Below are 57,671 nucleotides of genomic sequence, written 5' to 3'. Positions count from 1 at the left end.
TTTTATTTTGCAGTTCTCTATATGGCAACTTTCCGGAAAGATCCAAAAACAGGATCCCTTCCATCCGCCAAGTTTCTATGGTCTCTTCAAAATCCTCGAAAGTTTCGTTCTGGAATGATTCCTCTTTTCTGGTAGGTCTCTCTACAGTCTCGGTCCTAGGTGGGAAAGAATCAAAAGCTGGGGGGCTCATTTCCGGAATTTCCTGTTCGGATACGCGATTCTGGAATCCGGGACGAATCCTGCGCTCCTCGGCAAATCTTTCCTCCAAATGAGAATACTCCTCCGAACGCGGAATCCGTTTGTGGGAGATGTACTCTGTCACCGGAACCCTCTCTCTGGGTCTTTGGGAGTAAGATTCATTCTGACGAAAAACTGTGCTTGGGCTGCTCTTCTTCCCAGGATTTTGCTGGAAGGAAACGTAAATGAAGCATAAAATTCCGACCAAAATAAGTGCGATTGCGATATAGAGCATCATTATATGTATCTATCAACCTGCCAGCTTTCTGAAGCGTTTTTCATCGGTTTTTCTCCTTTACAGATTCCCTTGGCCGTCCACGCTTCCCTTCGAACGGACAATTATGGCAAATACTGAAGGAACTTCACTCAAAGATATATTTTTTAAGCTAGGATCTGCAATTTTCCTCGGAATCCTGGTACTCATGCTGATCTTTACTCTACTTCGCTCCGATTTAGAACAGGCCGGAATGGATATGATCACCGGAAAATCTGCGATTAGCGCAGGTTCGATCGCGGGAGAATCCGTAGGAATGGATTCATTCAACGCAGCAAAAAGATACTGCTTCCAAGCATACCAGGGAGCCATTCCAGATAACCAACTGGGTGACTGCGCATTTATGGTTTTAAAGGGACTTTATGTTTCTAACCAAATCGCTAAAACGGTAGGCTATACTGTTTCTGAGGAAACGATACGCCAATCACTTTGGGAAGAAGCCCAAAGAAGAGTCAAACTTTCTTATCGGGGAGCAGGATATTCCGACGAGGAAATGGAAAAACCAGACCAAATCTATCGTCAATTTCTACAGGAAGCTCCAATACGATTCAGAGTGGAAGCAGCAGTGCAAGGTAGCCTACAACCTATTCTATTAAAATCGGAACTGAAAAAAACGGATTCTGAACTCGCAGAACAGTCCTCTGCGTCGGAATCTACGATTGATCTCAACGCAATCGTTTATACCGAGGACGACTTAATTAGAATTTCCAAAAATGAGATCGAGCCTACAGAAGCTCAGCTCAAAGAACTTTACGAAAAGGAAAAGCAAGATCCGAGTGTTGCGTTGAAACAGCCGGATGGACACATTCCTAGTTTTGAGGAAAGAAAATCGATTCTAAGAGGAAAATTTCTAATAGAAGCCCGCAAAAACGCATTAGAATCTTTGAAAGGAAAAATTAAGCTTCTACAAAACGAACCTGATGGACTTTCCAAACTGAGTGCGATGCTCGGAAGTTCCAGCATTTCTGTTCGTTCCAAAAAACTGCAGGATTTAAAGGAACTCAACTCGTCTAAAGGAAAATTCAATCTTTCTTCGGACAAACGCTTCTTCCAAGATCTCGCCTCTCAGCCCTTTGGCCAAAAAAGGAGCAGCGGTCCTTATAGAGACGGAGACAAATACGCGATCGCAGAATTTCTTGCATTTCACCCAGGACAGGCAAAGCCGAATCTTTCTAAACAATTGATTCGAGATTCTGCAGTCCAGGTGAACGGATTTCTTTCAGAAATTCCTTTAGCGCTTTCAGAAGAAATTACTGTAGAAAGGAAAGTTAGGACCGCGCCGGAGGAATAATGCAGATCCGAGCCGAATTAGTGAACCCATTCTTGGAAGCCGCCACCATCGTCTTCCGAGACGTTTTGCAAACCGAGCTAATTCGGGGCAAAATCGGAATCAAGGAAACTCCGGAAACCACTCTAGAACTCGCGATTATTATCGGGGTTCTAGGGACTTTTAACGGAGAAGTTGTCTACGGTTTAAACTACGACGCGGCTTATAAGATCGCTAAAAAACTGGTTCCGAATCTTTCCCCTGAAGAAATCAAAAACGAATACAAGGATATTCTAGGCGAACTCGCAAATATGACCACCGGGAATGCGATGAATATCTTTGCCACGGCTGGACAATCGATAGAGATCACTGCGCCAAACATAGTGGACTCTAAAAATGAAACGATCAAGATTCCGAAAAAGCAAGCGCTCGGAATTAACCTGTTTTCTCCTTACGGAAAGTTAGAAGTAAACGTGTCCCTAGTTTAAGCGCACAAATAGATTCAAATATTCTGTTTTGCTAATTTTTCTAATTCTTCGCGGAGCGGAGAATAGAATCCCTTAGATTCCTCGGACGAAGATTCCAAAAATTTTCTCAGAAATCTCTTAGACCATTCCGTTTCACCTGACTTATAACTCGCTTTGAAAAGCAGATAGGCTCCGAGATCTCTTTCTTCCCATTGCTTTTTTCTCAAATTGGGATCTGTTTCCGGATCGGCAGAAACTTTCCGACCGAACCGATTCCAATAATCCAAAAGATAAGACCTTGAATCTCGATACCTTCCAAGACGGTTCAATAGATCTCCCATTTGGAGTAAAGCTTGGATCCGGTACTGAGAAGGAGCTTCGGTGGCAACTTTCAATAATTCTACTTCAGCTTCTTGGTTTTTTTCCTGGGAACGATAGGATCTAGCGGTTTCTAGTCTAGTCTTCCATACGATTTCATCTTCGACAACCTCTTCGGTGGTCTCCGACTTTGCTCCGGATAATTTAGCTAGCTCTAGTTTCGCCTTAGCCGCGACCTCGCTCTCTGAAGCAGCTGCTTTTGTAAACTCTTCTTGTGCAGCTTCCTTTTGACCATTCCGTAATCTTAATATACCTCTTTCGTAGGCTGCCGTCCCTGGATCCTGGTCCATTTTTTTTCGAGGTTTTTTGGCGTTCTTTGTATTTAAATTGGGAAGTTTAGTCGATCGAACTTCGGATTTCTGCACCTGATCCATTTGCTCGGAAGTTCCTTTTTCCGCAGAAGCTTTGATTCCGTTTCTGTCCGACGCATCCTTCGCTTCCAGAGAATCTGATTCTACTTCGTTATTTCCAGGTTGTACGACTTGACTGGATTCTTTAGTCCCTGCTAGGCTAGGCTCTTTTTTTTCATCTAACGTAGAATTGGCGGCACTTCCAAGATCCGATTCCTTTACATCCTCGGGAAATGGGAGTGGAATCTCGGCTTCCAAATGATTCCTTTCAAAGGAGAAAAATACGAGTCCTGCTAGTACTAAGATTCTAGATACGAACTGAATTTTCTGGAGTCGATTTCTGTTTCGCACGTTTTACTCTCTTAAACCAGAATTCGATTTGGATTTGGGAGGTTTTTCCAGCCTAGATTCTTCTTTCGGTTTTTTCAAATCGGAGGAGGACGAGGGCGAGGATCCGGAATTGGAAGGCACTTGCAAATTACCGGGCTCAGATGATTTTTCAGACGGACTAACTTTCTCCGATTCGTTGGGAAAAAATACTTTGGAGTCTCCTTCTTTTCTTCGAGTGCTTTCCAGAGTTGTTCCTTCTTCCAAATTTCCACTCGGAACAGAAGGTTTTTGCTCCATCTTTGGTTTGTCTTGGGAATATCTTTCGATATCTAAAGAGCTGGATGAATCTGTCGAAAGACTCGGATCGCTCCACTGTACATTTTTTCTCTTTCGATTGTATTCTCTTTCCATATCTTCCAAAAAGAGAATCTTCCGATCCAAAGTTTTGGCCTGACCTTCTTTGTCAGCCATCTCCAGACCTTTCTGAACACTAAAGTAACTTGCCACGCCGGCGATCATCAGCGCAAGACCTACACCGACGAGTGCAAGCAACTTGACCGTCTTGGGAGGCAATTTCAGAATAATTGTATCTATCGCCTCTCTGATTTTTGTTAAGATAGCAAATGGGTTCACGTCCATAAGAGTCTACTACATCATCGGTCGGATTTCCCCATTTTCAAGGACATAAATCCCCCATTTTCGGAAGAACTTATGCTCTTTTTTGGCATTTGCGCCTTTAGTCTTTTGCTCAGATTTCGATTGTAAATAATAGGATGCCATCTATTCTCCAAAATCGGAAGCAAAGGATGAACGATTCGATCCGTAATTTTACCGATTCGCTACTTAAGGATTTGGAAGAAAATGAAAACGGTTTTTTCAAATTAGAAAACATAGACGGGTCGGCTACTCTCACCGTCTTTCCCGCGGGCAAGAAAGGCAAAGAGATCGAACTGAAAGAAATACTTAAACGCTTCGATCTATTTCATATCAAAGATACCAATCCAGAAGACGTAAAAAGAATCGTACAGGAAAAAGACGGACAGCCCCATCTAGTCGGTAAATGGCCGGGATTACCTGAAAGCTCAATTCTTGAACTGAAAATATCGGACGATACGATGGTTGTTCACGCAATTCTGCATCCTCCCAAATTCGGTGGCAAAATCCTGTCCAAGGAGGAGCTCCAACTGGAACTGAGCAAGAATGGAATCGCGCACGGAGTTCTTACCGAAGCTCTTGAGAAACTTTCTTCCGCACAAGAATACGGCAAAAAAACATTGGTGGCAGAAGGAACTCCTACGGTTGCAGGCAAAGATGGAATCATTCGTATCCTGTTTCCGCATCCGAGCGTTCCAAAATTAGAAGAGGACGAATTCGGTAGGATCGATTTCAAGAATATTCAGTTAATACAAAGTGTTAAGAAAAATGAAAAATTAGCTGAGAAGGTCGCTCCCTCCCCCGGAACCAACGGTAAAACCGTCAAAGGTGAAATTCTCTCTTTTGAAGAAGGAGTTCCTGCAGACTGGAAGCTAGGGCCAAACGTAAAAATAGGCGAAGATGGTAGATCCGTTTATTCTTTGATAGACGGTAGACCGATCTTGGATCGCTCTGGAGCCATCCGTGTAGACGAAGTCTGTCACTTGGACCATGTAGACTTTTCTACCGGAAACGTCAATTTTCCCGGAACGATCATTGTAGAAGAATCGATCGCAGATGGTTTCAGTCTAGAAACTGAAGGAAGCATCATCGTAAAAAAATCCGTAGGTAAGGTCTTTCTAAAAGCTGGAGGAGACGTAGTGCTTTCGGGAGGTTTTATGGGAAGAAACGGAGGCTGGATAGAATCAGGAAATGATATCTACGCAAAGTTCGTTGAACAGGGAAAAATGACCGCGAAGAATTCCATCTTCATCGAAGAAGCAGCAATGCATTCCGAATTGATCGCCGGCGAATCAGTTATCGTCCGGGGAGGCAGAGGAGAAATTATCGGAGGACAGTGTGTTTCTGGTAAAAATATCATATGCACCAAATTAGGAGCGGTCGTAGAAACCAAAACAGTTTTAAGCTGCGGTATGCCTCCCAAACTACTTTTGGAATTGGAAGAACTCAAATCAGAAATTCGAAAAAACCAGGAAGTGCTAAGGAAGGTAGAAACAAGCCTTGCGAAGTTGAGCGACGATGCTCAGAAAAGAGGACTGACTTCAGAAGAAAAAGATAGCATTCCAAAGTTGCAGTCCATCAAACAAAAATATACTTCTCTGATCCAAAACCTGCTCGCCCAAGAACAAACTCTTCTGCTTTCTTTTGAACCTGACAGGAATGCAACTGTGGAAGTAGAGAGAGAAATATTTCCCGGAGTAGATGTGAATCTAGGACGAAACAAGAATTTTAGAGTGAAGTTAAAAGAAATTCTTGGTCCTTCCTATTTATTCGTAGGTCCGGATGGCGCTGTGACTCATTCCAAGGTAAAACCAAAAAGACTCGGAATCCTGCAATCGGAAGGCCACGACACCGAAGAGAAAATGTAGAGAATCGATCTGATCTATTCCGGCACTGCTTCCGTAGTTTGAAAAAGTTGTCGGCAAGAAGGACTTCCCTCCGAATCCTCCAATTGTTCACATGGAGTTTTTAGCAATTCATCCATGCACTTTTTTACCATTGCGATTTGCTCGTCTGTTACCTTCTCGTACTCGTCCGGTAAGATCGATTGGTCTTTCTGCTCTTCCATGCATTGCTCTAAAGATCGCATCTCGGCACGGGCAGTATCCTGCTCCCTAGTAGACAGGGATTCCAAATACGCCGCCGAACATTCCAAATTCTTTTTACATAGTTCTCGAATATAGGATGCGCTCAGATTTTTGACCTCTTCTTTAGAAAGAGATGGACCTTTCCGACAGTGCACCCCGCTCCCGATCAAAAGCACCATGAGCCAAAAAGCGTGTGGATACAATTTCATAAACTAAAACGGATTCTTTTTAGAGGATCCGACTCAGATCGCAAGAGAATTATAGCGCGTAAGAAATAAAAATCAGAAGTTCGATCCGCTAAACTTCCTAATTTCAAGCTCTGAATCGGCAAAAGCTCCGAAAAGAAAGTTCTACGACTTACTTCTTTTTCGTAAGGATAAGTTTATTTCCTCTTCCGGACTGATCGATGTAAAAGTGGTCAGTCAGCCTTCTGATCAAAAATAGACCTATCCCTTCTTCTCTGTAGTCTCCCGGATCATAGCTCTGGATTGTAGAAAGATTTTTTTGCACTCCAAAATCTCTGATCCGAATTTCCATTCGGTCGTCTAAGGCGGTAATTTCTAGGAAGATCGGATAATTGGTTTTTCCCAAATATGCGTGCTTTATGACGTTTAACAAACACTCGCCTACTGCGAGCTTTAGATCGGCAGAATCGTGCAAAGAAAAATTACACTGTCTAGCTAAATTGTACACGAAGTTCCTAGCTACAGATACGTATCTAGGATTGGAAGGAATTTGCATCCTAAATTGATTCGCGTAGTTTTGTTCCTTCTGGCTGGCCAAGAGCTAGATCCTACAAAAGGAAAGAGTGGCGAAAATTCTTACCCACGTGGATGGAATTTCTTGTGCACTTCCTTCAAGGTCTTATTAGCCATATGAGTATAAATCTGAGTGGTAGATATATCGATATGGCCCAACAATTCCTGAACCGACTTGAGATCTGCATGATTTTCCAGCAGGTGGGTCGCGAAGGAATGTCTTAGAGTATGAGGAGTGACCTTTTTCTTAATTCCGGTTCTTTTAATATAATGGTTCAGTAATCTCCAAACCGATTTGCGATTGATAAACGAACCTTTTTTGGAAACGAATAGATACTCGCAGTTGCGGTTCTTCAATATATAAGGACGGCTCTGCTTCAGATAGCGGTTCAAAATATCCAACGACTTTTCACCGAACGGAACGAGTCTTTGTCTTCCGCCCTTACCTTCCACGGTCAAAGTCATTCCCTGCATATCTACGTCTGTCAGTCTAAGATTGCAAGCTTCGGAGATCCTCAAACCTGAGGAGTATAATAATTCGAAGATGCATTTGTCTCTAAGTTCGTAGAGATGATCTTCTTTGATAGCGCTGAATAGTTCTTCGATCTCTTCTTGAGTCAAATAATCCGGAATGGATCTCATCACTTCCGGGGTTTCGATTTTTTCCGTAGGATTTGTGTCTAGCTTCTTTTCATCTTTTAGAAACTTATAAAACTGCCGAATCGCCACGACTTCTCTGGCGATCGTCTTGGCGGAAATTTTTCGGTTCCGCTCTTCGTTCAAAAAGCGGACTATATCGTTGGCTTGCACTTCTAAGAAATCAAGATGTTCTTTTTCCAAGAAATTCTTGAACTTGTTCAGATCGTACCCGTATGAATAGATCGAATTGTCGCTAAGGCCTTTCTCAACTGAGAGGTATTCTTGGAAATTCTGAAGTAGATTCTTGTGAGAAGATGTCACTTTCTTAGTCCCGCTTGTGAGTATTACAGTACTAAATCCTTCGGACAAATTCTCCCGCTAGACTGAAACTTTTTTAGGATTGCGGATTATCAAGCTCCGAAAATTGTACAGATTGGACGGAAGGAATCAAGCAGGTACTTCCGATTTTCTAGCAATGCGACGGAAAAAAACCTAAGGAAATGAGACAGAAGTTCCGACCCATTTTTTGCCTTTTTATGTCGTATTTTCTTTCTTCCTGCGATTCCTCACAAGAGTGGGCAAATCTAGCGAGGGAAAAATATTCCCAAGGCAATACTGCAGAAGCTTTGTACTTTTATGACAAGGCATTGCGAGCGAATCCGGAAAACCAATCCGCAAATCGAAATTTAGGAATTCTATTGGCCGAAAGTGGCCAGGCCCCGGGCTCTTCCTCTTTTTATTTGGAGAGGGCTTTAAAAAAAGATCCCAAGGATCCGGATATTTTACTCTACCTTTTAGAAATCTATATTTCTCAAGACTCGAAAACGAACACAACTCGCATCTTAAAACTATTTTCAGATAGCTGGGACACAGAAAGATACACTCTCGCCAAATTTCTAAAAGACTGCCTTGCCGATCGAAAGAAAAATTCCGCCGAAAAAAAGAGATTTGAGGAAAACAGAATCCCGTACGCGAACGCTTCCTCGAGAAGAATGTTCGAAAAGTGTTCCGGATTGGACACTTCGAAATGAATTTTTTTTGGAGAAACTGGAAAACCGCATCTAATAGTTTAAATTTTTCTAAATTACTAATTCGAATGGTTCTCGGCACTATTCTATTTTTTTTAATAGCAGAAAGTATTCTTAGATTGAGCTACTTTGAATCGATACGGTTTCGATTGTCGGATAAAGAGATTCATTGTGTGGACCCTTCTTCCTGGATTATTCTTTGTCCGAACCGCTCCCTTACCATGACCCACCCTCAAAAGAAAGTCACTTATAAGATTACGACCAACGAAAAGGGTGAAAGAATTTCTGCGAATCCAATTACTTCTCGGGGAGATGCATATCAGTCTGAAATTTGGGTCACCGGTGACTCAGTCGCCATGGGATATCTTGTCTCGGACGAAGAAACTCTTCCTTGGCAGCTCAATCTTATCTTCCGAAAAGAAAAAAAAGACGTCTTTGCAATGAATCTTGGAGTAGATGCAAGAGGAGCCGAAGGGCTTTTGCATCAGCTTCAGGCAAAGTGGAAAGCACCTGATAAACCTAGAGAAATTTATTGGATCTATCATATCTCGGACTTGCCAGATGCAATTCGAGAGGAAAAACTTATTTCCTCCGTTCGTTACAGGATTTTAGTTAAATCCAGTTTCTATTTGTCTAGGTACAGTTCCGTTTTCAACGGGTTCAGAATCCTTTCTGAAAAATGGAAACTTAGCAACGAGGAAAACAGGATACTTCCTAGCCAAAATAGTAACCAAGAAGGAGATGATCGAGGCGATAGGTTGCCAGATACTCATCCTCATTTTTTGGCTCTCCGAAAACTCTTCGAATTTGTAAAAAAAGAAAAGATACCTTTTACAATTGTTCTTTTACCAGAGCCAAACGCATCTTACGAGCCTGTTTTCGAAGCTCCTCTCTTAGTCAAGGTGCGATCTATTGCAAAAGAGAATTCGATCCGCACCTTAGACCTACAGCCTGCATTTCGCAAACTTTGGTCTAAGGGCCATCCTGCAATTTTTATCCCTTTGGACGGACATCCGAATCCATTTATGTATAGTACGATCGCGTATTTAATCTACGAGGATATGCGAATTCGTTTAGATTCTCAAAACTGAAAGTAGAGAAAGGGCTGGCTGACGGTCACGCTATAAAGAATAAAGCAGATCGATATCAGAATTCCGGAAACTCCGTACACCCAGAGTGGATGACCTTCCAACTTTTCTAAAAGTGGAATTTTTCGATCATTTGCATAGTCGCCAAAAATTAGAATGCAGATTGCCGCAATGACCGGAATGGAAACAGAAATCTGAGCACCTTCCGCTCCTGTAAACATTCGAAGGAATAAAGTATTCACTACTTCTAGCCCGGAGCCTACACCGGAGACCGGCTTTGCTCGGAAGAAATACATAGATATCGCAAAAATTAAATACGGATACAAAACCTTCGGAAAATCAGGAACTTTTTCCCAGATAGATTTAATTCTTTCGAAAGAGAATACAAATCGTTCCATCACCATCACAGTAGCGTGAATTGCGCCCCATACGATAAAGTTCCAATCCGCCCCGTGCCAAATCCCACTTACGAAAGTGGTAATAAATACGTTAAAATACGCCCTGGGGATACTGACCCTGTTACCACCTAACGAAACGTAGATGTAGTCTCTAAGCCAGGAAGAAAACGAAATATGCCAGCGTCTCCAGAACTCGGTAACAGTCCTGGACAAGAAGGGCTCTTTGAAGTTGATCGGAATGTGAAAACCCATGATTCTTCCGGTTCCGATCGCGATATCAGAATATCCCGAAAAATCGCAGTATACCTGAAGAGGAAATAGAATCCCGGCAACCAGAATAGAAAACCATCCGTACGTCAGCGGAGCACCGAAGATTTGGTCCACCAAAATGGAGACCGGATCCGCTACAAAAGTTTTTTTGAATAAACCCCAAGCTAACTGGCGCATCCCAGGAAGTAGATTTTCCTTATGAAAAGAGTAGGTTTCTAAAAACTGATGCAGCATATCTTGGGCCCGTATGATTGGGCCAGCAACCAGCTGAGGGAAAAAACTCAAAAACAATCCGAACTGAAATAGACTCTTTGCTTGGGAGACATTCCCGCGATATACATCTACTGCATAAGAGATCGCCTGAAGAGTAAAGAAGGAGATCCCCATCGGTAGCAGAACTCCCGCGGGATAGGCAAACCAAGGATCGCATTCTTTCAATCCCCAGAAAGTGTTCCAGACTATGAATGAAAAATCCAGGTATTTGAAAAAATAAAGTAAGAGCAAATTTCCCCAGATTGCAATATTCAGAAAAAGTAATTTGATCGATTTGTTAGGGGATCTTTCCATGAACACTACCGAATAGTGAGTGATCACGATCGAATACACGAGCAGAGCCGCAAAGGGCACCCGGAACACAGCATAAAAGTACAGGCTAGTCACGAGTAACCAAGCTCTTTGGAATCTCGCCGGTATAATAAAATAAACGAGAACTACGAATGGAGCGAAAATAAGATACTGTACCGAATTAAAGAGCAAACCCACTCTCCTTTAAGTGTTTTGCGATCGCATCGGCAGCCCAACGATTTCCTATTTTAGTAAAATGACCATCTTCAGGTATGTAGTGATCCAGAATTTTCTTCGGCTTTCCTTCCGGGTCGATTCCGCACATAGAGAGTGTGTCTTTTTTCAATTGCATCACTCTCACTCCCCTCTTTTCAAAAAAGGTACTCGCTCGAATCGCATAATTTTCTAACTCGTGAAACCCACCGTTCTGGTAGCAAAAAATTTCTTCGATCTGCATCGGCACAATCACCGGAATTAGTCTGAACCCTTTTTCTTTTGAGAACAATATCATGGATTCATAACTTTTCTGAGTCAGCTCCGGTAAGGAAGCTAGGGAACTAGGATCCGAAGCCGATTTCGCACATACGATTCCAGCTGGAACTGGTTCTGGGCAAGTTTGCGTAATTGTAGGAATTCCAACTTTCCCCGTATCCGAAAGTTCTTTCAGAGAGCAATCTTTACGTTTGGGAGGTCTGTAAAATGACTGAAGCAAATATTTTCCGAAAGTTTCTTCCGGTGTGGAGACAGAGGAGAGTCCGGCAGAACGAATTTCTTTTTCGATGCCGATCTTTGTAACCGACGCAGAAATTCGAAGTTGTTCCCACGCGAGTTTCAGAGCTTGCAATGCGTAAGACCAACTAGTTAGCTCAAACTGAATTCGAAAGTTTCTTTTATAACTAGGATCCCTTTCTCGAATCAAATCGATTTCATCATCTGGAAGTATTCCTTGGTCGGCCAGTGCTTTAGGCATGGTGAAATCATTTGGCGAAATGATAAACAACACTTCCTTTACGGAATCTAGTCGATTCACCATTTCCTTCATTCTGCGAAAAGAGCCTAGAGATCCGTACGCATCTACACCTAAGTTGAGCGCCTGCCTAGCGCCGCCCTTCAGCTCGATTCCATCTAGCAGACTACAAAATGTATCCTCATCGGAAACTCCGAATCCCATTACCAAACTATCTCCTAGACAAAGTAGCTTGGGTTTGTTTGGGATCGGCTCCGAGCTTCCTCTGAGCCCAAGGGAATTCGTGGAAAAATGACCTTCCCATTTTCCAGCAAAGTGGCGCACAAAAATCGACTGGTTCGGTTCTAGAGCGACATAGTAATCGGGATGATAGGTATGAAGAACTTTTAAATCTCTATAATATTGTAAGGAAGGAGACCGAAGAAATCTAAGCCCAAGCTCTGTTCCTAAAAAAGTAATACACCCAAATAGGATCGCCCAGCCGGCCTTTTTGGCAAGATTCATGGATAAAGGAAAGCTTTCTGCGCCTGTCTTCAGTGGCAAGACAAATCGATTGAAATTCCAAATCGCGAAAATTGAAATCTACTTTTCCTTTCTTTGGGTTTCTTTCAAAGATCTTCTTTACAAATAGATCGTCTAAAAAAGGATTAGGTTTAGAATCGTTCTAAAGTCATTCGAGGGTATTTCATGTCTCACAAGTTAGTTATCATAGGTTCCGGACCCGCAGGTCATACCGCGGCAATTTATGCTGCCCGGGCAAATTTAAAACCGGTTATGTACGAAGGTTTTATGGCAGGTGGAATCGCGGCAGGAGGTCAGCTGACCACAACTACCGATGTAGAGAATTTTCCCGGTTTTCCAGAGGGAATCGACGGTACCAAGCTTACGGAATTATTCCGAGCCCAATCCATCAAGTACGGAACTACCATCCATACGCAAACGATTACGAAAGTTGATTTTTCGAAAAGGCCTTTCCGTCTCTGGTCCGATGACGAAATCATTGAAGCAGATGCGGTCATTATTGCAACCGGCGCCACTGCAAAGAGGATGAATGTGATCGGGGAAGACCAGTATTGGCAAAAGGGAATTTCTGCCTGTGCGGTTTGCGATGGTGCTCTTCCAATTTATAGAAACAAAGATCTCGCAGTGATCGGAGGCGGAGACTCCGCAGTAGAGGAAGCTTCCCATTTAACGAAATTTGCCACAAAAGTATATCTCATTCATAGAAGGGATCAACTCAGAGCGTCTAAGATCATGGCAAACAGAGCAGAGACTCATCCAAAAATTGAAATCCTTTGGAATACTGTTGTAGAAGAGGCAAAAGGAAATGGAAACCAACTCAGCTCTTTAATGATTAAGAACATAAACAACGACTCCCAAAAAGAACTCGCGGTCGGTGGGTTGTTCTATGCGATCGGACACAAACCGAATACAGATATTTTTGTAGGACAACTAGAGTTAGACGAAACAGGTTATATTAAGACAGTTCCAGGAACGACTCGAACAAATATAGAAGGAGTATACGCGGCAGGCGATGTGCAGGATAGAATTTATCGCCAAGCAGTTACCGCCGCGGGCTCCGGCTGCATGGCCGCCCTCGAAGCGGAGAGGTGGTTAGAATCAAGAGAGGGATGAAAAAAATCTAACTGATCTTAGTTAGAGTCGTTGAACCATCTTGCCCTTCCTATTCGCAGTATCATAAATGAATACTGTGGGTAAGAAGGGTTTCTTCTTTGAACCCTCAGGTTCTTCTTCCCTTCTTACGATCATCACCAAACGGTCCTGAGGTGAATCGGGCATGATTTTTTCCAAATAGAATTTCTTAGGTAAAATCTGTTCTAGATTTTCTGTGCTTGGATCATATACAAATACTTTCTTAGAATCTTTTTGATTCAAGAATCCATCCTTATTCGTATCCTCTGGCATTCCTATGATAATGAACTGTTTTCCGGTCCTTAATCCAGGAAAAACATCCGGATGCGATTCTGAAGCGGATTCATCCAAAATTTCTTGAGAGGAAGACTCTCCGTAAAAGTAATCCCAAATGTAGACGCTTTTGGAGAATACTGTCCGTATTCTGCCGGTGCTCAAATTTACAATGATCAAATTCTGTGCGTGGTTCAAAACCTTTCTGGCACCGAAATTTTCGCGATCTCGGTTTAGATTTAGCGGATAGTACAGATATTTTCCCCAAGCGACTGAGGAATGTTCCAACAAATCATCATCCGGTTCCACATAAGTGGTTTCTACTTTTTTGGATGCAGATTTAGAAACTTCGATCCCTTGATCATACACCAACCAGCTTTTTAAAAGTGCATATACAATTACCAGACCCATTAGGACCAGGGCGGCAATCACACCGAATCGAAACTTTTCCATACGAAAGGAATCCTTAGGGTTGGAGAATTCCCTTGGACGGTCAAGGAAAAAGAAGCTGGTTCTCGAATGAGAAAAGGGAAACTATAGGCAGCCTAGGCTGGCCCTGCGCATTTTTTAGGAAATTATTTTCTTTCTAAAACGTGGGATCTTTCTGGCACAAGTAAAGTGGAAGAAATTTCGCCTGTCTCTTCTCTAAGCACAGTGTCTTGATTGAACGGTTCCGGGATGACCTTTCCGTCCACCACGAAATTATAATAATAAGTTCCCGGTTTCAATTTTTTGACCAACCGGAACACTCCCCTTTTTTCCTTTACCAAAAAGTCCAGTTCCGGGTCCCAATGATTAAAATCTCCGACCAAGCTTATGCTTTCCGCATTTGCATCCACCATTCTAAACTCCACGGTTCTAAATTCCTTTTCCTCGTAGGGAGAATCTTCTAAAACTCTCGTGGACAATTGCTTGCTCGGCTTTCCTTCATGGAATTGGATTTTAGAAATGAGAGAGCCTTCTCCATCCTCGTAAGTATTTCGATTTTTCGGATCATGAGTAAACAAACCGTCTACTTTGAATTTGTACTCATAGGCTTCTTTGGGTTCGTACAAGCCTTGAGCCGGAAGATCCAATACCCCGTAAAAAACACCTTTGTCGTTCTTCCTCAGGTCTACGCATTGCCAGTAGGTAAAGTCGGCGCAGACCGCAACTTCGTCGTTTGTAAGCCCCTCGTAAGTAAATAAAATTCCTCGGTTGATCAGCCTTCCTGTTCTTAGGGAAGTTCCGGTATCCAAATAACGGATAAATTGCGGAGAAATCGCCTTGGGCAGATTCTCCAGCTCCCAAAAATAATAGATATTTTCTTCGGGAAGATCTTCTTGCCCTTCCTCGTAATCGGTAGAGCTAAATCCTCCGATCCAGTCACCAGCTTCTTCTGCGGCTAGGGTAAATGAGAGAAGAATCGCTAAAACTATGGTTAGCTTGGTTCGTTTCCAGTTGAGCATCTGGGTTCATTGTCGATTCTTTCTTCGGAATTCCAAAGCGGATTTCCGGCTGATTTGAAAGCATCTGACATAAGGAAAAATTCTTGGAAGTTTTTGCCAGAAGCCGATAGTATTCCATAGGACTTTATGGCTGAGCCCTCACCTCCAGAATACTCTTCCAAAGAACTGGAACAAATCCAGTCGATTCTGAACCCGCTTTCGACAAACCCCGAAAGCTCGGACACTTTGAATCCAATGCTTCCTGTCTTCCGGGAAAAATTGGGTTACACAATGCCTATTTCTATTGGTGACGAAGAAGAAGCGCCCGAAGGAGCCGAAGAAGAGGACTTTGAAGAGGAAGCTCCATTAGAAAAACCTAAACCTAAGGTGATACCTGAAGACGACGATATCGATTTAGACGAATTATTAGCAGAACCAAGGCCGGCTGAAACGGAAGAGGCTCCTTTTGCAGAAAAAGAAGCTACACCTCCGATGGGAGATTTTGATTTTGGAACTCCAGAGCCTGAGCCAGCCGAAGCAACCGAAGAAGATGCTTTTGCCGGAATGGGAGAAGAAACTGCAGAGCCGGCTCCGACCGGAGGTGGATTCGAAGACTTTGACTTTGGAACTTCCGAACCAAGTGAACCGAGCACGGAAGACCCTTTCGCGGGAATGGGAGAAGAAACTGCAGAGCCGGCTCCGACCGGAGGTGGATTCGAAGACTTTGACTTTGGAACTCCGGAACCAAGTGAACCGAGCACGGAAGATCCTTTCGCAGGAATGGGAGAAGAAACTGCAGAGCCGGCTCCGACCGGAGGTGGATTCGAAGATTTTGATCTAGGAACTCCAAGCGCAACGGAAGCAGATCCGTTTGCGAGTTTTGGATCACCAGAAGAAGCACCTCCTTCCGAAGATCTGGGAGATATGTTCGGCTCCGAACCGAGTCCTAGTGGGGAACCGGATTTCGGAGACCTGGATTTTGAAACTGGCCCGCCAAGCGCTCCTAGCAAATCATTTGAAGAGGAAGAAACATTTGCTGCTTCTCCTCCGGCAGGCGGGGACCCATTTGCGGATTTTGCTCCGGTATCCGGGGGACAGGATCCTTTTGCGGAATTATCAAGTGCAACTCCAGTCACGGAAACGGATCCATTTGCTGATTTTTCCTCTGAACCTGCTGGGGTCTCAGACATGGATTTGGGAGAAGGAGTTCCTGAATCCAGCGACTTTACCAGTTTCTCTCCAGATCTGGAAAGCGAATCAGACATGGGAGGAGAGGATCTAGGAGGAGGGTCTTTTGAAGCCGACCTCAGATCCTTAGGTGGAGAAGAGAAAGACGAAATAGACAAGGCCCTCACAGACGAAGAACTCGCAATCATACAGAGAGAGATCTTAAAGTATCCTCCCCTACTTCGCAGAGCTGTTATAGAATCGATCGTACAGGATCGTTTAACCAAAAAAGGTCAAAGAGATTTATTAGAATTAATTAAAGTAGAAAGTGCTCCCGAAGATGTAGCAGCCTTTTTATCCTCCGCGCTCGGGACTACGATCGCAATTTCGGATCAGACAGGACGGTATTCTAAGGACGGAGTACCGATTCTATCTACGGATCCGATCTACACAAAAGAAGGACTTTTAGAAAGAAGGAGAAGATTACAAAGGACCTTCATCGGTGCAGCGGCGATCTTTCTATTTACGGTCGGAGGGTTTCTATTTTACGAAAAATGGTACAAGCCTCACCAAGCCGCTCGGTATTACGACGAAGGTTTAGAGTATATACGGGAACTAGGCGCTAAAAAATTTGAAGGCGTTTTGACCGAAAAAGATAGAAACTTACTTTTAGCTACTATAGAAGAAAAGTTTGCGAGAGGAGAGGAAATTCTTCCTCACAATTTAAAATATCTAAATTTGTACGGTGTAGAATACAGTCGTGCCGCAGAATACGAAAAGTCATTCGAGAAACTATTCGGAAGAATTGAGCCAGATTTGGGATTCGGGTCTTCCTTGGATTCTTGGACAAAAAGGGAATCTGTTCCTTTAGTGAGACTTCCGCAGGGAGAATCTTGGAGCGATAAGAAATTAATTCTTCTTTCAGATCGAAACCAAGGCGTTGAAGGAATCAAGGTACTCGTAGACCAAGAAAAGAATCCACGAAAAGTCGTTTCTGCAGGAGCCTATTTGGTCATGCGATTGCGCGAAAGGATCCATGACAACCGCACTTATCGAAGCTTAGGCTGGTTCCATTCTCAGATTGTTCCTGAATTTGCAGAGCCTAGTGAAGGAAAACAAGCCAGGTACAAAAACGATTCTCTTGCGATCGATTATTATAGAAAAGTATTCACCGACGGCGAAAGTCCTTATGACGAAAAGGCTACCGCCGGGATCGCAAAAATCTATTACAACAGAAGAGAGTTTGGAAAGGCTGCTTCGTTTTACAATCGAATCGTGGAGATAAATCCAGGAAGTATTTTGGGCCAATCTGGACTCATTTCTACTTATATCGAGATGTGGAAGGAAAGTGGTGACCCTCAATTCGTGCTCAACCATCACAGATTGCTCAATAGCAATTTGGATATGGAATCGGATCTTCCTTTTTATACCTTGTCCAAGCTCGCCTCATTTTATTCGGACATAGATCCAGAGGATGTCAGGATACGCTTTAATATCAACCCTACAGACCAAGTATCCGGGATAGAAATCGAGGAAAATGCACTTCGCTTATTAGATACGATTTATCGAAAGAGTGAGACGGATTCTATGACCGGCCGAGAAGTAGAAGGCAGAGAATACGCAGAAGGCTATTATCAAAGGGGCCATTATTATCTAGGATTAAAAGAAAACTCCCAAGCTCGCAGATTTTTTGAAAAAGCAGCTACACTAGACAAGAAGCACTGGTTGGCAGTTCTCGAGTTAGCGGAGCACTCCATTCGTGTCGGAAATTTCGAAGAAGCTAGAGATCTGTTAAAAGAAGCAGAATCCAGATATCAAAAGTCACTTCGTTGGTTCGGATCCAAAGACGAAGACGAAACACTTTTCGAAGGAAATCCTGCTAGGATTTATTTCGACCAAGGCAAAATCAGATATCTGCTCTCCGCGGGGTTGACCGACAAAGAATCGATCAAAGAATTTCCAGGAAGGAAAATATATCCGTTCCGCGCCAGAGGAGGTGTAGAAGATGGAAAGAGTCTTTCTGCACTCAAGGAAGAGGAAACGAATCGAAATCGTCGAAACGAGCTGAGAAATTCCCTGGCGGAATTCAAGAAAGTGGATGCAGAGGAATCGAATTACAAGTTGATCCGAGACTGGAGAAGACCTTTGCCAAACTCTTTGTTAAGAGAAATGAAGTTCTACAGAGGTTGGGTTGAATACATGGATTCCAACTTCGAGACGGCATTGGGAGACTGGACAGGATTCGAAGATAGAGACGAATACTATAACGAAACTCTATTGATGGGCAAAGGGAACGCATTCTTTTATACAAAGCAGGTCAAGACTGCTCTAGGATATTTCTTGAGAGTAAAAGACGATCTAGAAGAGAAACTCCCGGATATGGGCCAACCAAAACCGGATGATCCGTATCACCAAGAAGTCTACCAAACTTTGACCGCTGCTTATAACAATATTGGGGCAGCTTACGAAGTACTCGCAAAGAAAGCGAGTCCGCAGCAAGCAGAGAACTATACCGCTGAGGCTCTCAAGCACTATTGGAAAGCGATAGAGACCGCGAGAAAAATCGGAGACACGAGCGAAATTCCACTCTCGAACAAGGACCTGTTATTCAAGAGAGAATCTCTCAAGCAAGATCCGTTATTGGAAGATTGGGTTTCTCCGACTTTGGATTCCATCAAGGATATGATCAGAAAATAATCGGATACGTTGGAACTATTTCTTCTTTTTCCTGAAAAGAGATTTAATCCAAACAAAGGTAAAGAATCCGAACATTCTAAACATGCGGACAAGCCTCCAAGGTCTGACCACGATTCTCCAAAACCAAGTAAGGCCCTTTAGTTTAAAATAGTTCGGAGCCTTTCTTACTTTTCCAGAAAGAATGTCCATGGCTCCCGCCACGCCAATCACGACTGCGTGGCCAAAAAATGCGGTATTGTTCTCGATCCAGACCTCTTGTTCTGGAAAATCCATTGCAAGAAATATAATATTCGGACTGGTCTTACGTATCGATTCTTTTACGAGCAACTCTCTCTGAGTATTCATGTAGCCCGCATGACGACCTACAATCCTTACACCCGGAAAATGTCTGGACAGATTGAAATATACCTTTTCGATAACGTCTTCTTTTCCACCCAATAAAAATATAGAGTAATTTCTAAGTTCGCAAAGTCGAACTAAGTCCATCATCAGCGCGATGGTAGGAATCCTTTCTTTCAGCTCTCCGCCCAATCTTCTGGCCGCCCATTGAAGACCGGCACCTTCCGCAAAAATCAGACTTGCTTTCTGCGCGATCCGATTCAATTTCTTCCCTTTGCGGATCGCCATGGTTTTGATCGGATCCAAAAGTAAAACATGATGGAAGTGCTCTTTGTCTTCCATCAGTCGATAAATTTTTGCAACGGCCTCGTCCAGGCTCGCGTTATCAAAAGGCACACCAAGGATTTCCGTTTTGTCCAGGGTATCTATATTTATAGATTGGTAATCGAGAAGATAGTCCCGATCATCCTTGGCGGAAAAGTGTTGGATTTCCCCGGGTTGTTTCATAAGGTGCATCCTGCTGGACATAATAATCGAGTCAATTGAAAGTTTGGTCCGAATTCCAAGAGTATTCGTCCTTTTCAAGATTCCGTCCGATCAGTCTTTGGATTCTAAGATTCGAACCGATTCGTGAAATTTCCCCAGATCGCAGGCGCCTGAAATCATAGCGATTAAGTAATCTCCAAGAGATAAAACCTGTCGTAGGTTCGAATTGTCTATCCCGCCAATCAGTACGACCGGCAATCGATTCCATTCTTTTATTTTGGACAAAACCGAAACGCCCAAGGGTGGATGCGGATTTTCCTTGGAGGCAGTTGCAAAGATTGGTCCAAATCCGGTATAGTCCCAATCTGATTCGCTTAGATTCTGCAAATCCTTCCAGGAATGAGAAGAGGTACCTAAGAATAGACCGCTATTTTTTAGGATTTCCTTTTCTTTCGAAGAGAGAGATTGATAATCTTCTAGACCGACATGAGCACCGAACGCATCCCATTCGATCGCTTCTTTCCAATAGTCGTTTAACAAAATTGGGAATTCAGGGAACTTGGACCGCAAAGATTCGAAAAGCTGACGCACTACTTCCGTGCTGCGATTCTTCACCCTAATTTGGTAAAAAGGAATCAGATTTCTATATTTGGACCATTCGGAGACAAGCTCGATCGGATCCAGTCGAGATTTTTCGCAAGTAGCCAAATCCAGAATCGGATAAATTCCGGGACACTTCCAAAAATTGAACCTTGGTCTTTGCATCTGTAATTGTTGATCAGAAATAGACGGTCAACCACCGCCCACCATTTTTAAAATTTCGATTCTATCCCCTTCTTCCAGAACCACTTCTTGCCAGGAATTTCTTTTTAGAATTTCTCCGTTCCTTTGCAATGCAACCATCTCAGGTTTTAGATGCAAACTTTCTAATAAAGAATTTACGCTTGGAGAGGACAAGTTTCCTAATAATATTTCCCTGCCGTTAACCTTCACACTCTATACCCCGGTCTAGCTCTATTGAAATCCAATGGACAATGTTCGTAAAATGTTTTTTAGTTTACCGATCTTTATCTCGGAAAAAGTCTAACACTATGATGTCGTTTGTTTCGCGGCTATTCGTCTTTCTCTTCTTAATACTTTTTGCCTCCTGCAACGGAGGAAATAAAAATCTAGAGGAAAAAGCAATTCTGGGTTACCTCGCAAATTGCGTCGGCGGTAGCCTTGCGACTTGCAGTCACAATTGTCAGAATCTTTGGGGAAGCACTGTCACACCGGACAACGTAGTCCAATTGAATACCTGCATCGGCAACTGCAACACTTATTGCAGTATAGATAACTTACTCTTCCAATTGTCCCAAGCGAAATAAGGAAGCCGCATAGAGACCCGCTGTTTCTATGCGGAGTATCGAGCTTCCTGCATTTACGTTCGGAATATTCTTAACATTACAAAGTTCTAATTCTTCTTTCCTAAATCCGCCTTCAGGACCTACGATCACTGTTCTGCCCTGTAGCAGCTCCGGATTTGCGGAAATTTTTCCCTCAGGATTTAAGAGTAAAAGTTCTTTCGACGGTTTACTAAAAGATTCCACAAACTTGATAAACTGGATCGGTCCAATAATTTCCGGCAAAAAATCCCGATGGGATTGCGAGCAAGCCTCTGCAGCGACACGAAGCAACCGATCCGGATTGACTTCCTTTCTATCGGAGTGTCCAAATACCAAAAAAATAAAATGAGTGATCCCTAACTCTGTTCCTTTTTGTATCAGCCATTCCAGTCTGTTTCCCTTCGGAACCGCAGAGGCCAGCTGAAATGTCTGCTTAGAAGGTTCAATTCTTGCGGTTTGAACTAGATCTCCCTCTTTTTTTCCGGCGGGAATTTGATACGTAGAAACGGATCCCCTGCCATCCTTGAGTTGCACTACTTTATCTTCTGCAAAAACTCGAAGGGCCTTTAGATGGGAAATCTCTTCAGGGTCCAAACGCAGTTTCTGCTCCGGGACACTGCCCACTCGAAAAAAGACCGTAGGATTTTCAGACATAGTGAATTAAAGTCTGTTTAGATTGTCCAACTCAAAGAGAGAAGGATCTGGTTTTACGTCCTTGTCTACTTCTGTATATTCTAAAACCGAAATAGAACCTGTTTGTAGGTCGAGCATCTCTAGGCGATTCGCCATTTCCTCTTGGACGGACTTATGCTTGGACTTTACTTTTACCGGCCCGTACTTGATGTTTAAGGTTTTGTAAAGAACCCCGTCCTTATCGTGGAAATCCAAACGGATCGGCTTAAGACTTTCGGCGTCCAAAAGAAGAATCAACTTTGAGTAAAAATACGGAACGATGGGGCGCATCGCCACCCTTTTCATTTTTTTCCCTGAGATTTCCAAATCACTCTGAACGATCGGATTATAATTCGCCTGGTAGGAACTGTTCGCTATGTCTACATAGCTGAATCCAGTGTTCAAATGGGATTCGTACTTTTCCTCATCCGTTTTTCTGAAAATTTTCCTAGAGAGTGCATTGAACGCGTAAATTAATTCTCCGTCTTCCTTAAACAGAAGCTTGTATTCTAGGCCTCTTCCTTTGCTCTCAAAGAGAGACAAAGAATCCTCTCCCTTTCGGAACACGCTTACTTCCCAATTCCAGGAATCACCCGATCTTTTAATTAAAATTAGATTGGCCTTGACTAGGCCGTCCACGCGCAAAAGAGCTTGGTCCAATCTTGCCACCAGCTCTTGGGCGACTCTCGCTTTCTCAGGGGCTTGCGCATAACTTGCATGATCCGTACTTAAAATCAGTACGGCGAGCAGAAGTACACTAGCGATCACTCCCGATTTTGGACGGAATCGAATCAAACCCTAAGACCTCGTTCTTTTGGGAGAAATTTCCGAAATTCGGAAACTGCTCCCGTATTTATTTATTCCCCTCTCAAACTAGGGGCGCTGTAAGAATACAAGCTATGCACCGAACCCTGAGCCTGTGCGGATTCACTCCGTCTTTCGAATCGAAGTACTCCTTCCTTTAGCGCAGTATGTAGCTCGTGAATTGTTTTGTATCCCATGTCCTGAAAAGATAATCTAAGTCCCTGAGTTAAATAGGGAATAAAATTCAGGATAGATCCCCTGTCTACGACGGAACCGCTTACTCCCTGAGCGACTTTTACCTTTTGCCCCTCATTAAAGTATCTTTTGTCCCCTCCGGCCATCATCGCCTCTATGCTGGCCATTCCCCTATACTTTTTAAGACGAATTCCATTTTCATAAAAATACTCGCCCGGGGCTTCGGAGGTTCCCGCAAACATAAAGCCCATCATACAGGCGGAAGCCCCGATTGCCAAGGCATTCGCGATATCGCCTATATTGGAAATTCCTCCATCTGCAATCACGGGAACATCGTATTTTGCCGCGTGTTGGGACGTTTGGTAAACCGCAGTCGCCTGGGCTCTACCTACTGCCATAGTATCCTGAGTAATACAAATAGAGCCTGGGCCCATTCCGATTCTAAGACCGTCTGCTCCAGCCTTGATCAAATTCTCCGCCTGTGCGCGGGTCACTACGTTCCCGCCGATTGCTTCCAAGTTCGGGAAGTTCTTCTTAATAAACTGGAGCATCTCGATTTGATAGAGAGAATTTCCCTGAGCAGAATCGATGATGATTACATCCGCGCCGGCCTCGTACAAGGCCGCCACTCTATCTCTAGACTCTGGCAAAGTGGAAACCGCAGCACCACATCTAAGCCGCTTGTTTTCATCCTTAGAGGAATCTGGAAAATCTTTGTTCTTTTTCAGGTCGGATCTACTCACAAGAGATACTAGCTTTCCGGAGCCATCCACGATCGGAAGCTTTCCGATCTTTTCTCTTTTAATGATATCGTTCGCTTCCTTCAAAGTGATTCCGGCCTTTCCGGTAATTACTTCGGTCGTCATCACTTTCTCGATCGGAATCTCACGATCTCTTTCGAAATCTATGTCCCTGTTTGTCACAATTCCGATAAGTTTGGAATTTCGTGTACCATCCTGTGTAATCGGAATCCCGGTAAAGCCCTGGGTTTCTTTAATTCGATCCAGATCTCGGATTGTGTGTTTAGGACCCAAAACCACTGGATCGGTAATGAAACCGTTCTCAAAGCGCTTTACTTTCGTAACTTCTGAAACCTGTTGCTCAATCGTATTATTATAATGAATAATTCCGATTCCACCCATCAGCGCCTGGGCAATCGCCATCGCTGATTCAGTGACTGTGTCCATAGGGGAACTTACAAAGGGTCTTTTGAGTCGAATTTTCTTCGTAAGCCTTGTTTCTAAATCTACTTCGGATGGGTGAAAGTCGATAAAACCGGGCAGGACCAAAAAGTCCCGGTAAGTAAGCCCGATTTGCATTTTGAAGAGTTCTTCGCCGGATAGGCCGTCTAAAAATTGAGAGTCGCGGTAAGATTGATTTGACATTAGTGTACCTTACCTATTACATCAAAACGAAGCCAAAGAATGGAATCAAGAGAATTTCCACCCCCGCCTGCCGGGAAATTAATGGAAAAGGTCGAAAGAAAAAAAAGAGACCGAGAGATCATTTCCGAACCTCAAAAAAAATTACATATCATCGGCAAATTCCTAGTCAAAACGGAACTTTTGATCCGAGACACTGAATTTAATGATTCAGTCGAACTACTTTCCGTCAGCAATGACGCTAAAAAAATCCTAGTCCAAGCCCATAAACCGGACTTGTGGACGCTTCACACAACAGTTGTTTTGTACAAGCTTCTCGCTCGGTACGTAGAATTGGAATGCAAGGTCCTAGAAGAAAAGGGAAACATGCAGTACATTTTGAGCGTAGAATCCGTATCTATCGCGAGCAAGGACCGCAAATTCCCCAGAATCAAACCTCCGGACGGAAGCGTTTGGATCACCAATCTTCGGACGAGCCGTACTACTATTGATGCGAACTCCTTCAATATCCCTACCTCAGTAAAAGTAAACTTTGCCGACTACGAAACCAAGCTAAAGCCAAAATTCGATCTTCTCAAGGTAGATATTTTCCGTAGCATCGGTGATAAATTCGACCTCGTGAAAAAGACCGGAAAAATATTATATATTCCTAATACACAAAAACCTACGAGTTACAATCCTCCAGACAAAGATGGCTATATCGATTACTTTCATGAAATTGGTGGAGACGAGGAAGATGTACGTCGCAAGATCGTAGAATACGCGAACCAAAAAATCAAATCAGAGCTGATCGTTCCGATCATCTATGTCAACCACGACGAGCAAGCGATTCCGATCGGGTATGTGCACGCGCAAACCCGCACTAGAGAAATCGATATGACCGAAGTAATGGAAATCAAGACTCTTACGTTTGAAATGGTGGATCGAATTCGAGAATCGAACACTATGTTAGTAAAAGAAAGATTTCCGGTTCTGGATCTTTCCACCGGCGGGTTAAGAATCAAAATTAATCATCCGGAATTGATGACAGAATTACCGAAGCGAATCGGATTTACTTTCGATATTTTCTTTAAACTGCAAGCACCTTTGACTGCGTACGGGGTGATACGATCCGTAGCAAAGGACGCGGACAATAATCTGTATATCGGATTGTCTTTAGAAGGAAACTCTTCTAGACCTGGAGAGAAAAAGCGTTACATGGACAATGTGACTCGTTTACTTGGAGATGCCGGAATTAAGACTTCGTAAATCATCTTTCCTCACTCCGGATAATCCCACATCTTTACATCTACGAACAGTACGTGTTGAGAAGATAACTTCTTTGAGTAAGTAATTAGAAGAGTGCGACTCTCCAAATCGAAATATGGAGTACTTCCGATCCAATTTCCGGACGGATCCTTTTCGTTTTTATAGAATTGGTCCAGGAAGTACGGTCTCCAACACCAGTTTCTTCCTATGAATGAAGGATCTTCGTCAAACTCGCCATTCGCCAAACTCGTGTAATTTGGACAGAGCTGGCGACCTTCTGTGTTTGTAGTATAGATTCGAACCACGGATTCTCGTAGCAGTTGAGGATTTCGAACTGTGACCTTTGTTCTATCCCCTTCTCCCCAAACCTCGATTCCGGAAGATTCTAATCGATCCTCCAATTCCTTTTCTTTGCGAATCCGACGAAGTACCTGGTATTTTTTATAATTAAAGAAAAGCTCATGGAGCTGAGAAAATCGGACGTTCAATTTGGATTTGTCGCTAAGATAAAAGGAAGGTTCCGCAAAATAGAATCCCTGCAAGTATCTTGCTCCGTAGCTTAAGGCATTGTAAAGCTCGGTTTCGGTTTCAATTCCTTCGAATAGTAAATGGCATCCTAGGCTTTCTGCCATTCTAGAAAGAGTGAAAAGGATTTCTTGGTGATTTCTAGAGGAAACAGAACTTCGAATCAATCTAAGATCCACTTTTATGATTCCGGGATGAAAGGCACCGATTCTGTCCAAATTGGAGGAGCCCGCGCCCAGATCGTCAATTGCGATAATAAATCCCTCTTGCTTGTACAAATTGATGAGTGGCTTCAATTGGTCGATCTCACCGGAAAAATGTTCCTCTACGATTTCGATCACCACCCTATTCTGATTGAGCCCGAGTTCTTTTGCGGATCTCAATGTAAAAGGTTCTTCGTGTGCGAAATACTCGAGGTAATCCATCATGAAAGACGGAGAAATATTTAGGAAAATCTTTGTGTCTGCGCCTACGACGGTGCTATTCGCCATCATCTCCAGAGCTTTGCGCCGGATTTCCCTATCTACGATTCGTTTGAATTCTCGGAAAGATTTTCTCTCATCCTGAGTGGAGTGAGATGGAAGTTCCGACACAAAGAAGGATCCCAAACTATGAATTCTGCCTTCAAAGTCTTTGAACCTGCCTAATGCTTCGTAGCCATAAATGGAATCAGTTTCTACTGAAAGGATGGGTTGGAAAAAAGGAAGTAACTCTCCCTTTGCAAACCATTCCTTCCACTGCGCTTCGGTCCAAAAATTCCGGACCGGACTCATATCCATATCCACTAGGATGAATTGGGTGTTTTCCGGATCAAGGAAATTAGAAGAATCTACAGAGGTTTCGTTCCGAATGAGCTGGTTTTACTACGTACTAAGGATTAGAAAAATTGAAATCTCTTAAAAACCTGGCCCGAGACCACATCCGGTACCCTTCGGTACGATTTTCCAATTCGGATCCAATTTACCTGCGTAAGAATCTACCAGTTTTCGGTTCTCTCCCAGGTTTTCCCGCCAGATCGCAAGTAGGCGATCCTTTGCTAACAGATCTTCCGATTCTGTAATTTTCTTCAATTTTTCATAATATTCTTTCAGATCTGGGTCTTGGATCTTATTTTCTCCGGATTTTACAGATTCAAAATATCCTTCCGGAATATTTCTACCAAAGTGTCCGATCCTCCAAGGTTTGCTCGTGGGTAATTTGCTCAGGAGCGGATCTGTTAACGCATAAATGTCGATGATCCTTTTGTCTGAACCGGAAAAGAAGCCGAAGTATCCTACATTCAAAGTAATGCAGGTGTTTGACTTGGAAGTCGCAAGAGATATATCTTTCTTGTATTTTCTTCCGATCTCCGCCCATCCATGGTCCGGAAATTCTTTTACGGAAAGCGATCGAAAGAAATTCGAATTTTGGATATAACTGCCTTTTTCATCCACGATATGCCCGTCATACCTGTGCCTACGATAATCAGGTGTGGTATACAAATTGGATCTAGGATTGAAAAGACCGAATATTAAAAAAAGCAAACCTACAATATAGGGAAATTGTTTGTACTGATACCTGGACAAAATCAGCACAGAAACAAAAAATGGTGCCGCCAAAAAACGGCCGGACATAAAGTCACCACCTATCTTCGCGGTATAGATTACGTAAGAAATCGCTCCTATAAACGGTAAGGTAAATTGAGGATCGAATTTCCTTTTTTCCCAGAAATGCAGTCCCAAAGGCAAAACAATCCCGATCGCAGTTACCGGATCCCAAAGAAGAGTATTTTTTAGATATTGCAGTCCCTGGAAAAGCAAGTCCAGGGAAGAAATATCCGTATTCAACTTCGCATATGCAGTGTTAGGCACCGGATATCCGTAATAGAGGAGAGAAAAAGCGGTCCAAAGAAAAATCGGCAATCCTCCCAAGAATCCTGTCCACAGCAATCTAGGTAGAAACTGCCTGTTTGCATTCTTGTAAAGGATGTACAGAAAATAAGGTACAGCGAACAAGACCGTATCCTGCCGATTCAGGTAGGCCATTGATATCACGAAAAAAAAGCGCATGAGTTGGATTGGGCTCGCATCTGAAACCGTCCGATTCCCTTCCCTTACGAGCAAGGCTAGGAGCAAATAGCTGAGAGGATTCTCCAAACCAGAAGTGGAATAATCGATGAACGCTCTGGAACCTACTAAAAATAACAGTAGGAATGCTGAACTTACTTTTTGGTCGAATTCTTCGATGCGTAAATTCGCTTGCTCTTTTATTAAAAACCAAATCGCTCCAAAGACGCAAATCCAGGAAGCGATAAGAGTGGAGTAATAGAGCGGGATGTGAAAAAAACCGAATCCGGAAATCAGGAACATCCAAAGAGGATGAGTATAGGCCTGCACTCTTTCGTGCAAGTTCCAGCGTAGACCATTTCCGTTCAAAAAATTGTCTACGGTTCTTAGAGTAATGTACGAATCTTCTCCCACCCAAGAATTTGCAAGGACTACATAAAGCAGAAGTAAGCACCCGAACGGCAGTGCAACGGGACGTAAGAACGAGCTTGCTTTTAATATTGGCCGGAGAATCTCTTCAAATTTCACGCTTCCAACTTTCTAAAACTTCTACAATTGTCATCCATAATCCAGAATGGAATCGTCGTAGATTCTCCTTGACCATTGCGACGTACAGGAGACCCTTCCTGAATGTTTCGTGCTTTGGCTGATTCTTTTTCGGAAAAAATCAATCAAAGAATCCGATGGGTAGGATTGGGCACGATCTTTCTCTTTCTATTTTTAGGATTCCAATACCAAGGTGGAATTAGTTTAGGAGATGGAGCGATCAAATACCAGCAGGTAGACGATCTAATCTCCCAGAATTTCGAAACATTCTCTTGCGTCTATCCGGGGCTGAGTTTCGATCCGAATTTTCAATACATGCCTTACACGATCGAACAGGGCGGAGCAATGGCTCATGCTTACCAAGGCAAGTGTTTCTATATTTTCCCTTTTTACTACTCACTTCTCCAGGCTCCTTTGGTTCTGCTCTTCGGAAAATTTGGCAGCTTCCTTACTTCTCTTCTATTCGGAATAGCCTGCCTGTTTGTGCTCGATTCTCTTTGCGACTCGGTTCGCTTGACAGACAAATTCAGGATCGTATATTTAATTTTACTAATATTCGGAACTCCTTTTTCTCTATTTGCAACGGACCTGTTCGAAATAGTAATTTCGATTTCTTTCATACTGCTCGGACTCTACTTTCATTTGAAAGACAAGTCTTACCTTTCACAATCTCTCTCTGGGTTTTCCTTCGGTGGGGCCTCTTTCTTTCGACAAGAACTTATTCTATTTTACTTTGCACTGTTGCTTTTCTCTCTCATTTTTGAAAAAAAAATTCGGAGAAGCACATTCGCATCCTTCTCGACGTTTTCCTGCATGGTCGGACTCCAATTCTTTCTCAACTGGAAAATAGTGGGAAGCATATTCGGCTCCAGATGGTACCTTCAATCTGCAAGCTCGGAAACTTACGATTTGGCTTCTCACTTTCTTTACCTTTTTGAATTTCTTTTTTATCGAAATGGGTCTTTCGGGTTAGTCCTTTCGCTTCCGATACTTTGCCTGCTTCCATTTTGGATTCGCAAAAACCGAAACTCTGCCCATCTCGAAGTACTCATTGCGAGCGGGATCTTTATCGTTGTACTTTCCTTTTTTACTTCTACGAATTTTTACCAGGGAATTTTATTCGGTCCGAGATTCTTGCAGACGATTAGTCCGATTCTGTTGCTGTATTCGATCGCAAGCTTGCAAATACTTTGGGAAACCAAAGGAATCTTTTACAAAAGGATGGCCGTTGTTCTCTGCATCGTATCCTTAACAGGCACGCTAACTTATGACTTCTTATACCTCAAGTTCAAGAAATCCGTAAAAAAAGAGATTCAGGTTATAGAAAAATTTTCAGAACAGAACCTAATCATAGTCAGCCAGGAAGTTCTGATTACCGGAAGTTCTTTTTTTCCCAGGAAAAATATATTCTATATTTCTAATCTAGAAAATTGGGACACACTTTTATCCGGTATTCATCGATTAGGATGGAATAGGTTCACTTTAGTTCTACCTAAGGATCGACCAAGAACCGGTAAATCTATTCCTTCCCGGTCCTTTGTATTTCGGAATAAAGGACTTACTAGTACGGATGCTTATCTATTGGAGAATCTAGAATTTTCCGCAAAAAAGCCCTGAGCGCAGACCTAAAGCTAAGGCAATTGTTCGGAAGGTCGGTAGAGAGAAAAAGGATCCATGGATTTCGCCTCTTTTAGCAGCCCTTCCGCCCTTTCATCTCCCGATCGAGAATATAACTCGGCCAATCCAAATCTGCAAGCTACATGAGTCCGATCGCGCTTGACACATTCTTCCAAATCTTGTCTCGCTTGGCTTTCTTCTAATTGATTCTTATTGGACTTTGAACGCATTCTCTTTAACTCACCGGAAAAAAAGGAAAACTCTGCTGTTCTAGGAAGAAATCTAAATTTGGATGATTGGTTTTGAAAGTCCAGAAATTTCCGATCGTCCAAATATCCCGCGTTTTTAAATATTAGATTTCCGTAATTATCCGATTGTATATCGATTTTGTAAATTTGCTCTGCCTTGTCATTCGAGCGACCATTTAGGGAAAATATCAGAGAAAAAACTAAACTCGCCGAAAATAACAGCATCGCGGTGACTTGCTTTCCTCGATTCTTTGGAGCAATTTCTAACTTTTGATCTTCGCTAAGGGGAACATCACTCTTTTCCAATAGACCCAAAAATAACAGTGCGGTATAAAAGATGCATGCATAGTCTATTGTATAGTCAATAGTATCCTTGATCAAAAAGATCACTAAAGAGGTAATAATTCCGAGACTCCCCACCAATGTCCTTGCATTGGAAGGATACTTTATAAATCGGTAAAAAGATCTGGCCCAAAATAGACTCAGTGACACCAGCCCGAGCATTCCAAAATTATAAAACACCTGAATGGGAGTACTATGCGCATTAGGCGGGCTCTTTGCGTAACTCATGTAACCTGCAATTTGCTGAATCGTTTCTTTAGAAAGATTCTCCAAAGGAAGAGTCACGCTCGCAAAATCATTCCCAGGACCGAAGCCAGTCCAGAAAGAAAAGGAAAAAACTCGTTCTACTAAGAATTTCCAGATATGAAATCTTGCTATGAGTGTCTGAGTCGAAGTAAACTGCTCCCCTCCTACGATCAGCAAAAGGAAAACGACCCCTAATATCGTAAGTCCGATATACAACGCAAACGGTGCCCAAAGCAAAATTCTTTTTTCTGCATTTTTCCCTAAAAGCAAAAGTAACACCGGATTATTCTTCCAAGGAGTTACAAATATTGCTCCGGCGATAAAAATACTCAGAAGAGAAGCCCTGGAATGAGTTATGTATAAAACGAAAAGAGAAGAAATTCCCAGAATGAAGTAAAACAGTTTCCTATTAATTTTTCTGGAATCCAAAAACAATAGAACTAGAAAAGGAAAATGCATCGCGGAGATAAGTGCAATTGTGTTCACTTGAAAACTGCCGATACTCGTTGGAAAAGCAAATTTATCTTCTTGAAACCTCATCTGAGAGAACGCCAGAGCGAGTACACTAGATAAGAAAAAAGTATAAAATACTAATAGAATACTTGTAAACTGCTCCTGCTTTCTTCTTAGTCTGTCGCCGAATAAGTACGCCAAAATTCCTGTAGCAAAATAAAGGGACGTCGTAGCACTTTTATCCGTCTGAAAAGAAAAGCAAAAAGAAAGTACAAGGCTGATCGCAGGCAAGAAAACCCAAGAAGAAAAGAACTCACGAACCCAGTCCAACTCTTCACTTAATACAAGTAGTAGAAATAGAAATAGCGGAAGTGATCGAAGAGTATCAACTATATAGAGCCAAGAAATTAGTAAGTGAAGGCTCGAAAGAATTGCGATCGCTGCGAGATAAGTTCTAGATCTTCCCTTGCGTGCTTCCCAAAGAAAATAGGAAAAGAAGAAAAGGTACGCAAGTTTTAGGTATGCCTTTTGATTCGGCACGCCCGATTCGGGCAAGTGGATCATGCCATACGCATTTGCGTATAACATCATCGAAAGGCAGGCTATCAAGAAAGTTAGCTGGGAAAATCCACCGATCTTCTTTCTATACACAACACAAAAGATAGAAAAGAAAGTAAGAGTAAAACCCGAAGCATCAAACACCAAATAGGGCTGATACGGATCAATAATTAATAAAATCCAAATATAGACTGAAAAGCAAATCTCTAGGATCGATCTCGAGATTTTCATAATACCCTTCTTTTCCTAGAATTAAGAACCGAAAACTCTCCTATAAAGGTCGGATTCAAGTATACTCTTGGGATCATACTTTCTCTTTAATGCTTTAAATTTCTCTAAACTTTTTTTAGGAAATGCTCTTTCTAAAATTTCTGGCCTGAGGGTACTGTCTTTTGCGAAGTAGAATTTACCTCCGCTCTTAAGCACGATCTCGTCCATTTCCTTGGCCAGGGACCAGAGCTTTTGTCTGTTCCTTTTAGTTACAGGAAAGTCCATCGCCATCGAATAGCCGTCCAAAGCATGAGTCAGTAAAAAAGGATCAGGCTTATGTTTTTTAAATACTGCGAGCCAAGTCACGATTCCTCTTTTCTGACAGACGCTGAAAATCTCCTCGAAAGCCTTTACCGCGTTTTCTTTCGGGATAAAACTTTGGTACTGGATCATAGCGCCAGGCTTATACATATATTTCCAGTTCGGTACGTAATCTAGCAAGAAAGCGTATTCTGCATGTCCTTGCAGGTACGGCTTATTATTCCCGAGGAATCCGGAAATCCATTTCGCAAAGTTGACTAGCCTCATCCCAAAATTATTGCTAAACGGAACCATGAACAGCCACATCCAAGATTTAGGAACAATTCCTAGGAAGGTGGAAGGTAAATTCTGTTTTTCTAATTTACAATTCTCCGGAAAATCCTTATCTTCCCCTTTTTGGAGATGGAGAGCCTTGTGGATCTGTCCCCTTCCGATCTGTTTTCCGGAGGCAAATGCATCCACCCAGCCTACAAGATAATCCGAATGTTTGTACTCTTTTTCAAAATAATCGTACATCTCTTGCAGGTTATTAGTATTTACCGGCCAAACCTTCATCTTTCCTGAATAGATTTTCTTCAGCTTAATGGTTACAGTCAAAAATGCGCCTAACATTCCGAATCCGGAAATCGCCGAATAAAACAAGTCCTGGTTTTTCTTGGGACTACAAATATGCACTTTGCAATCGGGAGTCATAAAGGAGAATTCAAGTATGTGATCGCCGATTGGTCCCACAGCAAAATTATTCTTTCCGTGAATATTCATCGAAAGAGCGCCACCCAGGGTCGGGAACATAGTGCCACTTACGACGGGAGGCCAGAACCCTTTTTCGATTCCGAATTCCCAGAGTTGTTTGATCGTGACACCTGATTCTGCCGTCAAAACCCCGCTCTTTGGATCGAAAAATAAAATCTTATTGTATTTTGTAATGTCTGCGACCAAGCCCCTTTGGTTGGTTGCCGCGTCCCCATAGCTACATCCGCCGCCTCTAAAAGTGATTTTTGTCTTCGAGGCATTCGCATATCGGAAGAGTCCCGCAAAGTCGGATTCGGATTCCGGGAAAAAAACATGGCTCATCGAATAGTGATTCATTCCCCAGGCTTCGACTTTTTTCAAAGCGGTAAATCTGCTTTCTATTTCTTGAAAGTTTTGGTTCGAGCCTTTCTTATCTTTCACTTTGGAAGAGACTGAAGTTTTTTTCTTTGCGGTCTTTTTTTCTGATTTTCTAACTTTCACGGCCATTTATGATCCTCACCGAATACAATGCATCGCACTCAGTCTGATAATATTTTTATCAAATTAATATATTCTAAACTTCTAACATTTTGTCGCAGCATAACTATATCAGATCCATGATTTTTTGTCGTTCAATTGCTTCTCACAAAACGATAACTGGAGATCCTTTGATTGTGTATCTCCTTGTCCAATTTGTATTCTTTTCCCAATCCTGATAAAAATTCTTTTCCGTCCATAGCAGGCAATAATCCGGACCCGACTAGATTCTGCGCAAACTTCGGATCTCTAGACTGAAATTCTCTCAGGGACTTAACCTCTGATGTAGAATTGATCGTATAGGTGACACTTTCCAAACGATGATTTTTGACCACTTGAATGATCTCTAATAGCTCTAATTTACTTAGACCTACCATTATAGGATACTGAAAGTATTTCTTTCCCAGTACGGATGCAAGCATCTTGTTTTGAAATACCATCAAGTTCGAAGGAATTGAAAGCACGAATTCCTGATCCAACTTCATCGAAGAGCTGAAGCCGAGCACTTTTCGAACTACTTTTCGGGTATTCCACACCGAGTAAATGGACAACAGAATCAGCAGACCTATCACGGCGATTCTGGCTTTATCGGATTGAATTTTCTTGAGTACCAGGATCAAAAGTAAGGAATAAGGAACAATGCAGAGATGCAGATAACGACTTCCAAAATCTATATTGCTATCATTCGGAGAAAGAAAGGTAATCGGAACGATAGCGACTATACCCGCGATTCCGAAAGAGATCTTCCCAGAAATTCCAGAACGAAGGACCTCGTTTCTTTTTTCCGGTCTCGAAAAAAAACCAGATACAAGATAGAAAACCAAACCAAGCAGAAACGCCGGAGTGTATCCGAAGAATCCAAGTCTGAGGTTACCTCCGAATAGAATCACTAAATACGTAGTGAGCTTATCCAAAGGGTTCGATGAAATTCCTTCTGCATTGTAAGTATACCTAGGTCCAAGTGCGGAATTATATAAAAATGCATTCTGCACGAAGAACAAACATACAGAAACCAGATAACCGTACAAAAACAAATTTCGATTCGAAACAAGCAGGTTCCGGATTCCATTTCGCAAGATATCGGAACCAAGCCAAAAGAAAATAAACAAGGAAACAAAAATAAGAGATTCGATCCGAAACCAGATCGCAAAGCCGCAAATCGCTCCGGCCAAGAACAAGACTCTTCCACCTAGGTCTTTCTTTTGCTCTTCTTGAAAAACCAATAACCCAATTCCAAATAGCACCAAAAGATTGGCTAAGCCTACATCCGCAAAAAGAAATCCGTTGGTCACAAATGAAGTACAGAGAGAAATTGCGATCAACCAGCCGCCAGACACTCCGAAAAACAGATTCAGGAGCAAAATGGAAATCGAGACAAAACAAGCAGCTACGGTGTATACTAATTGCAATCCGCCGATCTCCAACAAAACGGCATAAACCGCTCCTAATCCGATTGGAAAAGGAGAAACGATACGATCACCTACATGCAAATAATCTAATGAACTAAATTTGAGTGTAGGATCCAATTTGATCGCGGGATACACTAGTCGATCGGAAACGAAATGATTGATCCGGATCGATTCCCCTAAAATATATTTGGAAAGATGATCGGAAGACATTACAAACTGTGGCTCGATCAGGAAATAGAGAATCCACGGAATTCCGATCGCTAAGAGCAAAAATGGGACCGAAAACTTCTTCCAGACCTCCGACCTTTGGTCCTCGGCCGGAGTCTGCAATTTCTGAACCCATTCTCTCATGCTTGGTTTGCAAAAACCGAAACGATTAAATAGAAAGCCTACGGAAAATAAAAGAAGGAATCATTCTAATAATGCAAGAAACCAAGGCCCATCTAGCTGGAATGTAAAAATTCTCCTTTCCAGCATCCGCTTTTTTCAAAATAGACTTTGCGGCCTCGTTCGCGGTAACCGGCCACAAAAGTCCTGGTAAACCTTCGGTCATCGGTGTTTCTACCATTCCAGGTTTTGCGGTCACAACTTGGATTCCTTTTACCGCAAGGCGATTTCGGAGCGCCTCTAGGTAAGTAGTCATTCCTGCTTTGGTAGTGTTATAGACCGGATTTCCTCTCCGACCTCTGTCCCCTGCGACTGAGGAAATCCCTACAATCTTTCCGGACTTTTGTTTTTGAAAATAAGAAGCTGCCTCGTTGCACCACGCGACACACCCGAGAAGATTCACTTCCAACATTTCGATATCTTTCTCAGTCGGAAATTCTTCGGCTCCGATCCTATGCATTACTCCGGAAGCATAGTATATCTCGTCAAGGCCTCCCAAGGACTTCACGATTTTTGCAAATAGGGAATGTGCTCCCGAGTATTCTTTTACATCGTGTTTAAATGGGTGGGCAAGTTTTGTTTTAGAATTGTTAAATGAATCTGCGATTTTCTTTAACTCTTTCTCACGCCTGGAAATAAGTGCTACTTGATGGCCTTGCTTCAAGAGTTCGGTTGCGATTTCTTTTCCGATTCCGCTCGATGCGCCTACGACGATGATCTTTTTTGCCATACAACCCTTGTAGATGGGGTTGATTCTATGACAAGTCTGATTTATTCAAACTATATTGCTGAAGAGGACCGAAATCAGTAGATTTTCATCCAAGTGCAAAGACATCAGTCCAAGCGAAGGCCGCTTGGACCTTTCTCCAGAAAATATCTTTGTAAAAAAACTTCGGAATCAATCCACTCCCCTGTTTTCCGGTCCAAAATTTCCGCCGGTTTCCATCTTCCTTTGTAATCCATCTTAGGATGATTTGGCAGATACAGACCTAGATGAAATTCATTGTAACCCATTTCTTGGCCCCAAACGATCGATCGCAAAATCAAAAAATTTCCTAGGCTTCTGTCTGTTTCGTCCGGGTCGAAAAAAGAATACACAGCGGACAAGGTTTCTTTTCCTACATCGAGTAAAATCAAACCGACCAAAGATTGTCCCAAATATAGCCTTAACTCCTTTGAGTTTTCGGAGCCTTCGTACATTTGACCGCGCATCGCCTGCTCTAACTCCATTTCGGAGTAACCGTAACTTCCCCTATGCCTGGAGAGCTGGTATCGGAAGTACAGATTTAGATTTTCTTTATCTATTGTAGGATCTCCGACCGATAGAGTCAGATCTGAATTCTTGGAAAGGAGCCTGCGATTCGATCGAGTCGTTTTATAAACGGAGAGTGGAATTCGAATGCTCAAACAATGGGAACAGGTGGGACAAGCAGGACAATAGTACAATTCTCCCGATCTTCTGAATCCGGATCGGAACAAAAAGTCTAGTGCTTCCTGCTGCATCGTTTTAGAAGCATAAAATCCCTTTGAAACTGAAACCCGATTCTCATAATAAGAGCAAAAGCTAGGATTCGTTTGAGGCAAAGAGTTCAGAAACCTAGAATACGTTTGGTAAAATGTCATATTATGATCCAGCTTCTAAGAAGCAAAAATTCCGCAAGTTTCAGAAACATTCGATCGATCTCTTTTTCCGTTGCCAAAGAAAGGGCAAAGGAGGATAGGTCTTGAATAGTCTTTCTATGGAAAATCCGGCTCGATTTACAGCTTATAAACTTTCCTTCCTACTCATAGGACTGAGTTATTTATTTCTATACCTCTCCGTTCCCTGGATCCAAATCTTTTCCTTGTGCGTCAGCCTAGTTTGCCTTCTCGCCGGGATTTTTTTTCCGGATCAATTCGATACGATTTATAGAAAATCCCAAAGTTTTCTATTCGGAATTTTCTCTCTGCTGTATTCGATTCTAAGCCTTAGCTTTTACCTCTTAATTTGGAAGCCGATCTCGCGACTTTTTCCGCTGGGGAAAGATTGAAGAAGTTCCAAATCTACTGCGACGGAGCCTCTAAAGGAAATCCAGGACCGTCTTCGATCGGAGTTTCTATTTTAGAAAACGGGGAAGAAATCCACTCGATTTCTAAAATAATACCTCACGGAACAAACAATACAGCAGAATGGCAGGCACTGGAGACCGGTCTCAGTTGGTGCGTAGAAAACGGGGCTCAGGATGTACAAGCATTCTTGGATTCAGAACTAGTAGTCAAACAACTCAAAGGCGAATACAAGGTCAAATCCAGTCATTTACAAGAAGCAAAAGTTCGCGTACATTCTCTTACTTCCCAACTCAAAAATTTCAAGATCACACATGTCCCCAGAGAAAAGAACAAGAGAGCAGACCAACTAGCAAATCTTGCATTCCGCCCCCAAAAATCAGGTGAGAAAAACCAAGAGGGCAATTCTTGAAAAAGAGTTTTCCAAACCCTGAATTGGTAGGACACTTTGGAAACATGAAACCAAACGCGGGCAAAGCACTTGCACTACTACTCATCGTACATTTGTCCTTAGCGCTCGGATGCAAAAAGAGCCTAAGGGATCAGATGGAGGATTATAGAAAAGAAGGAAGGTATCTGGAGTTATCTGTTTTATGCACGGAACATTCGGAAGAGGAATTCAAGCAAATCTGTGACGAAGCATGGGAGCAAAGCAAAAACACCTTAGACACGATACTTTCTCAAAAGGCATCTCTTCCATTTCTTCGAATCACCGTAGACCCTGATACTAAAAAGAAAGTAGAAGAACTACTTTCTAAAAATCCTCATATGAAGGAAAGATACCTCAAACTCTGGAAGCAATTCGTCCAAGAATGAAGTCCGCCCTTCCTAACCCGCAAGAATTAATCTCCAGAATCCCGGAACCTTTTCAATCGGATCTTTATACGCTAACCCAAACGATCCAGAATGCAGGAGGTTCCGCCTACATTGTAGGGGGTTCCGTCAGAGATCTGGTTCTCGGAAAAATTCCAAAAGAGTTCGACCTCGCAGTTTCGCTGATTCCGGAACATGTGCAGAAAATTTTTAAAAGAGTGGTTCCGACAGGAATCAAGCACGGAACTGTGACAGTACTTTTAGAAGATAGAACTTATGAATTGACTACGTTTCGAAAAGACGAGGATTACAAGGACGGCAGAAGACCAGAGTCAGTTTCGTTCGGAGTTACTCTAAGTGAAGACTTAAGAAGAAGGGATTTTACGATGAACGCTCTCGCACTCGATCTCTTGGGCGAGACTTTGGTGGACGAGCATGGAGGTTTGGAAGATATCCGAGCCAAAATCATCCGAACTATCGGAAATCCGGTGCATCGATTTCAGGAAGATGGATTGCGTCCTGTCCGTGCAATTCGGTTTGTTTCTTCGTTAGGATTCCACATCCATCCGGATACCGCAAATGCGATCCAGACTTGCAGACCTGTAACCGCTAAGGTTTCCACCGAAAGGATTCATGACGAATTCTTAAAAATGCTTACCTGCTTGGAACCCTCAGCGTCCTTAACTTATTTAAAAAATTATAAAATTCTGGAATTGTTTCACAGCACTCCGATGTACCCTGATCCTGATCATGTTTGGGACCTAAGAATCTCATTTTTGAGCCTTCTTCCTACAGAACCAGATCGGATCCGGTTGGCGTACTTTCTGAGAATGGCCTTTGGTAGCTTTAGCGCTTACGCTGAATGGAAGAAATTTTTTAAAGAATTACGTTTTTCGAATAAAAGAACCAAGGAAGCTCAATTTTTGTGTTCCAAATTCGGTGAGATTCTGGAACATTCCGAAACACTCCAAAAAGAGAACGGAACTGAGCTCAGGCATACGATCCGAAAAATCCTGCTTTCTCCGGTTTGTCAGTTTATCGGGAAAGAACAGACTTGGGAATTCTGCGAAGAGCTTGGAAAGCTTTGGGAAGTCTGGGTTGGCTCCCCACCTGCCTGGTTAGAAGTTGCCAGAGCAGAATGGAGAGCGACGCCTCCACTGTTGTTGACCGACCTTCAAATCAACGGGAATGACATACTTTCGGAATTCCCGCAAACACCTCCTCAAAGGCTGGGTCCCCTGCTTCAGGCTTGTTTGCAGTTCGTATTGGAATTTCCCGAGCAAAACGAAAGGGAAAGCCTGATTCACAAAATCAGAGACTCTCAAATCTGATTCCTTTATTACGAATAAAAACTCGCTAAAAAAACGACCATGGTGTGCTTAATTTTTACACACTCTGCACCCATTCCGGAATAATCCGGAGCTGAGATTAGTTTCTGTACAAATGGATCTTTGCAATTTCTGGGGCTTGCATCGATTTTTGTCTCTTTCTCCCTTTTTTACGCCCTGGCACACATGTTGCATGAAGTGCTGGCATAGGAGATTTAGGAGAATGATGAGAATAAAAACAACAATCGCTCTCGCCGCTTCTCTCACCCTGCTAGGTTCCTCTTCAGTTTTTGCCCAAGCACCGAAGAAGCCTCAGGAAGCAGCAGCGACAGCAACTCCCGCCCCTGCACCAGAACCGGAAGAAAAACCGTGGTATGAACAAGTAGAGTTTTCGGGATTCGTAGATGTGTACTATATGTACAATTTCAATCCATTACAAGGAAACGACATCGATTCCACACGAGCTTTCGAAACGAATAACAAGAACTTTGCGGTAAACGCAGCGTCCTTGGCAATTCAGAAGGTAGCGGAAAAGGAAAGCCCTTGGGGATTCCGTGTAGATTTCCAAAACGGTATGAACAACGCATACCAGGAAGCACCCTACGCTCAGTTTAACCAGATATACAACTATAACTTGTTAAAACAAGCTTACGTAACCTTCTTCTTTCCAGTCTTGAAGGGAATGACCCTGGATATAGGTAAAATGGCCACCCACATCGGATACGAGGTTCTCGAATCCATGAACAACCCGAGCTACTCGATAGGGGCCATCTTCCAAAACACAATCCCCTTCATTCACACCGGTGCCCGCTTAACCACTCAGTTTACTGATAAATGGTCTGGAACCTTTTATCTGTACAACAGTGGAGGTGGTACCGGTTACTTGAACCCATTGGCTTCCGTTGCCAATCCAGCTTTCAACAATACTGGTAAAAACTATTTCTTTGAGTCTTCGAACGAACACAAATCGATCGGAACTCAAGTAAAAGGACAGTTGATCGAAGACAAGCTTGCAGTCGTTTGGAACACACTGTATTCCAGCGACGGATTTGCCACCGGATATACCGGCAGGGTCGATCCTATGAAGCAACTCGTAGCTAGTTCCATCGATCCGACTATTACAGTAGGTGCGGAAAGAGGAAAATACAACAAGGACTACTGGTTCATGAACCATGCAATCCTGTCCTTCACTCCGACTGACAAAATCCAAATCGACTTGGATTACACCTGGAGTGAAAAAGCCGGAGGAATGTCTAATAACAACCTGCTCCAACAGCAGTACAACCCAACCAATACGATCTCCGTAGAAACCGTATTGGGCGGAACTGTTAGCACTGAGCATACGAAAAGTACCTACAAAGCGTACGGGATCTTCAGCAAGTTCAAAATCAACGATACTTGGGGAGTTAACGTTCGTGTGGAAGCAATCGACGACAAAAGCAACAACGGTGCACTTACTACATTCAACCCTTTCAGAGGACCGAATGCATACGTAAGCAGCTACAAAAGCGGAGTGGATGATGCAATTGCTCAGGCAATTATCGCTTCCAACCCAGCTCTTGGTGGTCTGACTGTAGCACAAGTCAAGGGTGCCATGGACAAAAACTATAAGGACTACGGTGGAGCTTCCAACTACGGTCAGTATAAAACCTTTACCATCACTCCTGTTTGGAATTTCACAGAGCATCTACTCGTGAAATTGGATATCAGAAGAGACTGGGCGGCCGGTTATCAATTTGTCAATTTAAGCGGCGAAAAGAGCAAAGACCAGATGGGATTTACTCTCGGAGTTGTAGCTAAGTTCTAATACTTAAGCTACTTGCTTTTCAAAAAAAGGCACCCTTAAACCGGGTGCCTTTTTTATTTCCACCCATTCCATTCCTATTTGGAAATCCTGGCGGCTTATCCTCTTGACTGAATACTATATTATCGCCTGCGATCCGGTGGAGTGTGGACGATCCTAACTACCATCCCTCTTTGGAAACGAATTTTCAATTCCTTGTCCGGTCTAGAACCTTCGGCATATTTGGAGACCGGTCTTCTATAGATCCACTCTTCCATACCATTGCTCATCGTAACTGTTTTCTGCTCATCGGGTTCTCCGAGTTGCTCTTTTACAAAAACCTTATTTTGGTATAAAAGCGCATGTATCAGTTCTTCTCGAATTCTGACTTTTGCGCTCTCCTCCGGGCTCAATTCAGGTTCGGGGCCCAAAAGTGAAAGATCTGCATCCGGAATTGTTTTGAGAACTAGCTCTTTGCATTTGTTCTCGTCCGAAAAAGTATTCATGCACTCATCGTAGAGTTCTTTCGGAGTTTTTCCTCCCGGTCTTCCCTGATTAGACAAGCAGGACAAAACCAGTGACACGATCAGTGGAGGAATAAAGGGGTTGATTCTCATAGTTTTCCTGCCTTTCCTTTTAAGATCTTTTTACTATTTCTTTCGTTCCTTTTTGCCATTCACCGGAGTCTTTCTTTTACCGTTTTTTCTCGGCGGTTCAACTGGTAAGGCTTCGTCTAGATCACCAATATCTGAGAGTGAAGTTTCCAAATAGCGAGAATAATTTTCCGGTAATTCTTTGGACCAAATCACACCACCCACAGTCCGTTCTCCGACTACCAGTAGATACAAACTAGGAAGAATTGTAAGTACCAAGATCATTGCGGAGAAAAGTCCTCCCACGATTACAGTTGCCAAAGGCCTCTGAACGTCCGAGCCCACTCCTGAAGCTAGGGTTGCCGGAATCAAACCAAGCAATGCAAGCAACATAGTCATTAGCATAGGACGTAGCTGTATAATCGCCGCCTTGCTCACTGCGTTTTTGACAGAAATATTCGGATCTTCTGCCAATATCGTATTTGTTCTAGAGACGAATAGAACCCCGGCCATCGTCGCTATCCCGAACAATGAGATGAAACCTACGCCACTCGAAACGTTGAAATAATAACCTCGGAAAAGTAGTGCATAGATCCCGCCTACGAGCGACAGAGGAATACAGGCTAATGCCACGCTAACATATTTAAAGTTTCTATAAAGTAGATACAGAATTCCGAAAATGATCGCGATGGTAAGAGGAATCACAATAGCCAAGCGAGTTCCCACCCTAGCTAAATTCTCGTACTGACCTCCATACTCGATTTTATATCCTTCCGGAAGTTTGACTTTTTCGCTCACCTTTTTACGTAACTCGGCAACGAAACCGCCTTGGTCCCTGCCCCGAATATTCGTCCGAACAGTAACTGCCCTTCTACCTTGCTGTCGGAAGATCATTGTAGGCCCATCTTCCAGAGTAATCTCGGCCAACTGAGAAAGTGGAATTCTCTCCCCTTTCGGTGAGATGACCGGCATATTCTCCAGAGCCTTCACCGAGGAACGGTATTCTTTTGCAAATCGTACTACGATTCCGAATCGGGCTGGAGTTTTCGGCGGAATGTCGGATGGACCTTCATAAAGAGTGCTAATCCTCTTCATCCCGATCGCAGCTTCTACCATTCCTTGGATGTCACTTACATTGATCCCAAATCGAGCGGCGGCTTCGCGGTTAATACGTACTGTCAGCTGGGGGCTATCCGCTTCCTGCTCTATCCCGAATTCGCTCGCGCCCTTCATTTCGCTTACGAGATCCAAAACCTCATTCGCAATGGATCTCATAATCTTAAGATCGTTCCCAGAAACAAACACCGCCAAATCCGCGATTGTTCCCATGATCGCTTCAGAAAGGTTGTCCATAATCGGTTGAGAAAAACTGATCCTTGCTCCGGGAATTCCAGCCTCGAGATCATTTTTCATTCTAAGCAATAATTGCTGTTTGGTGATCCGTTCCTTCCAATCGTCGTAGTCTTTTAAGCCAACGAGCACTTCAAGTCGGTTGGAAGGCAGAGGGTCAGTTCCGTCGTCATTTCGACCGAACTGAGAAAGTACCACGCTCACCTGCTCATTCTTCGAAATAAGTTCCCGAATCTTCGGGATGAATTTCCGGGATTCCTGGAGAGAAATCCCTACCGGAAAAAAAATTCTTAAATTAAATCCACCTTCATCCATCTCGGGGAGGAATTCAGTTCCCAGCCTCAATCCTCCGGCCACAAGTAGTACACCTACGATTGAGAAGCTGAAGATGATTACTTTTTTAGAACGCTCTACGATGTACTGGATCAGACCAGAATATTTTTTTTCCAGCCAGTGGTAGAACGGATTATGCCATTCGATCGGTCCCGGATTTGCCGATTCAAAATAATTTCTATAGATATAGGACATCATTACTGGAATTACGGTAAGCGCAAATACCAGTGCACCAAAAATCGCGAAAGAAATCGTGAACGCCATCGGCTTGAACAACCTACCCTCAATTCTCTCGAAAGAAAATATAGGGATGTAGGCCATAATGATGATCAGGATCGAGAACAGAATTTCAGTGCCTACTTCGGACGAGGCCTCTGCAGTAAATCTAAGAATACCTCGGTGTTTATCTGAACTAGAGGCATCTCGGTACCTTCTCATGATGTTTTCCACCATGATCACCGCACCGTCCACGATGATACCGAAGTCGATCGCACCTAATGAAAGCAAGCTGGCAGGAATTCCAGTGAGATTCATCAAACTGAATGCAAACAACATTGCAAATGGAATGGTTGCTACGACGACCATAGAAGCCTTTACGCTTCCGATGAAAAATATAAGAACGAGACTAACGACCATCACTCCTTCAATAAGAGTTTTCCCTATGGTCCTTAGGGTGTAATTAACAAGGTCAGTTCTATCGTACGTATTTCTAATTTTGAATCCGGAGGGAAGGTAGTTTTCGTTGATCTCTTTTACTTTTGCCCGAATTCTATCTCCCATTTCATTTGGATCGCCCCAACGTCTCATTGCGACCAAGCCTTGCACGGAAGAATCGACGTCAATCAATCCTTCCTGGTCGTTCTGAAACGTGTATCCTAACACACCGCTAGGAACAGGGTGAGAAATTTCGACACTGCCGAGATCGCGCACATAAACGGGCACACCATTCATGGTCTTCACCACGATATTTTCTATATCTTCCTGAGTACGAATCGCACCCAAGGATCGAATTGGAAATCCTTGCTCACCTTGGCGAAGAATATTTCCACCTGTATTCAGGTTATTTGATTGAATGGATTGGATTACATCATCAATCGTCAATTTATAGCGTATTAGTTTATCCGGAGAAGTTACGACATGAAATTGTTTCGGTAGTCCGCCAAAGGTCACAACATCCGCGATGCCTGGGATCTGCAACATCCTTGGAACCACAATCCAATCCTGAACTGTTCTGATTTCCATCGGAGTATGATTCTCGGAAGATTCCAAAACATACCTATAAATCTCACCGACCGGCGAGCTCATTGGAGCTAACTGCGGTTCCACATCAGGCGGAATATCCGCTTCTTTCACTTTTTCTAGAAGCCTGGTTCTGGCGAAATAATCGTCGGTTCCGTCTTCGAATACAAATTGAAAGACCACAAGCCCGTTAATTGTTCTAGATCTTCTGACCAAAACTCTTGGGATCGCGTTCAGAACCCTTTCAATCGGTAGAGTAACTCTTTCTTCCACTTCCACAGCGGCCTTTCCTGGAAATTTGGCCACCACTCTAACCTGAGTGTCTGCGATATCTGAATATGCTTCTTTTCGAATATCGATCCAAGCCCATATCCCAAATAATACCGCAACTACAGCCGAAGCAAGCGTAGCGACTCGAAACTGAAGAACTCCAAATATGAGGCTTTTGATCATTAGTGAGACCTCGTGTCGAATAGATACCCAAGTTGGATTAACAATTGAGGATTTCGGTAATCACCTGGTCCTGATCCAGCGCCAACTTGTAAAAAGAAATTTCCCAAAAGAATATCGTAAGTAAGTCCTATATATGCTTGGTGAAGATGTACCTTCTGTCTGTCTCGGCTCGCATACTCCAAATAGGTTGCTAGATTCGCATTATTGCTAGCCACATAGGAACGAATGATTTGGTCCTCGAAGGTAGGATCCCTATGATTGTAACCGGGAACATTGATTGCGGTAGGATATTCGTTCTGTCCACCTCGGCCTACGTCCGGTGCAAAAGGATCTACTTGAAACGCCCCTCCGACAATAGAAATGCTATGAGCAATGACGGGAGTTTTCCAGAAACTGTATCCTAAATCTACCTGGCCGCCCCACCAATGAGTTCTCCAGTAGCCTCCGGAGACCCTGAGAACAACATCTTTATAATAATATCCTAAATTAAGATTCACACTACCAGGAGAACCAATGCTCGCACCATAGACCCAAAAGTTGGTGACCTTATCTGTTTTCAGAGTTTGGTAATCACCTTTTCCGATTTGCGATTTTCGATCCGAATCCGGATTCCACTCCGGTGCAGGATCCTCTTTTTTATTTCCATCTCCGGAGTATTGCGCGAAGACTGGCGAAGAGATTGCAAAAGTAAGAAATAAAATCAGAAGATTAAAGTTTAAGAATGTATTTTTCAAAATCCGAAACTAAGCCCCTTCAGTAATATCGCTCCTTGCACTACCACCTTTTCTCCTCGGGTTAAGCCCTCCACCACACTGACTTTTTCATCTCCAGAAGTTCCTAACACTACTTCTCTTCTAAAGAACTCCCCAGGGGTCTCCTCTACAAATACATAATTTTTGCCCTCCACGGTAACAACCGAGTTGAAGGGAATTACGACCGTATCGGCTCTAGTGTCCTCCGGAAACTTGACCGTTGCGAACATTCCAGGCTTCAATTTGTAATGAGAATTTTTAATCGCGATCCTGACCTTTACCGTTCGGGTAGTAGGATCCACGTTATCTCCGAGAGCTTCTGCAGTACCCGACCACTCTTCGTTCGGATAAGAAGCGAATTTCACTTTTACCCTCTTTCCTTTGCGCATGCTCTGTAACTGAGATTCTGGAACATCGCTAATAATCCAGGCGATATTCGCCTCTGCTTGAGAAATCAGATATGGATTCATCCCCACAGCTCTCAGCTTACCTTCGTACTCTGCCAAATCCGCTGCGTTGTTATCTGCCTCCGTTTCGGCCTCGATCACATCCTTTTGGGTAGCAACTCTGTGACTAAACATGTCTCGGATCCTATCCAAATTCTTTCTGGATCGATTGAGTTGGTTTCTGGAGTGAACATAACCGACGTACAAATCGTTTAATTCTGCAGATTCAAATAGTATGATCCTTTCTCCGTTGTTTACAGACGGCGCAGTCGATGCGATCAACCTCGCGGGAGCTTCTACTGTGACGAATTCAGCCGAATTTCCTATCTGAACCGCCTTGATAATGTCTAGACCGGGAGCACCTTCCTTAAATTCGATCCTCTCTCCGCCGTCTTTCACGATCGGCTTGCTAGGAGGGACAGCCAAGGTCTTCTTCCCATTTCCGAATGCAGTAACTGCGAGAAGCGTAAAGAAAACAGCTCCCGAAATGATCAATAGTATCAGAGTTCTTTTTTTGACAGGGATCTTCATTTTAATCCTCCAGTTCCATTCTCAGATTTATTCGAATCTTTTTGATTTTGTAGAAATACTCCGGTACCCACAGAGTAATTTACGCCTTCGATCGCTTCCATTCGATCCGTTTGCAACCTCAGCATCTCTACCGTGCTCGATCTGTATGTTTCAAAGAAATCAGCAAATTCTAATATTGAAATATAACGTTTTTCGTAACTTTCGATCATATCCTGTGCAAGATCCGCATAATCCTTGATATAAGTGTTTCTGAATTTTTTGTACAAGGAGTCTTTCGCCTTCGCAGCGGCTAAAGATACGTTTACTTCGTTTTCCACTTCCAGGATCGTATTCTTGAGTTCTTGCTTCTTCACCAGAATGGCCTTTTCCGCCGCCTTGATGTTTCCCTGGTTTCTATCAAAGATAGGAATATTCAACTGGGCGGTAACACCCCAATAGTTTTGGAATGCAGTTCCTCCTCTGTTGTATGCGGGACCGAAGGCAAGATCCGGAATCGCGTTCGCGTGTTGTAATTCTAGATTCGCTTCTTCAAATCTTAGGGCCTGGACAGCTTTCTTTAGGTCAGGTCTATATTCCCTGGCTTTCTGAATCATGTCTTCCAGCTTCAGTTTCATAGGGTCCAAATTCTCTACGAAACCCTCGTCCAAGACTGGTAAGAAACTAATCGTTTGGGGCAGAAAAGCTGGTTCGTTTAGAAGTACTCGTAAATCCGCCTCTTTTTCCAGAACTCGAATTTTAAGATCTTCTCTTTCCTTTTTAAGAAAAAATAATAAAGCCTTTAGACGAAGAACCTCTGATTGTAAAACTGCCCTGCGCTTATAGGCTTGCTCCGCGGAGTTCACAGTTTTTTCTAAAGCATCCACACTTCCATTATAGAATAAAATTGCCTGTTTATAGTAATGGATGAAGTAAAACGTCTTTCTTAGCTTCATAAGAAGCTCTCGAGCAAGATCATAGAACTCTTGTTCACCGATCTTCGCATTTAGCTCTGCTACTCGAATTCGTTTTCCGATCTTACCGCCTAACAGAAATAACTGCTGGAGCTGAACCATACTCTGCCCTGATCTGGAAAAGTCAAAGTATCTCTGCGTCGGCTCCGCGAAAATATTCTGGTCCACGAAGATATTCGGATTCGCGTACAATCCTGCTTGTTCGATACCGGCCTTTCTCGCATCGATATCATATTTGGCTGCGAGCAACAGGAGGTTATTTTTCCACAGGTGCTCCTCTGCCTTTGTCAGCGAAATGGAAATTTCCGTTTTTGCGTCGGCTTCCGCCGGTTGACTATAAGTTGAAGAATCGATAGAAGTGCTAGGAACTTCCGAATACGGAGACTTAGTAGGTTGCGTCATACCGCTCGAGGTTTCGGTTTCTCCGTATACAAACTGAAAGCATGCAGTCGTAAGCAGGAGAGCTAACACATTTTTCTTCATTTGGTTACCAGTTTACTTATTTATATTTTCACGGTACATTTCGAGCCGCGAAATTCACTCTAGACGATTCTTACAATTTTCGATTTGCGAAAAACGGAACCGTCAAAAATCGATCCGCTTTATAGCTTATGCTTGGATAGAAGGGGGAGGAAGATCCACTAACAGGAAAGATACGACACTGTTACGATAGGAACTTTTTCTTACAAAGGAAAGAGAAGATGAATAAGAACGAGGAGACCAAGGATATCCAGAATCCAAAGTAGCTTGAATTTCAAATGGGCGGTTGTCTCTTTCCCTCATAAAGGAAAGTATGAACTTTTCAGAGCCCCTAAGATTTGATTCAATCGCAGCGTGGGCCACTTTTTTGCTAGAGGCGTCAGTATACGCCTTTGCCCAGTCTGCATGATCGAAGACGTCCAACGTAGAAGAAGTAGCAATAACTGCCACTTGCAACCAAATCAAAAGTAAGTAGAGAGAACGTCTCATCTAATTAGCCAGCAAAATAAGCCTAGCACGAACAGTCAACCTATCTTGGTCGGAGAGCCCGGCAAATTCCTCTTTCTAAGAATTTCTAAACCGGAAACTTAAAAAGGCTTATTATTTTGTACTATCTCGAGAATAAACGAAAAGTAGCATGCATGCTAAAATTTTTTTCCAAAAATGGACTATTTTAGCGTTCCCTAAAGTAAAAAGTTTCACTTTATCCTAATAAAAAAGGACAAGCTCCGTACATTTCTTCAAGAAAATACGTCCCGTTAAAGACTCTGAAGATCTATTTCTTTTAGCGCTTTCTTCTGCGGCTGGTTTTTCTTTCAGATCCACCGCCGCCACTGGCGACAGGCAGTGCCTTGGTAGCTTCGCTTGACTGACTCCCAGAACTTTTTCCCTGCAATTCCTGGAATCCGCCCGTCAATTCCTGGCCGATCTTCTTATATTCTTTCTTTTCTTCCGGAACCTGGGTTTTCTCGGTTACTTCTACTCGGAGCAGAAAGCTTACGATCTCATTCTTCATGTTATCGATGGCTTGGTCAAAGATTCTGAACCCTTGTAACTTGTACTCAACGAGTGGATTTTTTTCTCCGTAGCCTACAGTCCAGATCCCTTCTCTAAGATGGTCCATGGAATAAAGGTGTTCCTTCCATCTGTGGTCTAGAATGTCTAAGAAAATATTCCTTTCTAGAACTTTCCAAACCTCGGAGCCGATCCGATCCACTTTTTCCAGATAGAATTTCTGGATGATCTCATTCAATCTGTCGAATAGATAGAGCTGTGCATTCTTGCTCTTTTTTACTTCCTCGAAATCGATTTCCCAAGGCAGCCCCATTCCGGTGAACCATTCTTTTAGACTTTCGACTTCCCAACCATTCGGATTTCCGCCTTCGCAGGTAGCGAGGATTTGAGCTTCCAAAATTTCTTCGATGAATCCTTTGACAAGACCGGTCACGTCCTTGTTTTCCAGGACCTCGTTTCTCATTTTGTAGATCACGATCCTTTGTCGATTCATCACATCATCATATTCTAATAGATGTTTTCTGATATCGAAGTTGTGTCCTTCTACCCTTTTCTGAGCCCTAGCGATCGCATTCGAAACCATGGTGTGTTCGATCTCTTGGCCTTCCGGCATTTTGAGCCTTTCCATGATTCCTGCGATCCTATCTGATCCGAAGATACGCATTAGGTCGTCCTGGAGAGAAAGATAAAAACGGCTGGAGCCAGGATCCCCTTGCCTACCCGAGCGACCTCTGAGCTGATTGTCTATCCTTCTAGCTTCGTGTCTCTCGGTTCCTAAGATATGCAAACCACCGGCGCCCAAAACTTCCTCGTGATTTTTTTGCCAGATTTTTGCAGAAGTTAGGATTTCCTTGGCTCTGCTCTTTTTACTTTGAGAGTCTAGATTATCGGCGATGGATTCTGCTCGATCAAAGTCTAGTCGGAGAGCTGCTTCTTTGAATTCCTGAACATGGCGATCAGACTCTACCCATGATTCCAGATTTTCTCTGTACAACTGTGCCCCGCCTAACACGATATCGGTGCCTCGACCAGCCATGTTCGTGGCAATGGTCACAGCTCCCGGCTTCCCGGCGTTTGCGATGATCTCGGCCTCTTTTTCATGGAATTTCGCATTCAATACATTATGGGAAATTCCAGCCTGGGCTAGGATTTTGGAGAGTACTTCTGACTTTTCGATCGAGATTGTTCCGACCAAGGCAGGCTGTTTTCTAGATTGCAGCTCCTCTATTTCTTTTAGAATCGCAGTGAATTTTTCCTTTTCGGTGCGATAGACTCTGTCCGCGTTATCGATCCTTTGCACCGGAAGATTCGGCGGGATCACGATTACATCTAGATGGTAAATTTTATGGAATTCTTCAGCCTCTGTATCCGCAGTACCGGTCATTCCGGAAAGCTTTTCGTAGAGCCTGAAATAGTTCTGAAAGGTAATGCTCGCTAGCGTCTGAGATTCCCTTGCGATTTGTACCGCTTCCTTGGCTTCGAGCGCCTGGTGAAGACCGTCGGAGTATCTTCTCCCCGGCATTAACCTTCCTGTGAACTCATCTACAATGATGACTTCTCCGTTCTGCACTACGTAGTCTACATCTCTCTGAAAAATCTTATGAGCTTTCAGGGCCTGGTGTACGTGGTGCACCAAATCCACGTTTTGCGGAGCATATAAATTATCTATGCTTAGAATTTCCTCAACGTGAGCGACTCCCCTTTCGGTCAAAAGAACGTTTCTAGCTTTTTCGTCCTTTTCAAAGTCCTCTCCCTCAATGAGCTTCGGAATGATTTTATCGATTCGTACATACTTATCCGTAGATTCGTCTGACGGTCCGGAGATGATGAGAGGAGTCCTAGCTTCGTCGATCAGGATGGAATCGACCTCATCCACAATTGCAAAGAAATGACCTCTTTGGACTTTATGATCCAAATGAGTCACCATATTATCTCTCAAATAATCGAATCCGTACTCGTTGTTGGTTCCATAAGTGATATCCGCAGAGTATGCTTTCTTTCTATCCTCGTGCTCCATATCATGCTGGATGATTCCGACGCTTAAGTTTAGAAAATCGTAAATCGGTTTCATCCAATTGGCGTCCCTTCTCGCCAAATAGTCGTTCACCGTAACTAAGTGTACACCCTTTCCGGCGAGAGAATTCAAATACACAGCCAAGGTAGAAGTAAGAGTCTTCCCTTCTCCTGTCTTCATCTCGGAAATATTTCCCCAGTGAAGAGCTATCCCGCCCATCATTTGTACATCGAAATGCCTCATCCCGAGTCTACGAACCGAAACCTCTCTAACTGTTGCGAATGCTTCCGGAAGGATCTGGTCTAGGGTTTCTCCGTTCTGGAGCCTATCCTTGAATTTTTGGGTTTGAGCGGAGAGTTCGGAATCGCTCAGGTTCTGGATTTTTTCTTCCCAAGAATTGATTTCCTTCACGATCGGAATAAGACGCTTGAGATCCCTCTCGTATTTGCTACCAAATAGAATGCGTAGAACTTTCTGGATCATGGATAATACCGCTTCCCTAACAACTTATCGATTCAAATGATTTCATTTTACAAAGCTTCTCTCTGCAATTTCAAATCCGCAGGTTCGAAATTACAAATTCAGAATTCCTTCAAACAAACTCCGGCCCACTTTCTCCATGTGAGACCTTAGATCGCCCGTCTCAGGTCCTGGATTCCAACCGGCTTTTCGAATGAAATCTGCGTGGACCTTTTTCCAAACTTCGAGCATTGACTCAGTAACTTCAATATGACATTGGATCCCAAACACTCTGTTCTTCCAAGCGAACATTTGGTTTGGATAAAATCCACCTTCTAATAATAGCTCAGCCTCTGGCGGAGCATCAAACACATCCTCGTGCAAATGAAACACGGGGAATGATTTAGTACCGTTTAGATCGGAAAAGATAGGATGCTTTGGATTTACAATGTGAACGTCCGAAAAACCAACCTCAGGCCCTTTTTTTCCGGCGTATACATTCCCACCTAAGGCTTTGGCTAAGATTTGAGATCCTAAGCAAATTCCTATAATCTTCCTTCCTTCCATCCGAATACTGTTTCTTGCAAGTTCTAACCAAGGCTCAAAGAACTCTTCCTGTGCGGGATCATGTACGGTTTGTGGTCCGCCCAAGAGTACAATCAAATCGAAAACTTGATGAGCCTCCGGGATCAGGTGCAGGTGGGGATCATAGGCATTATGGTAGGTGATCCTGTACCCTCTAGATTGCAAAGAATCTAAAAGTGTCCCGGGTCCTTCGCAATCTTTAAAACGAACGATTAGACATCTCATTCGAAACCGACCATCTTCTTAAAGAAAAGCACCTTCAAGTCCTTTGGAATTCTGGATTGGTCGGACTCTTCGCTAATCGGACCAATGAAATTGTAATAGAGCACCAAAGGTTTGGTTTTTAAAAGTAAGGTCTCCGGGGTTCCCGTTACTAGCCCGCTTTCCTGAGAAATTCGGAACGGTTTTTTCATGATCAGAACCGGAAGCTTGATCTTGTATTTTTGGATCTCAGTTTTCATTTGGGTCGTCGCTTCTTGGATCAACTCTTCTTCGCTTAGAGTTTCCGGATTGTCTACGAAGACTGTCGGATCTACCACCATGTACAATTTGATTCTAGGATTCTTTTCAAATTCGTAATGGAGATAGTTCAGAACTGGGACCTCTCGGATACAAGGAGTGCAGTTCGGGCCATATACATTCAGCGCAATTCTGTCTGAATCCAATTCTGAAATTTTTACGGGTTTTCCATCCAAGGTTTGTCCCGCATAATCCGAGACTCCCAAATTGGATTGCTCGGACGGAGCACAGGAGATGATGAAACTTAAGTGTATAAAGAAATACAGGCTCAATCCGATAGAAATCTTACTGGATTTGCTGATTTTTCGCGCAAGGTGTGCCTGGGGATCCATTGGCGTTTACCAAACTCAAGGATTCCCACTATATTTCAAGGAATAAACAAAGACATAACTCCTTGACACCTTATGAAAATAGAAGAATATGGTAAAATCCCAGGCCTCTCTCTCAGGAACCTAACTAATATGACCCAACACCAAAATGGCGAATTCGATATCGTAACTTTGATTGAGCTCGCTCAAAAAAACAAGTACGAAAGAGCTGTGGCCGGTTTCCAAATTCTGGATAGAATCGACCGTCTGGAACTTCCCAAAAAAATAAAAAACAGGAAGTTAGCAGTGCAAGCAATGTTCGCACTTGCGAATGACGAAGTACAGTACAAATACGTCACAAAAGAAGAACGTCAGACCATCGAGCAAGAAGCTCGCATGTCCAGCGCCACCTACTCTCAGTTCAATGGTCTATTTGATGCGTCTCAAGCACCTATCGCAGAAGAGGATACAGAAGAAGACTTCATCCCGGAAGAAGCAGCTCGTCCTTTAATGGATATGGAAGAGGGTGAAGAGACCGAATCCGAAGAAGAAGACGAAGACGAAGAAGAAGATGAGGATGACGACGACGATCTGGAAGAAGATGAGGATGAAGAAGAAGACGAAGAGGCCGAAGAAGAGGAAGATTGATCTATTTTTGAAGTCGTTTCCTTTCCTAACGGAGATCTGAATCTAAAAGAAAAAGATTCCTCCTTCCACTTACACTCCCTCCAAGATCCTTACAAGGAGGGAGAAAGAATCTCACAAAGTTTTCCAACCAACCTAAAAGACGACGAACTTTTGATCGTTGTAGGGATCGGTTGCGGGTACCACCTATTTGCATTCCAGAAACAATCTGATCTTAAGCAAAATTTAATCTGCTTAGAACCGTTTTCGGAATTCGAAACTCTCACTGGAGAATTCGTAAAAACACGATGCGACTCCAAAGACTGGAAGTTTTATTACGGCTGGAAAGAATTTCTGACAAAGCCGAAAACGGAATGGCTCTCTCCTCATATTCGATCGATCCGAGTTACGGTTCATCCAACCTACTCCAGAAAGTTTCCGGAACTCGCAAGCGAGATTCTATCCTATTTTCGTAATTTAGATTTTTCTGAAAAACCTCTGACGGTGAAAGAAAGATTCTCTAGGATATGGGTCAGAAACTATTTCAGACATCTTAGGATATTTTTCGAGAATCCAAAGAACTTCCGATTGATCGGAGCGAAAAAGACTCGAATGGACGGTGTAGCTTGTTTTGTAGGAGCTAGCCCTAGTCTCGAAAAAGAAATACATTGGTTAAAAAAGTATTCAAAGAACATATTCATCCTTTCTTCGGATACAAGTCTTTCTTTTTTGGTCTCGCAGGGAATTTCGCCAGATGCTGTTTTAACCATAGACTCCGGACTCGGTACCTCCTACCATTTTAGGGAAAGTGCTTCCAAAGAAGTTCCAATCATTACTTGGTTCGGCGGTTCGGCGTATGTATTCGATCTTCCGAATCCAAAATGGATCTATTTGTCCACTCATCCTTTAGACCAAATCGCTGGTGCCACTTTCTTTAAGGGGACCGAATCTTTAACCAATCCTTCTAAAAACATGGCTGGCATGGCCTTTTCAGTATTACATTCTTTAGGCTTTGAAAAAGTATTTACCTTGGGTTTGGACTTTGAAAGAGAAAACGGAAAGACTCATTGTAGGGGAACAGGCTATGAAATCTTCGATCTATTTTATCTAAGCAGGGTGACTAGTTTGTTTTCGAGAAGGTACACGCAGACGGCACATTGGGAAAAAAGAAAACCGATTCTGGAAATACTCCGCTCCCAGCCCCAATTTCCGGTTCAGTCAGGTCTGCCCGAATTAGATCCGAAATTAATGAAAGTAAAATTGTACGATTCTTTGTCCGACTTTCCTTCTAAACTACCAAGTGACCCCAAGGAATGGCTAAAGATATCGGATACGATACCGGATTTTCCTCCAGAAATTAAGCGAACTATGCAAAAGGAATCTAGGATTTTAATCCAATCGGGCGATCTGCCGATTTTGGGTTCGAATTCTTCTTATTGACATTCCTGCGAGCAATCGACAAACTCTGTAGTTCCGGAATACAACCCGCCATCAGGTTCAGGATTATGAATAAAGGTTATATAATTTGTGTCGATGATGAAGTATCGGTACTGGAAACCCTTCAAGAGCAACTCCATAACGAATTCGGAAAGACTCATGAAATAGAAACTGCCCGAAGCGCGGAAGAGGCTCTGGCTTTGATAGACGAAATCCAAACTTCTGGATTTGTCATCGAAGTGATCATTACCGACCAGGTAATGCCTGGAATGAAGGGAGCAGAGTTCTTAGAGAAGGTGCACAAAAAGTCTCCAGACTCTATCAAGATTCTGCTCACAGGCCAAGCGGGGTTGGACTCTGCGATTCACGCGATTAATTTCGGTGGCCTGAGTCGCTATGTGGAGAAACCCTGGAATATAGAGGAATTATCAAGGGACATACAATCCCTGATCGAAAAGTTTCGTCAGAACTTGGAGAACCAACATATCATCAATGAACTCAATCGCAAAATTAAGGAACTCGAACAAGAAAATAGAAAGCTGCAACAAGAAGCAGAGAATTAGAAGTGTACTTCTAATCCTCTGCTTGTTTTGGATTTCCTACGAAACACAGAGCGCACCCAAAGATTTACCGAAACCCAAATTCACCGTAGAACAGATCAAAAAAAAGAAAGAAGTACTACTTCAAATCTTAAAATACGGAACTACCAAAGAAAGAGCGATTGCACTTAGGGAATTAGAGGATTTTCCGAAAGAAGAATCCGGAGAATTGTACGACCAGGTCGGATCCATCTTAACGAAAGATCCAGAATGGGCGATGAAGATTTATGCGATTCGCGCATGCAATCATTTAGGCCTAAAAAAGTTCGAGAAAGAGATTATCTCTTTACTGAAATACGATCAGCAAGATGTGCAAAGGGAAGCAATTTTCGCGATCAAGAAATTGAAGCTCCATTCTGCGGTTTCTGCTCTCACAGAATTGCTGAAAACACAGGACTTCACTAAAAACTCCAATTTCACCACCGCTCTTTTGGAAGCACTGAGCGACTTTCCAGAGGCAAAGGAATCCTCCGAATTTTTGGCGGATCGATTCCCGGAAAAGTTTAATGATTCGGAACTTCGTGCTCAGATGGCTCTTTATTTCGGAAAAGTAAAGTACAGGCCGATGGAATCAGTTTTGATCAATACTTTCAAAGATGAAAAGGAACCAATCGGGTTGCGCGCGTTTTCAGTGAACGCGCTAGGAAAGATGAAGTCAAAGGACGCAATTCCACCGATGCGCGAATTGTTGGATAAGGTTCGGAATTTAAAATCTAAGAATGATATCCAGGATTACCAACCCTTAAAGATTCATATCATTACTGCTCTTGTCTCGCTAGGAGATAAGGATATCGTGGAAGAACTGTATTCATTTGCTCGGGACGATGATGCGGTAGTAAGATTGCGCGCGATCAAACATCTAGCCGATACGGAAGATCCTGCAGTCATAGAAATCTTGGAATACAAGGCGCAAAGAGATCCCAGCGAAAAAGTAAAGAGAGCTGCGCAAACTGCCTTGGATCAACTTCGGAAGAAATTAGCCCCGGAAAAAGATTCCGGAACTGAAGAAAAGTCTGATTCTTCTCCGACTGAGACGCAGTCAAAATCGGAACCCAAGAAGCCGGACCAGCCAGTCTTAGAACCAAAAACCGATGGAAAGACAGAATCAAAGTCCTCGCCTTTTGAAACTGATTCGAAATCTAGCAAAGATTCCAAAATAACACCGGAGTCCAAGCCTTCTGAATCCAAGGCGAATCCAGATTCTAAAACTCAAACATCTACTCAAAAAACAGATTCTGGTACATCCACTCCTGAATCTGCAAAAAAGAAAGAACCAGAAAAGAAGCCTTCCAAATCTACGCAGGAACCCAAAAAACAAGGCAAAAATCCAGTACCGTTTGCAGACGAAGAATCGG

General features: G+C 43.1%; 50 protein-coding genes (2 of these 50 cut by a window edge). 18 read left to right on the top strand and 32 right to left on the bottom strand.

Going from position 1 to position 57,671, the window contains the following annotated elements; all coding sequences use genetic code 11:
• Positions 1-475, bottom strand: partial view of an LIC_11490 family protein gene (locus tag CH373_RS10095; protein WP_100713462.1) — the 5' portion only. 245 nt of this gene lie to the left of the window's left edge; 475 of the gene's 720 nt are visible here — the first part of the coding sequence; its start codon is at positions 473-475; its stop codon lies beyond the left edge, outside the window.
• 103 nt (positions 476-578) lie between these two features.
• On the opposite strand from CH373_RS10095, the gene CH373_RS10090 reads away from it, so the two are divergent.
• Together CH373_RS10090 and CH373_RS10085 are read left to right on the top strand one after the other, a co-directional pair.
• Complete coding sequence (locus CH373_RS10090; protein WP_100713461.1) at positions 579-1,802, top strand: hypothetical protein; 1,224 nt, start codon at positions 579-581, stop codon at positions 1,800-1,802.
• Positions 1,802-2,266 (top strand): chemotaxis protein CheX, encoded by a 465-nt coding sequence (locus tag CH373_RS10085; protein WP_100713460.1) that lies wholly within the window; start codon positions 1,802-1,804, stop codon positions 2,264-2,266. The genes CH373_RS10090 and CH373_RS10085 overlap by 1 nt, the downstream gene beginning before the upstream one ends.
• A 14-nt stretch (positions 2,267-2,280) precedes the next feature.
• Here CH373_RS10085 and CH373_RS10080 read toward each other — a convergent pair whose 3' ends face one another.
• Positions 2,281-3,324, bottom strand: a complete 1,044-nt coding sequence (locus tag CH373_RS10080; RefSeq protein ID WP_243393345.1) for a tetratricopeptide repeat protein — start codon at positions 3,322-3,324, stop codon at positions 2,281-2,283.
• Between the two features lie 3 nt (positions 3,325-3,327).
• On the bottom strand, positions 3,328-3,942 hold the full coding sequence (locus CH373_RS10075) for an LIC_11485 family protein (protein WP_100713459.1): 615 nt from the start codon (positions 3,940-3,942) through the stop codon (positions 3,328-3,330).
• 167 nt (positions 3,943-4,109) lie between these two features.
• Between CH373_RS10075 and CH373_RS10070 the strand changes: the two genes are divergently transcribed.
• A complete protein-coding gene (locus tag CH373_RS10070) occupies positions 4,110-5,825 on the top strand; it encodes a DUF342 domain-containing protein (RefSeq protein WP_100713458.1) in 1,716 nt (571 codons plus the stop codon).
• Positions 5,826-5,839: 14 nt separating this feature from the next.
• On the opposite strand, the gene CH373_RS10065 is transcribed toward CH373_RS10070, so the two are convergent.
• The 3 genes from CH373_RS10065 to xerD all read right to left on the bottom strand — a co-directional run bounded on the left by CH373_RS10065 (position 5,840) and on the right by xerD (position 7,762).
• A complete protein-coding gene (locus CH373_RS10065; RefSeq protein ID WP_100713457.1) occupies positions 5,840-6,253 on the bottom strand; it encodes an LA_2478/LA_2722/LA_4182 family protein in 414 nt (137 codons plus the stop codon).
• Between the two features lie 148 nt (positions 6,254-6,401).
• Positions 6,402-6,827 carry an ATP-binding protein gene (locus tag CH373_RS10060; protein WP_100713456.1) on the bottom strand — a complete coding sequence of 142 codons (426 nt, stop codon included), beginning with the start codon at positions 6,825-6,827 and terminating at the stop codon, positions 6,402-6,404.
• 38 nt (positions 6,828-6,865) lie between these two features.
• Complete coding sequence (xerD, locus tag CH373_RS10055; protein ID WP_100713525.1) at positions 6,866-7,762, bottom strand: site-specific tyrosine recombinase XerD; 897 nt, start codon at positions 7,760-7,762, stop codon at positions 6,866-6,868.
• Between the two features lie 179 nt (positions 7,763-7,941).
• Between xerD and CH373_RS10050 the strand changes: the two genes are divergently transcribed.
• Positions 7,942-8,472 (top strand): tetratricopeptide repeat protein, encoded by a 531-nt coding sequence (locus CH373_RS10050; RefSeq protein WP_100713455.1) that lies wholly within the window; start codon positions 7,942-7,944, stop codon positions 8,470-8,472.
• Positions 8,469-9,560 carry an LA_2486 family SGNH/GDSL-type esterase gene (locus tag CH373_RS10045; protein WP_100713454.1) on the top strand — a complete coding sequence of 364 codons (1,092 nt, stop codon included), beginning with the start codon at positions 8,469-8,471 and terminating at the stop codon, positions 9,558-9,560. The genes CH373_RS10050 and CH373_RS10045 overlap by 4 nt, the downstream gene beginning before the upstream one ends.
• Here the strand turns inward: CH373_RS10045 and CH373_RS10040 are convergent.
• Together CH373_RS10040 and CH373_RS10035 are read right to left on the bottom strand one after the other, a co-directional pair.
• Positions 9,551-10,981: an MBOAT family O-acyltransferase gene (locus tag CH373_RS10040; protein ID WP_100713453.1), complete on the bottom strand. Its 1,431-nt coding sequence runs from the start codon at positions 10,979-10,981 to the stop codon at positions 9,551-9,553. The genes CH373_RS10045 and CH373_RS10040 overlap by 10 nt on opposite strands.
• Positions 10,971-12,260, bottom strand: a complete 1,290-nt coding sequence (locus CH373_RS10035) for an LA_2490 family SGNH/GDSL-type esterase (protein ID WP_100713452.1) — start codon at positions 12,258-12,260, stop codon at positions 10,971-10,973. The genes CH373_RS10040 and CH373_RS10035 overlap by 11 nt, the downstream gene beginning before the upstream one ends.
• Positions 12,261-12,443: 183 nt before the next feature.
• Between CH373_RS10035 and trxB the strand changes: the two genes are divergently transcribed.
• Positions 12,444-13,391, top strand: a complete 948-nt coding sequence (gene trxB / locus CH373_RS10030) for a thioredoxin-disulfide reductase (protein WP_100713451.1) — start codon at positions 12,444-12,446, stop codon at positions 13,389-13,391.
• A gap of 21 nt (positions 13,392-13,412) precedes the next feature.
• On the opposite strand, the gene CH373_RS10025 is transcribed toward trxB, so the two are convergent.
• Both CH373_RS10025 and CH373_RS10020 read right to left on the bottom strand, forming a co-directional pair.
• Positions 13,413-14,135 (bottom strand): hypothetical protein, encoded by a 723-nt coding sequence (locus tag CH373_RS10025; protein ID WP_100713450.1) that lies wholly within the window; start codon positions 14,133-14,135, stop codon positions 13,413-13,415.
• A 122-nt stretch (positions 14,136-14,257) separates the two neighbouring features.
• Positions 14,258-15,130: an early set domain-containing protein gene (locus CH373_RS10020; protein WP_100713449.1), complete on the bottom strand. Its 873-nt coding sequence runs from the start codon at positions 15,128-15,130 to the stop codon at positions 14,258-14,260.
• Positions 15,131-15,256: 126 nt separating this feature from the next.
• On the opposite strand from CH373_RS10020, the gene CH373_RS10015 reads away from it, so the two are divergent.
• Complete coding sequence (locus CH373_RS10015; RefSeq protein WP_100734086.1) at positions 15,257-18,973, top strand: tetratricopeptide repeat protein; 3,717 nt, start codon at positions 15,257-15,259, stop codon at positions 18,971-18,973.
• 15 nt (positions 18,974-18,988) lie between these two features.
• Here CH373_RS10015 and CH373_RS10010 read toward each other — a convergent pair whose 3' ends face one another.
• The 3 genes from CH373_RS10010 to thiS form a co-directional block, all read right to left on the bottom strand.
• Positions 18,989-19,819: a WecB/TagA/CpsF family glycosyltransferase gene (locus CH373_RS10010; protein ID WP_100713447.1), complete on the bottom strand. Its 831-nt coding sequence runs from the start codon at positions 19,817-19,819 to the stop codon at positions 18,989-18,991.
• A 90-nt stretch (positions 19,820-19,909) separates the two neighbouring features.
• Positions 19,910-20,563 carry a thiamine phosphate synthase gene (locus CH373_RS10005; protein WP_100713446.1) on the bottom strand — a complete coding sequence of 218 codons (654 nt, stop codon included), beginning with the start codon at positions 20,561-20,563 and terminating at the stop codon, positions 19,910-19,912.
• A gap of 27 nt (positions 20,564-20,590) precedes the next feature.
• A complete protein-coding gene (thiS, locus tag CH373_RS10000; RefSeq protein WP_100713445.1) occupies positions 20,591-20,791 on the bottom strand; it encodes a sulfur carrier protein ThiS in 201 nt (66 codons plus the stop codon).
• 98 nt (positions 20,792-20,889) lie between these two features.
• Here thiS and CH373_RS09995 point away from each other — a divergent pair, with 98 nt between their 5' ends.
• Positions 20,890-21,165, top strand: coding sequence for a hypothetical protein (locus CH373_RS09995; RefSeq protein ID WP_125169954.1), 276 nt, complete (start codon positions 20,890-20,892; stop codon positions 21,163-21,165).
• Here CH373_RS09995 and CH373_RS09990 read toward each other — a convergent pair.
• From CH373_RS09990 to guaB, 3 genes are all read right to left on the bottom strand, one after another.
• Positions 21,136-21,837 carry a 16S rRNA (uracil(1498)-N(3))-methyltransferase gene (locus tag CH373_RS09990; RefSeq protein ID WP_100713443.1) on the bottom strand — a complete coding sequence of 234 codons (702 nt, stop codon included), beginning with the start codon at positions 21,835-21,837 and terminating at the stop codon, positions 21,136-21,138. The genes CH373_RS09995 and CH373_RS09990 overlap by 30 nt on opposite strands.
• Positions 21,838-21,843: 6 nt before the next feature.
• On the bottom strand, positions 21,844-22,623 hold the full coding sequence (locus CH373_RS09985; protein WP_100713524.1) for an outer membrane lipoprotein-sorting protein: 780 nt from the start codon (positions 22,621-22,623) through the stop codon (positions 21,844-21,846).
• Between the two features lie 89 nt (positions 22,624-22,712).
• Positions 22,713-24,239: an IMP dehydrogenase gene (gene guaB, locus CH373_RS09980; protein ID WP_100713442.1), complete on the bottom strand. Its 1,527-nt coding sequence runs from the start codon at positions 24,237-24,239 to the stop codon at positions 22,713-22,715.
• A gap of 81 nt (positions 24,240-24,320) precedes the next feature.
• Between guaB and CH373_RS09975 the strand changes: the two genes are divergently transcribed.
• Positions 24,321-25,484: a DUF1577 domain-containing protein gene (locus tag CH373_RS09975; RefSeq protein ID WP_100713523.1), complete on the top strand. Its 1,164-nt coding sequence runs from the start codon at positions 24,321-24,323 to the stop codon at positions 25,482-25,484.
• An 11-nt stretch (positions 25,485-25,495) separates the two neighbouring features.
• Here CH373_RS09975 and CH373_RS09970 read toward each other — a convergent pair whose 3' ends face one another.
• Together CH373_RS09970 and CH373_RS09965 are read right to left on the bottom strand one after the other, a co-directional pair.
• Positions 25,496-26,782: an EAL domain-containing protein gene (locus CH373_RS09970; RefSeq protein WP_100713522.1), complete on the bottom strand. Its 1,287-nt coding sequence runs from the start codon at positions 26,780-26,782 to the stop codon at positions 25,496-25,498.
• A 123-nt stretch (positions 26,783-26,905) separates the two neighbouring features.
• Positions 26,906-28,582 (bottom strand): hypothetical protein, encoded by a 1,677-nt coding sequence (locus CH373_RS09965; RefSeq protein WP_100713441.1) that lies wholly within the window; start codon positions 28,580-28,582, stop codon positions 26,906-26,908.
• A 102-nt stretch (positions 28,583-28,684) separates the two neighbouring features.
• On the opposite strand from CH373_RS09965, the gene CH373_RS09960 reads away from it, so the two are divergent.
• Positions 28,685-30,217 (top strand): LA_3751/LA_3752 family putative glycosyltransferase, encoded by a 1,533-nt coding sequence (locus CH373_RS09960; RefSeq protein ID WP_100713440.1) that lies wholly within the window; start codon positions 28,685-28,687, stop codon positions 30,215-30,217.
• Positions 30,218-30,231: 14 nt separating this feature from the next.
• Here the strand turns inward: CH373_RS09960 and CH373_RS09955 are convergent, their stop codons facing one another.
• The 5 genes from CH373_RS09955 to CH373_RS09935 form a co-directional block, all read right to left on the bottom strand.
• Entirely contained in the window at positions 30,232-32,295 is a 2,064-nt protein-coding gene (locus tag CH373_RS09955) for an O-antigen ligase family protein (protein WP_100713439.1), read from the bottom strand.
• A 21-nt stretch (positions 32,296-32,316) separates the two neighbouring features.
• Complete coding sequence (locus tag CH373_RS09950) at positions 32,317-33,834, bottom strand: FAD-binding oxidoreductase (protein WP_100713438.1); 1,518 nt, start codon at positions 33,832-33,834, stop codon at positions 32,317-32,319.
• A gap of 125 nt (positions 33,835-33,959) precedes the next feature.
• Positions 33,960-35,624, bottom strand: a complete 1,665-nt coding sequence (locus tag CH373_RS09945; protein ID WP_100713437.1) for an LA_3751/LA_3752 family putative glycosyltransferase — start codon at positions 35,622-35,624, stop codon at positions 33,960-33,962.
• Between the two features lie 25 nt (positions 35,625-35,649).
• Positions 35,650-36,390, bottom strand: a complete 741-nt coding sequence (locus CH373_RS09940; protein ID WP_100713436.1) for an SDR family NAD(P)-dependent oxidoreductase — start codon at positions 36,388-36,390, stop codon at positions 35,650-35,652.
• Positions 36,391-36,494: 104 nt separating this feature from the next.
• The gene (locus CH373_RS09935; RefSeq protein WP_100713435.1) at positions 36,495-37,283 is read right to left on the bottom strand and encodes an arginyltransferase; all 789 of its coding nucleotides are present in this window, start codon (positions 37,281-37,283) and stop codon (positions 36,495-36,497) included.
• A gap of 403 nt (positions 37,284-37,686) precedes the next feature.
• Between CH373_RS09935 and CH373_RS09925 the strand changes: the two genes are divergently transcribed.
• From CH373_RS09925 to CH373_RS09910, 4 genes are all read left to right on the top strand, one after another.
• Positions 37,687-38,118 carry a ribonuclease HI family protein gene (locus tag CH373_RS09925; RefSeq protein WP_100713434.1) on the top strand — a complete coding sequence of 144 codons (432 nt, stop codon included), beginning with the start codon at positions 37,687-37,689 and terminating at the stop codon, positions 38,116-38,118.
• A gap of 44 nt (positions 38,119-38,162) precedes the next feature.
• Positions 38,163-38,522 carry a hypothetical protein gene (locus CH373_RS09920; RefSeq protein WP_243393344.1) on the top strand — a complete coding sequence of 120 codons (360 nt, stop codon included), beginning with the start codon at positions 38,163-38,165 and terminating at the stop codon, positions 38,520-38,522.
• Complete coding sequence (locus CH373_RS09915) at positions 38,519-39,850, top strand: CCA tRNA nucleotidyltransferase (protein WP_100713433.1); 1,332 nt, start codon at positions 38,519-38,521, stop codon at positions 39,848-39,850. Before CH373_RS09920 ends, CH373_RS09915 begins: the two co-directional genes overlap by 4 nt.
• A gap of 223 nt (positions 39,851-40,073) precedes the next feature.
• On the top strand, positions 40,074-41,654 hold the full coding sequence (locus CH373_RS09910; RefSeq protein WP_100713519.1) for an outer membrane beta-barrel protein: 1,581 nt from the start codon (positions 40,074-40,076) through the stop codon (positions 41,652-41,654).
• 119 nt (positions 41,655-41,773) lie between these two features.
• On the opposite strand, the gene CH373_RS09905 is transcribed toward CH373_RS09910, so the two are convergent.
• The 9 genes from CH373_RS09905 to CH373_RS09865 form a co-directional block, all read right to left on the bottom strand.
• Positions 41,774-42,247: a hypothetical protein gene (locus tag CH373_RS09905; RefSeq protein ID WP_100713432.1), complete on the bottom strand. Its 474-nt coding sequence runs from the start codon at positions 42,245-42,247 to the stop codon at positions 41,774-41,776.
• 33 nt (positions 42,248-42,280) lie between these two features.
• Positions 42,281-45,598 carry an efflux RND transporter permease subunit gene (locus tag CH373_RS09900; protein ID WP_100713431.1) on the bottom strand — a complete coding sequence of 1,106 codons (3,318 nt, stop codon included), beginning with the start codon at positions 45,596-45,598 and terminating at the stop codon, positions 42,281-42,283.
• Positions 45,598-46,278, bottom strand: coding sequence for a hypothetical protein (locus tag CH373_RS09895; protein WP_100713518.1), 681 nt, complete (start codon positions 46,276-46,278; stop codon positions 45,598-45,600). The genes CH373_RS09900 and CH373_RS09895 overlap by 1 nt, the downstream gene beginning before the upstream one ends.
• Before the next feature lie 50 nt (positions 46,279-46,328).
• Complete coding sequence (locus tag CH373_RS09890; protein ID WP_100713430.1) at positions 46,329-47,327, bottom strand: efflux RND transporter periplasmic adaptor subunit; 999 nt, start codon at positions 47,325-47,327, stop codon at positions 46,329-46,331.
• The gene (locus tag CH373_RS09885; protein WP_243393355.1) at positions 47,324-48,631 is read right to left on the bottom strand and encodes a TolC family protein; all 1,308 of its coding nucleotides are present in this window, start codon (positions 48,629-48,631) and stop codon (positions 47,324-47,326) included. The genes CH373_RS09890 and CH373_RS09885 overlap by 4 nt, the downstream gene beginning before the upstream one ends.
• A 255-nt stretch (positions 48,632-48,886) precedes the next feature.
• Entirely contained in the window at positions 48,887-49,246 is a 360-nt protein-coding gene (locus CH373_RS09880) for a hypothetical protein (RefSeq protein WP_100713429.1), read from the bottom strand.
• A 295-nt stretch (positions 49,247-49,541) separates the two neighbouring features.
• The gene (gene secA, locus CH373_RS09875) at positions 49,542-52,268 is read right to left on the bottom strand and encodes a preprotein translocase subunit SecA (RefSeq protein WP_100713428.1); all 2,727 of its coding nucleotides are present in this window, start codon (positions 52,266-52,268) and stop codon (positions 49,542-49,544) included.
• A 90-nt stretch (positions 52,269-52,358) separates the two neighbouring features.
• Positions 52,359-53,054: a type 1 glutamine amidotransferase gene (locus tag CH373_RS09870; protein WP_100713427.1), complete on the bottom strand. Its 696-nt coding sequence runs from the start codon at positions 53,052-53,054 to the stop codon at positions 52,359-52,361.
• Positions 53,051-53,680, bottom strand: coding sequence for a TlpA family protein disulfide reductase (locus CH373_RS09865; protein WP_100713426.1), 630 nt, complete (start codon positions 53,678-53,680; stop codon positions 53,051-53,053). The genes CH373_RS09870 and CH373_RS09865 overlap by 4 nt, the downstream gene beginning before the upstream one ends.
• Before the next feature lie 129 nt (positions 53,681-53,809).
• Between CH373_RS09865 and CH373_RS09860 the strand changes: the two genes are divergently transcribed.
• The 4 genes from CH373_RS09860 to CH373_RS09845 all read left to right on the top strand — a co-directional run.
• On the top strand, positions 53,810-54,304 hold the full coding sequence (locus tag CH373_RS09860; RefSeq protein WP_100713516.1) for a DNA primase: 495 nt from the start codon (positions 53,810-53,812) through the stop codon (positions 54,302-54,304).
• Positions 54,305-54,454: 150 nt separating this feature from the next.
• On the top strand, positions 54,455-55,720 hold the full coding sequence (locus CH373_RS09855; protein ID WP_100713425.1) for a 6-hydroxymethylpterin diphosphokinase MptE-like protein: 1,266 nt from the start codon (positions 54,455-54,457) through the stop codon (positions 55,718-55,720).
• 65 nt (positions 55,721-55,785) lie between these two features.
• Positions 55,786-56,280: a response regulator gene (locus CH373_RS09850; RefSeq protein WP_100713424.1), complete on the top strand. Its 495-nt coding sequence runs from the start codon at positions 55,786-55,788 to the stop codon at positions 56,278-56,280.
• Positions 56,210-57,671, top strand: the 5' portion of a protein-coding gene (locus CH373_RS09845; protein ID WP_100713423.1) for a HEAT repeat domain-containing protein. The gene runs 20 nt beyond the window's last position; 1,462 of the gene's 1,482 nt are visible here — the first part of the coding sequence; the start codon lies at positions 56,210-56,212; its stop codon lies off the right edge, out of view. Before CH373_RS09850 ends, CH373_RS09845 begins: the two co-directional genes overlap by 71 nt.

This window comes from Leptospira perolatii (assembly GCF_002811875.1).
Lineage (GTDB): Bacteria > Spirochaetota > Leptospiria > Leptospirales > Leptospiraceae > Leptospira_B > Leptospira_B perolatii.
The sequence above is the reverse complement of the archived record's forward strand: the minus strand, read 5'-3'. Positions and strand labels throughout refer to the sequence as shown.

What these genes read in the sequence shown, in the direction of transcription:
- CH373_RS09995 (WP_125169954.1), top strand. Translation starts at nt 20,890, where the DNA reads ATGATGTCGTTTGTTTCGCGGCTATTCGTCTTTCTCTTCTTAATACTT.
- CH373_RS10070 (WP_100713458.1), top strand. Translation starts at nt 4,110, where the DNA reads ATGAACGATTCGATCCGTAATTTTACCGATTCGCTACTTAAGGATTTG.
- CH373_RS09890 (WP_100713430.1), bottom strand. Translation starts at nt 47,327, where the DNA reads ATGAAGATCCCTGTCAAAAAAAGAACTCTGATACTATTGATCATTTCG.
- secA (WP_100713428.1), bottom strand. Translation starts at nt 52,268, where the DNA reads ATGATCCAGAAAGTTCTACGCATTCTATTTGGTAGCAAATACGAGAGG.
- CH373_RS09970 (WP_100713522.1), bottom strand. Translation starts at nt 26,782, where the DNA reads ATGAGTCCGGTCCGGAATTTTTGGACCGAAGCGCAGTGGAAGGAATGG.
- CH373_RS10025 (WP_100713450.1), bottom strand. Translation starts at nt 14,135, where the DNA reads ATGGAAAAGTTTCGATTCGGTGTGATTGCCGCCCTGGTCCTAATGGGT.
- CH373_RS09880 (WP_100713429.1), bottom strand. Translation starts at nt 49,246, where the DNA reads ATGAGACGTTCTCTCTACTTACTTTTGATTTGGTTGCAAGTGGCAGTT.
- CH373_RS09990 (WP_100713443.1), bottom strand. Translation starts at nt 21,837, where the DNA reads ATGTCTGAAAATCCTACGGTCTTTTTTCGAGTGGGCAGTGTCCCGGAG.
- CH373_RS10045 (WP_100713454.1), top strand. Translation starts at nt 8,469, where the DNA reads ATGAATTTTTTTTGGAGAAACTGGAAAACCGCATCTAATAGTTTAAAT.
- CH373_RS09910 (WP_100713519.1), top strand. Translation starts at nt 40,074, where the DNA reads ATGAGAATAAAAACAACAATCGCTCTCGCCGCTTCTCTCACCCTGCTA.
- CH373_RS09950 (WP_100713438.1), bottom strand. Translation starts at nt 33,834, where the DNA reads ATGGCCGTGAAAGTTAGAAAATCAGAAAAAAAGACCGCAAAGAAAAAA.
- CH373_RS09960 (WP_100713440.1), top strand. Translation starts at nt 28,685, where the DNA reads ATGTTTCGTGCTTTGGCTGATTCTTTTTCGGAAAAAATCAATCAAAGA.
- CH373_RS10065 (WP_100713457.1), bottom strand. Translation starts at nt 6,253, where the DNA reads ATGAAATTGTATCCACACGCTTTTTGGCTCATGGTGCTTTTGATCGGG.
- CH373_RS10020 (WP_100713449.1), bottom strand. Translation starts at nt 15,130, where the DNA reads ATGCTCAACTGGAAACGAACCAAGCTAACCATAGTTTTAGCGATTCTT.
- CH373_RS10085 (WP_100713460.1), top strand. Translation starts at nt 1,802, where the DNA reads ATGCAGATCCGAGCCGAATTAGTGAACCCATTCTTGGAAGCCGCCACC.
- CH373_RS10010 (WP_100713447.1), bottom strand. Translation starts at nt 19,819, where the DNA reads ATGAAACAACCCGGGGAAATCCAACACTTTTCCGCCAAGGATGATCGG.
- CH373_RS09955 (WP_100713439.1), bottom strand. Translation starts at nt 32,295, where the DNA reads ATGAAAATCTCGAGATCGATCCTAGAGATTTGCTTTTCAGTCTATATT.
- CH373_RS10090 (WP_100713461.1), top strand. Translation starts at nt 579, where the DNA reads ATGGCAAATACTGAAGGAACTTCACTCAAAGATATATTTTTTAAGCTA.
- CH373_RS09905 (WP_100713432.1), bottom strand. Translation starts at nt 42,247, where the DNA reads ATGAGAATCAACCCCTTTATTCCTCCACTGATCGTGTCACTGGTTTTG.
- CH373_RS09975 (WP_100713523.1), top strand. Translation starts at nt 24,321, where the DNA reads ATGGAAAAGGTCGAAAGAAAAAAAAGAGACCGAGAGATCATTTCCGAA.
- CH373_RS10075 (WP_100713459.1), bottom strand. Translation starts at nt 3,942, where the DNA reads ATGGACGTGAACCCATTTGCTATCTTAACAAAAATCAGAGAGGCGATA.
- CH373_RS09935 (WP_100713435.1), bottom strand. Translation starts at nt 37,283, where the DNA reads ATGACATTTTACCAAACGTATTCTAGGTTTCTGAACTCTTTGCCTCAA.
- CH373_RS09870 (WP_100713427.1), bottom strand. Translation starts at nt 53,054, where the DNA reads ATGAGATGTCTAATCGTTCGTTTTAAAGATTGCGAAGGACCCGGGACA.
- CH373_RS09915 (WP_100713433.1), top strand. Translation starts at nt 38,519, where the DNA reads ATGAAGTCCGCCCTTCCTAACCCGCAAGAATTAATCTCCAGAATCCCG.
- CH373_RS09940 (WP_100713436.1), bottom strand. Translation starts at nt 36,390, where the DNA reads ATGGCAAAAAAGATCATCGTCGTAGGCGCATCGAGCGGAATCGGAAAA.
- CH373_RS10050 (WP_100713455.1), top strand. Translation starts at nt 7,942, where the DNA reads ATGAGACAGAAGTTCCGACCCATTTTTTGCCTTTTTATGTCGTATTTT.
- CH373_RS09920 (WP_243393344.1), top strand. Translation starts at nt 38,163, where the DNA reads ATGAAACCAAACGCGGGCAAAGCACTTGCACTACTACTCATCGTACAT.
- CH373_RS10035 (WP_100713452.1), bottom strand. Translation starts at nt 12,260, where the DNA reads ATGAATCTTGCCAAAAAGGCCGGCTGGGCGATCCTATTTGGGTGTATT.
- CH373_RS09945 (WP_100713437.1), bottom strand. Translation starts at nt 35,624, where the DNA reads ATGAGAGAATGGGTTCAGAAATTGCAGACTCCGGCCGAGGACCAAAGG.
- guaB (WP_100713442.1), bottom strand. Translation starts at nt 24,239, where the DNA reads ATGTCAAATCAATCTTACCGCGACTCTCAATTTTTAGACGGCCTATCC.
- CH373_RS09900 (WP_100713431.1), bottom strand. Translation starts at nt 45,598, where the DNA reads ATGATCAAAAGCCTCATATTTGGAGTTCTTCAGTTTCGAGTCGCTACG.
- CH373_RS10015 (WP_100734086.1), top strand. Translation starts at nt 15,257, where the DNA reads ATGGCTGAGCCCTCACCTCCAGAATACTCTTCCAAAGAACTGGAACAA.
- trxB (WP_100713451.1), top strand. Translation starts at nt 12,444, where the DNA reads ATGTCTCACAAGTTAGTTATCATAGGTTCCGGACCCGCAGGTCATACC.
- CH373_RS09865 (WP_100713426.1), bottom strand. Translation starts at nt 53,680, where the DNA reads ATGGATCCCCAGGCACACCTTGCGCGAAAAATCAGCAAATCCAGTAAG.
- CH373_RS09850 (WP_100713424.1), top strand. Translation starts at nt 55,786, where the DNA reads ATGAATAAAGGTTATATAATTTGTGTCGATGATGAAGTATCGGTACTG.
- CH373_RS09860 (WP_100713516.1), top strand. Translation starts at nt 53,810, where the DNA reads ATGACCCAACACCAAAATGGCGAATTCGATATCGTAACTTTGATTGAG.
- CH373_RS10005 (WP_100713446.1), bottom strand. Translation starts at nt 20,563, where the DNA reads ATGCAAAGACCAAGGTTCAATTTTTGGAAGTGTCCCGGAATTTATCCG.